Below are 43,790 nucleotides of genomic sequence, written 5' to 3'. Positions count from 1 at the left end.
CCTCGTTTTTCTGCTCACCCCCTCCACCCCCCCCCCCCCCCCCCCCACCCCCCCCCCCCCCACCCCCCCCCCCCACCCCCCCCCCCCCCCCCCCCCCCCCCCCGCCGGGCATTGCGCAATGGTCAGTTGAGCCGGAAGACGGTGAGGACGGCGGCGTGGTCGGAGGTCCAGGCGTTGGCGGACGGGTTGGACTGGGAGGGGGTGCCTTCCCACACGGCATCGGAGGACAGGACCGTGAGCGGTCCCCTGTAGTGGATGAAGTCGATGCGGTCCTGGGGCTCGGGCTCGCCGGAGTGGGAGTCGTAGCCGTAGCCGCCGGTGAAGGTCTTGTAGACGGGAGACCAGGTGACGCCCGGATTCGTTGCGGGGTTGGGGTGGGCCTGGCGGTAGGAGTCGGTCAGGCCGGCGTTGGCGGGGACCGTGGAGGTGGGCCACGGGACGGCTCCGTAGCCGCAGCGGGAGTTCGCGGACGTCCAGTCGAGGTGGGACGGGGCGTTGAAGTCGCCGGTCAGCAGCACCGGCGTGGCCGAGGAGCCGCTGAGGTCGGCCGACATGGCGGCGATGATGTTGTTGATCTGGCTGGTCCGGCCCGAGGACGACTCCCGGTTCAGGAGCTGCTGGACGCTCATCCGACCGAAGCAGGCGTCGTACGGGCCGTACGGGGTGTAGCCGAGGTGGGCGCTCCAGAGCCGGAGGGAACGGGAGCCCAGGTCGATCCTGGCGGCGACGGCCGAGCCGGCGACGGTCGGGGTGGTGGCGGTGATCGGGTAGCGGCTGAGGATCGCCGTGTCGGAGTTCTGGAAGTACGACCAGCCGAGGGACGCGGCGAGGGTCTGGGCGGCGCTGCCCTGGTTCTCCTGGATCCCGACGACGTCGATGTCCCGTTCGAGCAGGAACTTCAGCTCCTTCTCCAACCCGCCGGAGACCACGGTGCCGCCGTGCCAGAGGTTCCAGCTCAGCGCGCTGAACTGCGGGACGAGCGGGCCGGACTGGACGCGGATCGTCACGGTAGCGTCAGTGGTGCCCGAGGCGGTGGTGGCGCGGATGCCGAGCGTGGCATTGCCCGCCACGGTCGGGGTGCCGGTGACGGCACCGGTCGAGGAGACCGTGGCCCAGGCGGGCCCGGAGGTCTTGGTGAAGCTCAGCCGGGTGGTGTCGCCCTGCACGAGGCCACCTACCGTCGCCGAGTAGGCGGCGCCGACCTTGGCGTTGCGCAGGGTGAAGACCGGGGTGGGGAAGTGTGGCGCGGTGTTGGAGGTCAGCCGCAGGGTGGCGGGTTGGGCGAGCCAGGTGTACCCGTCGTTGAAGAGGTAGTAGACGATGTAGTCACCGGCCGCGAGACCCGATGTGGGCAGCGAGGCTGATCCGCTGGAGCCGGTGGTGTAGGTCCAGCTCAGCGACGGGCCCACATACGCCTGGTTGACGGGGCCGTTGCCCGGATTGCGGTAGAGCCCGACCCAGTTCCTGGCGTTGGGCTTCGACGTCGTGTAGCTGAGCGGGATCGGCGTACCGGCGGCGACCGTGGCCGAGCCGAGGGAGAGGGTTCCGGGCAGGGCGGCGGTCAGGCGTACGCGGGCCGGCTGCGCCAGCCGGGTGTGCCCGTCGTCGTACCGAAGGTTGGCGCCGACTGCGACGGACGGCGACGTCGCCGTCAACGTCCCGTCGGCGGCCGCCTGGGCGGGCTGGATCGGCGCGGTGACGGCCACCGCGACGGAGAGGACGGTCAGCGCCAGGGGGAGCAGTCTGCGCATCTGGGCTCCTGAGAATCGAAGATCGGCGATTACCGCGATCGTCGGCAGCCGGCATGCATGCGACGTGACATCTCCGCCACAGCGGGCCGAAGCACAACCGAACGCTGCTGGACGCTCCGCTGAAGGTCGCGGTTCGCCACCGCTGCCGCCGGCTCTCCACGAAACCCACCGGGCCGGTTCACCGCCGCCGAACACGATCGCCGTAGGACCGTCCAGAACCGCGCGGGGCCTCACGGCCCGATCGGACGCGCCATTCGGTCGGACACCTCCGGCGTATCTCCCGGATTGACCGCTGTCTTGCCCGGTTCACCTGCGCGTCGAGCGATGCCGGGTCGTCCAAAGGGGCGCTACCTGCGGTTGGCCGTTGGGCGGGAACATGGTGTCCGGGTTGATTGTGGAGAGGTCGGAAACCGCATGGTGGCTACCACGGCACGTCCCGGACGGCAACGCAGGTCAGCATCCTGGCTGGACGTACTGAGCCTTCAACTCGGATTCTCGTGGAAACACACACCGCTTGTCGTCCTGATCGGGTTGCTGTTCGTCGTGGCGACACTGCCGGAGTTCTTCGCCGTCATCGCCCGCGTCGACGTCGGATGGTCGGCCGGCCGGGCCGTGCTCGACTTCATGAACACGCTCGCCAACACCACCCTGAAGCCACCGCTGGAGTCCCCGGCGGTCGGCGAGGTCGAGCGGTACGCGACCATGGCCGCGTTCTGGTCCGTTCCGGCGCTGCTGGTCGCGTCGCTGGTCTGCTCGGCGAAGGTCGGCAGTGGGAAGCCGTTCGGCGTGAGCGCTCTGGCGTTGTCGCTCGGGTTGGTGGCGCTGCCGGTGCTCACCTGGGGTGCCGAGATCGTCGTCGGACTGCTGCGGTTGGGCTTCTGGTTCTATCGGAAGATCGTCTGGTTCATCGACTGGATCAGCACCTTCCTGGCGGTTGTCGGGATCCTCCTGCTGGTCGGATTGGCCATCGCGGCGCTTTACTGGGCTGTTCGACGGATCCACCGGGCGCGACGATGGGTCACGGCGTCCCTGGTGCTGGTGGCGGTCGCGGCGGTGCTGGCATCGGTCGCCTTCGGGATGTTCGACGAGGTGTTCGCCTGGCTTCGCACGGTGGTCGGTGAGCTGGCTGCCGGGATCTCCCGCTATCTGGGGCCGGTCGTCGCCGCGACAGTGCTGGTCCTGCTCGTCGTGATGGCCGGACTGGCTGTCGTGGGCGCGATCGTCGCGCTGTTCGGGCACGTCGGCCGGACCATCGTGCTGCCGTTCAAGGCGGCCGGCGGCGCGGGAAGCGATCAGGGCAGGTGTGCGGATACGGCGGCGGGCATGGGGGTCGCGTTGTCCATGCTGCTGGCCGCCGCGGCGACCGACGACGGGTACCGCCTGGAGTTCGGGTCGATCTGGTCGCAGACGCCGGTGATCGGTTCGTTGCCCGACCCGGTCGGCCTGTACGACCTCCTCCTACGTGACCCCGCGGTGGCGTTTCTCGCGCCCGGGTTCGCGGGTTTCAATCCCACCGTCGATGTCGTTCTGACGGTACTGATCGGGGTGATCGCCGTCGGCGCCCTGCTCTTCAACCGGCGGGTCTGGGCCGTCGGGAACCAGCCGGGCATCGCGAGCCCGGTGATGGTGACGGTCGGACTCGCCATCGCGCTCGCGATTCCTCTGCTCATCCTCACGATCGTCATGAAAAGGCTCGCCGCCGACGATTGACCCTGGTGCCGGCCGGACCCGGTGTACGGGGCCGGCCGGCGTACGCGGAGCTGGTGCGCCGTACCGTCGCGGTTACCGGAGTTCGCCCCGGAGCAGCCCGTAGACGAGGATGTCCTGCCACTGCCCGCGTCGGAACTCGGCCTTGCGCAGGGTGCCCTCGTGGACGAAACCGAGCCGGGTCAGGATCCGTTGCTCGGCGATGTTCTCCGGCTGGGTGGCGGCCTCCAACCGGGGGACCGGGGTGTGCTCGAAGAGGTACGCGCAGAGCAGCCGTTGCGCGAGGAGCCCGATGCCCTTGCCCCGCCACTCGGGTAGCAGGGAGACGCCGATGTTCCAGTAGTTGCCGTTGCCCTGGTGCGTGGCGGACCAGGCGACGAATCCGGCCGCGTCGTCGCCCGTGTAGACCATGAGCCGGCTGTCGTCCGGACCGAGCCAGCCGTCCTCGTGCAGTCGGCGTTCCAGCTCGCCCGAGTCGCGGTGGCCGTACCAGTTGGGTCCGATCAGGCCCGGTTCCAGGCGGAACCGACGGAGGACGTCGAGGTCCCGGGCGAGGATCGGTCGCAGTGATACCTCGTTCGTCTCCACGGTGGTGTCCTCAAGACGGCGACGGGCGGTTGGTCGACGTGGGGCCGTCGGTCGCCAGCGCGGTCTCCGGCGCCGGCTCCGCGGTCTCCGGCGCGGGCTGCGGGCGCCGTCCCCAACGGATCTGGGTCACCACCAGACCGGCGACCACCAGCAGGACGGCGGCCACCTTGACCCCGGTGAGTCGCTCGTCGAGCACCAGGATCGAACTGGCCAGACCGAAGACCGGTACGAGCAGGGTCAAGGGTGCGACGAGCGTGGTCGAGTAGCGACGCAGCAGCCTGTTCCAGATCGCGTAACCGAACAGCGTGGTCGGGTAGACCAGGTAGAGCACCGATCCCACCGAGGTCCAGGACAGTGAGGCGAACGAGTCGGCCACCGAGCTCGGACCGCTGAGCCAGAGCGTCAGCAGGAACAGCGGGATCGGCGGGATCAGGCTCGACCAGAGCATGAAGCCGAGCATGTCGTCGGTCTGCGCCCTCTTGGCGATGATGTTGGCCAGTCCCCAGGCGGCGGCCGCGCCGGTGACCAGCAGTACGCCCAGGACGGTGGCGGATCCGTCGCTGACCCCGGCCGCGATGAGCACCATGCCGGTCACGGCGAGCGCCATCCCGGCCGCCTGGGCCGGCTTGATCTTCTCTTTCAAGGTGAGGGCGGCCAGGCCGATCGTGAAGAACACCTGTAGTTGCAGCACGACCGAGGCGAGGCCGGCGGAGAGGCCGGCGTCGATCCCGGCGAAGAGCAGCCCGAACTGGAGTACGCCGAGCACCAGGCCGTAGGCGGCCAGGTAGCGGAAGGAGACCGCGGGCTTCTTGATGAAGAAGATGGCCGGTATGCAGCAGAAGGTGAACCGCAGCGTGGCGAGCAGGTAGGGGTCGAACGAATCGAGTCCGACGCGGATGACGACGAAGTTGAAGCCCCAGATTATGGTGACCAGTACTCCCAGTGCGAGGTGCCCCGGTGCCAAGGTGAACCGCCTATCGTGGATGGGTTCGGGTGAGGGTCAGGTGTGTGGTTCGGCCGCGGTGGCCGGGACGGGCCTGCGGTGGAGGTGTGTGGCACCGGGCTACTCCCTGCCGGATCTCGACCGTAGGGATCTGCCGTTCGGCGGTGTTGTTGTTCGACGCGATCGTGCGGCCGGGCTGCGACAGAACCGTCGGTCCGGTGGGTGGGCACGGTCGGTTCGACTGGCCCATTCCCCGCTCGGGTCCGGGTTGCCGCGCATGTCCCGGTGCGGGCGGGAAATCAGCCGCCACCGTCGGTTCCGGCTGTCGAATGGCGGCAACCCAATCCGTACGGGCAGCGTCAATTCAACCTGCCGGCTCGCCGGCCGGCCGCTCCTCCTCATCCAGCTTCCTGGTGGCAAGAAGATAGCCCAACTGTAGGCGATTTTGTGCGCCGAGACTGCCCATGATTTCGGCGATGTGCCGCTGGCAGGTACGCAGCGACAGGCCGACCCGTTGGGCGATCTTGTGGTCGGTCTGACCGCTGATCAGCAGCGCGGCGATCGCCTTCCGGACTCCGGTCACGGCCACCAGGGAGTCCCGCCGGTAGTGCCGGGTCGGCAGCGGTGTGGCCTTGTTCCAGCACCGCTGGAAGCTGTCGACCATGAATGCCAGGAAGCTGGGGTCGCGCACGATGCTCGCCCCGTCCGGCGAGCCGGGCAGGCCGATCACGGCGACCCGGCGGTCGAAGAGCAGGCAGCGGGCGAAGCCGTCGGCGGTGGTCCGGACCTCGCCGCCGAGCGCCGTCACATGCTCGACGTAGGCGAGTGTCGGCGGACTGAAACGGGCCGTGTGCTGGTACAACGTGTGCATCCGTACGCCGCGTTTCAGCAGCTGCTCGGTGCGGCCCAGGCTCTCGGCGAGCACCTCCTCGGGGCGGGCGCCGCCCGGCTGCGAGGTGAGCACCTCCTCCTCCGTCTCGGCGGCGAAGCCGCTGATCAGCTCGCGTACCTGGGTGAGGTCGGAGACGGTGTGGGTCGGGTGCCGACTGCGACGTTCGTCGAGGTTCTGCTCGTACGCCTCGGTGAGGGCGTCGAGTTCGCCGCGCAGCTGGCTGACCGCGTCCTGGACGGCGTTGATCTGGCGTTGCAGGGGGCTCAGGACGCGGGCCCGGGCTATATCGGGTGAGATGGGGCTGAAGTGGGTGGGGTCTGTGGCGTGTGGTTGAAGGAGGCCAATTCTTACAAGGCTGTTAATGGCAGTGGACGATTGTTCCGGGTCCATCGACAAACTTGTCGAAGCCGTCATTTCGTCGGTTTCATGTCGACTCAGGGCATCAATGTAGACAAGACGGGCATTCTTATCAAGTCGCGGAACGGCAGGTAGGGATCCGGTCTGGTTTGTCACAATCTGCGCCCCCTCATGTTTCCGCCAGCAAAAACATGTGCCCCTCGCTTGCCTAGCCTGTCCAGTCGCTGTCGGGCGATCATATTGTCGCCTTAGCAATCCGCGACAGTCTATGACTGGGGTAAGTTGATCATGCGACACGTAGCGCGTTTTTCGGTGTTGGTTAACCCGAGCGCGGCGGGTGTTCGTCGCCTCGTCGACCTTGGATGGGGGAGAAATGCCACGTAGTGGGTCCTACAACACGTATTCGTCCCTGCAGCGGCCGGAGTTCCGCAAGCGCGTCGATGATTTGCTGCTCAAATTCGAGCGGGATTTCTACGAGCAGAACAAGGGCGCCGAAGGAATGCTCCAGAAGGACCAGTTCAATCTCGAACTCTACAAGCGACACAACGTGGAGACGATGATTCGAATCGGTCTCAAGCGCGCGGTCGACCCGCTTATCGCCAACTACTGGGCCACCCGTGACCCGCAGTTGTGCAAGGAGTGGGGTCTCTATGGTGCGGAGGAGGGCCGCCACGATCGCATGTTCGCCGGCGACCTGCACAAGGTCGGCATGACCGACGACGAGATCTACGCGATCCGCCCCACCTTCGCGACCGAGATCCTCAACGGCTACTTCTACTACACGCTGGCCACCGAGGGTCCGCTCGCCTCCATGATCAGCGGCTTCTACCTCGAGTACATCGCCGGCAAGACGCAGCCGGACTGGCTCGACGTGATGGAGCAGCACGTCGGCGCGGACAAGACCAAGGGGGCCCGGGCCCACCTCGCGCTCGACGACGAGGACGACCACGTCGACATGGTCTGGAACATGATCATGCGCGTGATCAAGTCCGAGGAGGACGAGGAGCGCTTCGTCGAGCACCTGATCAAAATCAACTCGCTCTTCGTGTCGTACTTCGTCGAGGTCTACGCGACCTCGGTGCTCGGCGCCGGTGCGGACCCCTCCGCCCTCACGCAGGCGGCACCGACCGCCGCGCTCAAGACCAACCTGATGGCCCGCGCCTCGCTGGTCTGACCGACCGCAACCCGTCCGCCGCTGCGGGGCCGCATGTCCGCGTGCCCCGCAGGGCAGCTGCCGTACGCGCTCCTTCGGAGGTTGTCTGTGAAGTACGACTGGCCAACTGAGCTGTCCATAAAGGACATGCGTGAGATCGTCGGCCTGATGAACGCGGTGGCGACGCGGGAGATGACCCTGGGTTTCATCGAGCCGCTCAACGACGAGGACGGACTCGCGCTCATGCGCGCCTTCGAAGCCGAACTGCGCCGAGGTGCCCTCGAACTGCTGGCCGTACGCACCGACGAGGGCGAGATCGTCGGCATGCTCACCCTGGCCCGCGCTCCGCTGCCCGCCCGGCGGCACGTGGTGGATCTGCGCCGGTGCGTGATCAAACCGTCCCACCGGGGGCAGTTCCTGCTGGAGGGGTTCGAGCAGGCGGTTCGTCGGATCGCCGAGATGGGCTGCGACATCATCACCCTGGAGGTCCGCGAGGACGGCCCGAAGCAGCTCTGGCACCGCCTGGGCTTCCAGCAGTACGGCCTCCTGCCCGACTACGCACGCAAGAACGGCGAACCCGTGATCGGGCACTTCATGTACGCCCGCCGGGCCGAACTCGAAGAGCACTTCCGCCGGACCGGTAGCTGGCTGCACGCCGACGAGACCGCGTCCGTGTCCGCCTGACGCGCCTGCCTCGCCCCGTCCCGTTCCCCCTCCCGTCTCCTCTCCCGTTAGGGCCTCGCCATGTCGAAAATCGCCGTGCTCACCAACGACCTCCAGTACGAACTCGTGGAGAAGAACCCCGAGCGGGTCGCCGCGGTCACCGCGGCCACCCCGCACTTCGCCGCCTTCCTCGACGGAATCCGGCGCCGGGGTCACCACGTCTTCCACCTCCAGTTGGTCAACGACCCGGACGACCCGAACGCCGAGCGCTACGACGGGTACCTGCCGGTGCAGCGGGGCACCCGGGGCGCCGAGGTGATCGAGGACTTCCTCGCCCCCGAGGACGTCGTCGTGGAGAAGAACAAGGACAGCGGCTTCTACGAGACCGACCTGCACGAGCAGTTGCAGGCCCTCGGTGTGGACACCGTCCTGGTCACCGGCATGCAGACCCAGATCTGCGTACAGACGACCGCCGCCGACGCCTTCTTCCGGGGCTACAACGTGTGGGTCCCGTCCGACTGCGTGGTCTCCGCCCGGCCCGAGGACCGCGACCGCGCGTTGGAGTGGCTGGCCGGCTACTGCGCGACCGTCGTCCCCGCCGACGAGGTGCTGCGGGTGCTGGACAGCGAGGGCGAGCTTCCCCGCAAGGCGATCAAGACCCCCTGACCCAGCTCTCCCCGGCGGAAAGGAGCCTCCCCATGACCGCGAGCACCGACGTGGGTGACCGGATCGTCCTCGACCACGGCACCGGCGCGCAACTGAGCCACGAACTGCTGGATCTCATCATCGAGACGCTGGGTGACGTCTACGTCGGGGTCATGGAGGACAGCGCCGTCCTCACCGTCGAGGGGACCCGGCTGGCGATGACCACCGACTCGTTCGTCGTCGACCCGCCCTTCTTCGGCAACGGCGACATCGGCAAGATCGCCGTCTGCGGCACCGTCAACGACCTCGCCGTCTCCGGCGCGACCCCGCGCTACCTGACCCTGGGGATGATCCTGGAGACCGGGCTGCCGATCGCCCGGCTGGTCCAGGTCCTCACCTCGATCCGGGAGACCGCCCGCGAGGCCGGGGTGCTGATCGTCGGCGGCGACACCAAGGTGGTCCGCGCCGGCGAGGCCGACCAGATCTACCTCAACACCGCCGGTGTCGGCGTCTTCGCCCGGGAACCGCTGCGGATGTCCGCGGTACGCCCCGGCGACCTGGTCGTGCTCAGCGGACAGCTCGGCAACCACACCATCCACCTGCTCTCCATCCGCGAGGGGCTGGGCTTCGAGAACCGGGTACTCAGCGACTGCGCGCCGCTCAACAACATGCTCGACGGGGTCTTCGCCAAGACCGCGCCGGGCGCCGTCCGCTCCGTCCGGGACGTCACCAGGGGTGGCCTCTCCGCCGTACTGCACGAGTACGCCGAACGCGTCGGCCGGATCATCGCCTTCGACGCACCGGCGCTGCCGATCCAGGCCGAGACGGCGATGGCCGCCGACATGCTCGGCATCAACCCGCTCAACTGTGCCAACGAGGGCTGCGTGGCCCTGATCGTCGACCCGGCCGCCGAGCAGGACGTACTGGCCGCCCTGACCGCCCACCCGTACGGGGCGTACGCGGTCACCGTGGGCGTGGTGACCGACCGGGCCGGCACCGAGGTCGTGATGCGGGACGCGGACGGCCGCGAGACCGTGATCGAGGAACTGCGGGGGGCCGAACTCCCGCGGCTGTGCTGAGGGCGACGTGAGCGTCGAGACCGACGGCGGCGTGAGCGTCGAGGGCCCGGCCGGTGTCGGCCCCGGCCGGGCCGGCCGGGAACGGCACCGGATCCGGGTCACCGGCGTGGTGCAGGGGGTCGGCTACCGGCCCTTCGTCTACCGGCTGGCCCACCAGCACGGGCTCTCCGGCTGGGTCTACAACGACCCGGAGGGCGTGCTGGTCGAGGTGGCCGGCCCGGTCGCCCTGCTGACCCGGTTCGCGGCCGAGCTGAGCAGCGAGGCCCCCGAACTGGCCCGGGTCGACGACGTACGGGTGACCCGGGGGCTGCCGCTCGACCCCGACGCGGACGGGCGGTTCGTCATCGTCACCAGCCGCCAGGCGGGCAGCCGTACGGCGCTGGTGCCGGCCGACACGCACGTCTGCGCCGACTGTGTCGCCGAACTGCGTGACCCGGCCGACCACCGGTACCGCTACGCGTTCATCAACTGCACGAACTGCGGCCCGCGCTACTCCATCGTGCGGGACCTGCCGTACGACCGGGCGCAGACCACGATGGTGACCTTCCGGATGTGCGCCCGGTGCGAGACGGAGTACCGCGACCCGCTCGACCGGCGCTACCACGCCCAGCCGAACGCCTGCCCGGCCTGCGGGCCGAGGCTGCTGTTCGGGACCGCACCGGACTCCCCCGAGGTCGCGGTCGGCGACGACGCGCTCCGGCGCTGCGCCGAGGCGCTGGCCCGGGGGCAGATCGCGGCGATCAAGAGCGTCGGCGGATTCCATCTGGCCGTCGACGCCACCAACGCCGAGGCGGTGGCGAGGCTGCGGCGGCGCAAGCGTCGCGACTCCAAGCCGTTCGCCGTGATGGCGCGGGACCTCGCCACCGCCCACCGGTTGGTCCACCTCGAACCGGCCGAGGTGGAGCTGATCTGCTCGCCGGCCCGCCCGATCCTGCTGGCCCGCAAACGCGACGGTTCGCTGCCGGACAGCGTCGCGCCGCGCAACCCGAACCTCGGCGTGATGCTGCCCTCGGCACCGCACCATCACCTGCTGCTCGACGAGCCGGGGCTCGGCACCCTCGTGATGACCAGCGGCAACATCTCCGGCTACCCGATCGCGTACCGGAACACCGAGGCGCTGGAGCAGCTCTTCGAGATCGCCGACGTCATGCTCTACCACGACCGGGACATCGAGATCCGGGTCGACGACTCGGTGGTCCGGCTCTCCAGCCACCCCGAGCTGGAGCAGCCGCTGCTCACCTTCCTGCGCCGGGCCCGTGGCTACGCGCCGTACCCGGTCGACGTGGGGCGGGAACTGGCCACCGTGGTCGCGTACGGGGCGGAGCTGAAGACGACCGTGGCGTTGAGCAGCGGCAGCCGGGTCTACCTGAGCCAGCACATCGGCGACCTGAAGAACGACGAGACCTTCGCCTCGCACCGCCGGGCCGCCGAACACCTGGCCAACCTCTACGACGTACGGCCCCGGCTGCGCGCGTACGACCTGCACCCGCAGTTCCGCACCACCCGGTCGGCGTCGGCGACCGGCGCCGAGGAGCTGACCACCGAGTTCGTCCAGCACCACCACGCGCACATGGCGTCGTGCATGGCCGAGAACCGGCTCACCGGTCCGACGCTCGGCGTCGTCTTCGACGGTGCCGGCTACGGCGAGGACGAGACGATCTGGGGCGGGGAGTTCCTGCTCGGCGACTACGCGGCCGTACGTCGGGTGGCGCACCTGCGGCCACTCGCGCTGATCGGCGGCGACCAGGCCGTGCGGGAGCCGATCCGGACCGGGCTCGCGCTCGCCCTCGACGCCCTCGACGATCCCGAACGGGTCACGGCGGCGTTCCCGGTGCTCGGCACCCTCTCCGACCAGCACCGGCACGTCTACGCCCGGATGGCGGCCCGGGGCATCAACTCGCCGATGACGTCGAGCATGGGTCGACTCTTCGACGGTGTCGCGGCGCTGCTCGACGTCTGCGTCCGGGCCGAGTACGAGGCCCAGGGGCCGATCGAACTCGAAGGGCTGCTGGAGCGCGACCTGAAGCCGGAGCGCGCCTACGACTTCGACGTCGTGGTCGCCGGCGAGGTCACCCAGCTCGATCCCCGGCCCGTGGTCCGCGCGGTCGCCGCCGACCTGGCCGCCGGGATCGGACTGCCCCGGATCAGCCGCCGGTTCCACACGGCCGTGGTCGACGCCGTGACGCGGCAGTGCCTGGCCGTGCGGGACGTCACCGGGGTCGATCGGGTGGTCCTCTCCGGCGGCGTCTACCTGAACGAGTTTCTGCTGGTCAACTGCATGGTCGAGCTTGCCCGGCAGGGGCTGGACGTGCACTGCCACCGGCAGGTGCCCACCAACGACGGAGGGATCGCCCTCGGCCAGGTCATGGTCGCGGACGCCCGTACATAGATGAGGAATCGGTAGCCGTGAGTGCAGAAGTAGCAGTTCGCAGCGACGGGGTGGCGGCACGTGCCGGCGCGGCGGCACGCGACCAGGTGCTGACAGCTGACAACGCGGTCGCGGTCGACGGGGTGACGATCGGCGACGACGCGTACGCCTTCGTCCGCGCCCGTGAGTCCAACGCCCGGACGTACGCCAACGCCGTCGACCGGGTGCTGCGGTACGGCCGGCTGGCCCGGGTGCACGACACCGACGGTCGGGACTACCTGGACTGCCTCTCGGCGGCCGGCACCCTGGCCCTCGGGCACAACCATCCGGCGGTCGGCACCGCCGTGCGCGAGTATCTCGACTCGGGTGGGATGCAGCAGGCACTGGACCTGACGACGCCGGCCAAGTACCGGTTCCTGCGGACCCTCTACCGGCTGCTGCCGGCGGGTTTCGCCGCCACCGCCAAGGTGCAGTTCTGTGGTCCCGCCGGTGCGGACGCCACCGAGGCGGCGGTCAAGTTGTTCAAGTCGGCCACCGGACGCCGTACCGTGCTCGCGTTCCACGGCGCCTACCACGGCATGACGGCCGGCGCGCTGAGCCTGACCGGCAACCTGGCGGCCAAGGAACGCGTCGCGTCGCTCATGCCGGACGTGCACTTCCTGCCGTACCCGTACGACTACCGCTGCCCCTTCGGCCTCGGCGGCGCCCAGGCGACGCGGGCCGGGCTGCGCTACATCGAGACCGTACTGACCGATCCGGAGAGCGGGATCACCAAGCCGGCGGCGGTCATCGTGGAGGCGGTGCAGGGCGAGGGCGGTGTCATCCCGGCGCCGCCGGAGTGGTTGCGCGGGCTGCGCGAGATCACCACTCGGCTGGACATTCCGCTGGTCGTGGACGAGATCCAGACCGGCTTCGGCCGTACCGGGCGGATGTTCGCCTTCGAACACGCCGGCATCGAACCGGACGCCGTACTGCTCTCCAAGGCGGTCGGCGGCGGGCACCCGCTCGCCCTGGTGGCGTACCACGAGCGGTACGACGGCTGGCGGCCCGGATCGCACGCCGGCACCTTCCGGGGCAACCAACTCGGCATGGTGGCCGGCGCCGCGACGATGGAGTTCATCGAGGCGCACGGTCTGGTCGAGCAGGTGGCGACCAAGGGCGAACTGCTCGGCTCGATGCTGCGCGGCATCGCCGCCCGACGGCCCGAGATCGGCGAGGTACGCGGCCGTGGCCTCATGTGGGGCCTGGAGATCGTCGACCCCGACGGGCCCGCCGACGCGCTCGGCAGCCGGCCGCCGAACGGTGCCCGGACCCGCGAGATCAAGCGCCGCTGCCTCGACAACGGACTGCTGATCGAGAGCGGTGGGCGGCATGGTGCCGTGCTCCGGCTGCTGCCGCCGCTCATCATCACCGAGGAGGAGATCGCGGAACTGGGCGAGAAGCTGGACCGGTCGTTCGACTGACCGGCCCCGAGCCCACGACGACAGGGGTGCAGCATGGTGCAACAGCGAGACAGCGCCGATCAGTGGCGGGTCGAGTTCGACGCCGAGGTCGAGTTCAGCAACGGCGGGGCCCTACAGGTCCAGGGATTCCGGCTGGACATTCCCGGCACCGACATCGACGACGACGAGCTGGGTGAACTGCTCGTCGGCCACCTCGGACTGCTGATGGTCGGCCGGACGGTGATCAAGAACCGGAGCCTGATCCGCGAGCCGCACAAGGGTTCGCGTGGCGTCGCCGTCGCCGCCGGTACGCGTACCGTCGTCGACCTGACCGGTCCCGACACGCTGCTGCACCTGCCCGACGGCGACTCCGGCGAGCGGCTGTCCCCGCTCGCCGGCCTGGTCGACCTGCCGGGCGTGCTGATCCGGCTGACCGGCAGCACCCTCGCCACCGTGGACCGCCCGGCGCTCGCCCCGTACCGGGTCGACGGGCACGCCGTCGTCCTGCACACCGGCGGCGGAGCCCGGCTCACCGCCGGGGCCGCGACCTGGCTCGCCGAGCAGGGCGTCGCGCTCGTCGCCGCCGACGGTACGACGCTGGCCGATGTCACCGGGCTGCTCGCCGAGCGGGGCGTGCCCACGGTCACCGCCGTGGCCGGCCTCGACGACCTTCCGCCGAGCGGCTTCCGGCTGCACGCGGTCCCCACCGGCGACCGGCCGACCGACCGGCCGGTCCGGATCTACGGAGTACGTGATGGCGGGTGACGGTCCGCCGACGCCGAACCGGGTACGCGGCGGCCGCGAGCCGTCGCGGACCGGTTCGTCGCCGGAACCGTCCGTCGCCCGCCTGGTCTGACCCATCCGCCCGCTGCCCCAGGGAAGGACGACATGTCCGCACTCTTCACCCACCTGCCGCCGCTGCTGCCCGAGCTGGAGGAGACCTACCGGACCCTGCACGCCCATCCGGAGCTGGCCTTCCAGGAGAAGCGCACGGCCCTGACGGCCGCCGACCGGCTCACCGCACTGGGCTGGGAGGTGACCACCGGGGTCGGGCAGACCGGGGTGGTCGGCGTGCTCCGCAACGGTGCCGGGCCGGTGGTCATGCTCCGTGCCGACATGGACGCGTTGCCGGTGCGGGAGCAGACCGGGCTGCCGTACGCCAGCACCGTCACGGCCGTCGACGACAGCGGTACGCAGGTGCCGGTGATGCACGCCTGCGGCCACGACCTGCACGTCACCGCCCTGCTCGGTGCCTGTGCGCTGTTCAGCGCCGACCTCGGCGCGTGGAGCGGCACCGTGATCGCCATCTTCCAGCCCGGCGAGGAGAGCGGGTACGGTGCCCGCGCCATGGTCGAGGACGGGCTCTTCGAGCGCTTCACCAAGCCCGACGTGATTCTCGGCCAGCACGTCGGCCCCGGCCCGGCCGGCATCGTCGCCACCTGCTCCGGCACCGTCATGGGCGCCAACGACAGCATCCGCATCCGGCTCTTCGGCCGGGGCGGTCACGGCTCCAAGCCGGAGTCCAGTGTGGATCCGGTGGTGATGGCGGCCTCGCTCGTCCTGCGCCTGCAGACCGTCGTGTCCCGGGCGGTGGCCGCGCAGGAGCCGGTCGTGGTCACCGTCGGTGCCCTGCACGCCGGCACCACCGCCTCCGTCATCCCGGACGAGGCCGAGTTGTCCGTCAACGTACGGACCAACTCGGCGGCGGTACGCGAACGGGTGATCAGCCTGATCGGACGCCTGGCCCGGGCGGAGGCCGACGCGGCGGGCGCCCCCCGCGAGCCCGAGATCACCTCGGTCTACCACCTGCCCGCCACGGTCAACGACGACGCCGGCACCGTCCGGGTGGCCGACGCGCACCGGGCCTTCTTCGGCGCGCAGCGGGTGATGACGATCCCGCCGACCACCGCCAGCGAGGACTTCGGGATCCTCGGCGCGGCGGCCGGGGTGCCCTCGGTCTACTGGTTCTTCGGCGGGATCGAACCGCAGGTGTACCTGGCCGCCGCGCAGGCCGGCCGGCTGGACGAGGACGTGCCGCAGAACCACGCCGCGACCTTCGCGCCGATCGTGCAGCCGACCCTCGCCGTCGGTATCCAGGCACTGGTCATCGCGGCGCTGGCGTGGCTCGTCCCGGCGGACGGGGCGGCGGCGGAGCCGGTGGGCGCCGTCACCGGCAGCCCGGCCGGGCGGTCCGCCGATGCCGTCGGCTGAGCCGACCCGCCGGCGCCGGCACGTCGTCGTGCTGCACCGGTGGCGGGACGGGTACGCCCGCTACGCCGACTACCTCGACCACGAGAGGTTCGCCGTCACCTACATCGGCACCCGGCTCGCGGCCGCCTCGGTTCCGCCCTCGGCGGCGGAGGTCGTCCTGGTCGAGGCGACCGACCGGTATCCGGTGGTGGACGCGGCGCTGACCGGACTCGTCGACCGGTACGGCCGACCGGACCGGCTGGTTGCCCTCAACGAGGGTGACCTGGACACCGCGGCGCTGCTGCGGCGGGCCCACGGTCTGGCCGGGCAGCAGCCCGACGAGTTGGCCCCGTACCGCGACAAGCTGGTGATGGCGGATCTGGTCGCCGCCGCCGGCCTGCCGGTTCCGGCGTTCGCCGACGCGCCGGACGCCGAGGCCGTACGCGCCTTCGGTGAGCGGCACGGCTGGCCGTTGGTGATCAAGCCGCGCCTCGGTACCGCCAGCCGGGGCGTGCTCCGGCTCGACGGCCCCGCCGACCTGGCCGGGCCGACGCCGCTGGGCAGCGAGCCGTATCTCGTCCAGACCTTCGTGGCCGACGAGATCCTGCACGTCGACGGGGTGTGGCACGGCGACCGGCTCGGCAACTGGCGGGCCTACCGGTACCTGAACAGCTGCGTGGGCTTTGCCGGGGGCACGTACCTCGGCTCGGCGGAGGTCGACGACCCCGGCCTGCTCGCCGCCGTCGAGGGGTTCACCGCCGCCGTCGGCGCTGCCTTCTCCGACCGCCCGTGGGTGTTCCACCTCGAACTCTTCGCGGGCGTCGGACCGGACGGGCGGCCGGTGATCTCGTTCCTGGAGGTCGCCGGCCGGGTCGGCGGCGCCGAGATCCCGTTCCTCTGGCGGGAGGTGTACGGCGTGGACCTGATGGCGGCCGCCGTGGACGTCCAACTCGGGCGGGACCCGGTGCTGCCCGAACCGAAACGCGGCACGGTCGGCGGCTACCTGCTCGTGCCCACGCCCGTGGAGACGCCGTGCCGGGTCGTCACCGCCGGTTGGGCGTCACCGCCGAACCCGACCCGCCCGTACGCCGAGATCGTGCCCGCCGCCGGCACCGTCATCCCCCGCGTCGGCGGGTACGAGCACGTCGGCGCCCGGTTCAGGTTCCGTGGCTCGTCCTCCGGCGAGGTCGAGGCCGCGATCCGGGCCTGCGCCGACGACTTCCGCCTCAGCTGTGTCCACGCCCCACGGTGACCCGTGCAACGACGCAACGTCCGCAACGACGCAATGTCCGGAACCACCAGGAGGAACAGATGGCGACAACCGAGCGACCCCGACTGATCCTCGTCGGCAGCCGCCTGGCCGAGTACCGGGAATACGCCCTCGCGGCCCTCGCCGAGGCGTACGAGGTGGTCCTCGTCGCCCCGGAGCCGCCGACCTGGCAGGCCCGGTACGTCGACACCTTCCGCATCGCCGACACCACGAACAAGGGAAAGCTGTTCATCGCCGTCGCCGACCTGCGCGGCGAGGTCGCCGACGCGGCGATCCTCACCTGGGACGAGTTCTCGCTGGTCCCGACCGCCGAGGTGGCCCGCCGCCTGCGTCTGCGTCACCTGTCGGCCGAGGCGGCCAGGATCTGCCGGGACAAGTACCGGGTCCGCGAGGTGACCGGGGCGGCCGGCCTGCCGGCGGTCCGGTACGGGCTGGCCCGGGGCGAGGAGGAGGCGCTGGAGGTGGCCGGTTCGATCGGCTACCCGGTCGTGGTCAAGCCCCGTTCGCTCGGCGGCAGCCTCGGCGTCACCGTCGTACGGGACCCGGCGGGGCTGGCCGACGCGTACCGGCTCGCGGCGACGAGTCGACTGACCGGGGTGCCGGTCAGCGACGGGGTGCTGATCGAGGAGTACCTGGAGGGGCCGGAGATCAGCGTCGAGAGCGTCGTGGTCGACGGCGCCGCCGAACCGGTCTTCGTGGCGCGCAAGCGGCTCGGCCCGCCGCCGTACTTCGAGGAGGTCGGGCACCTCGTCGGACCGTGGCGGCACGAGCCGTGGGCCGCCGACGTCGAGGCGCTGGTTCGCGCCGCGCACGAGGCGATCGGGGTCGACTGGGGGATCACCCACACCGAGGTACGCCTCACCCCGGCCGGGCCTCGGCTGATCGAGCTGAACGGTCGGATCGCCGGCGACCTCATCCCGCACCTCGGCAGGCTCGCCACCGGCGTGGACCTGGCGCTGGCGGCCGGCGAGATTGCCTTCACCCGTACGCCGGTGATCGCCCCGGTCCGGGACCGGCACGCCGAGATCCGGTTCCTCTGCCCCGTGCACGACGGTGTCGTCGAGCGAGTCGAACTGCCCGACCCGGCGCAGGTGCCGGGGCTGGTGGCGGCCGTACCGCTGGCCCGGCCCGGCGACGAACTCCTGCTGCCGCCGCGTGCCCTGACCCCGCGTACGGCGGCGCTGATCGCGGTCGCCGACGACGCCGTCGGCACCCGGACCATCCTGGACGCCGCCGAGGAGGCCTCGACCATCCGGTTGCACGGGCCGGCGGAGGTACGGCTCGGCGTGCTCCAGGAGAACGCGGTGACCCGGCGGTTCCTGGACCACGAGCGGGGCGCCGAACGGGCCACCGTCGCCGGTGTCCGGGGCGTCGAGTGGTTCCGGTACGGCGCCGGGGGCGGTGAGGGGCTCAACCGCCCGGTCTTCCTCACCGCGACCGACGTGGCCACCCTGGAACGTGACCTGGCCGGCTTCTTTGACCTGGTCGCCGACCTGCCCGCGCGGCTGTTCGACGGGGACCCGCGCCGGTTCGCCGCCGCCGTCGGCATGTCACCGGTCCAGACCGACCTGGTGCTGCGCGGCGCCGGGCCCCGGCTCGCACCGCTTGCCCGGGCGGACCTGTACCGGCAGACCGACGGCTTCCGCCTGATGGAGCTGAACACCGGCAGCTCGCTCGGGGGTTGGCAGATGGGCATCTTCGGCCGCGCGCTGGCCGGGGACGCCGAGTTCGCACGGTTCGCCGCCGAGGAGGGGCTGACCTTCCCGGACCCGCTCGCCGAGATCGTGTCGGTGCTCCGCGCCCACGCGCCCGACCTCGGCACCGTCGCCCGGCCGCTGCTGGCGATCACCGACTGGCCGGAGGGCTTCGAGCGGACCCGGTGCTGGATGGAGTTCGTCGTGCCGGGCTTCGAGGAACTCGGCTTCGAGACCGTGGTCTGTCACCTGGACCAGTTCCGGTACGCCGACGGCGAGGTGCTGCTCGACGGACGGAAGGTGGACGTGGTCTACCGGATGTTCCTGCCGGGCGAGATGCCCGACGAGCCGCGTAGCCGCGAGCGGGTCGAGCCGCTTCTCGACGCGGTCGAGCGCGGCACGGTCGTGTTGTTCGCGCCCCTGGACAGCGAGCTGTACGGGAACAAGGGCAGCCTCGCCATGCTCAGCGACGAACGTAACCGGCACCACTTCACCGAGGCGGAGCTCGACCTGGTCGACCGGATCCTGCCCTGGACCCGGTTCCTGCGCGAGGAGGAGGTGACGGTCGACGGCAAGGCGGTGGACCTGCTGCCGCACGTGCTCGCCAACAAGGACCGGCTGGTGCTCAAGCCGACGCTGCTCTACGGCGGTGTCGGGGTCACCCCCGGCTGGACGGTGGACGAGGACGAGTGGGCCCGACGGGTCCGGGAGGCGCTCGACGGGCCGTACGTGGTCCAGGAGCGGCTGCTGCCGGTCACCGAGCGCTTCCTCGCCGACGACGGTACGGGCTTCCAGCAGATGGCGGTGGCGTACGGGGTGATGCTGGTCAACGGCCGGTACGCCGGCACCCTGGCTCGGGGGGTTCCCGATCCCGCGGTCGGCATCGTGAGCATGCTCAACGGTGCCCAGATCGGCTGCGCGTTCCACGTCGCCGAGGGGTCGGGCGCACCGGGAACCGGGTCGGGGCAGGACGTCGACGGCGACCCGTTCCCGGCCGGCGCGCGGCTGTGAGCGCCGGTTCCGGCGCCGTGCTGTGGCGCCACGGCGACTTCATGAGGTTCTGGGCGGGCGAGACGGTGTCGCAGATCGGCGCCCAGGTCACCACGCTCGCCCTGCCGCTGACCGCGATCCTGGTGATGCAGGCCAGCCCGACCGAGGTGGGTCTGCTCAACGCGGCGTCGTACGCCCCGTTCCTCGCCGTCACGCTGCTGGTCGGCGTCTGGGTGGACCGGGTGCGGCGCCGGCCGTTGATGATCGCGGCGAATGTCGGGCGGGCGGTGTTGGTGGCGCTGGTGCCGCTGCTGTCGATGGCGGGGCTGCTGCGGATGGAGTTCCTCTACGTGGCGGCCCTGCTCGTCGGGGTCCTGACGGTGGTCTTCGACGTCGCCTACCAGTCCTATCTGCCGACCCTGGTGGGGCGGGAGCAGCTCGTCGAGGGCAACAGCAAGCTTCAGGGGACCAGTTCACTGGCGCAGATCGGCGGGCCGGGGCTGGCCGGGCTGCTGGTGCAGGTGGCCACGGCGCCGATCGCGCTGCTGGTCAACGCCGTGTCGTACCTGGTCTCGGTCGGCAGCCTGCTCGCGATCAGGCAGCCCGAGCCCAGGCCGGCCCGGCCGGAACGCAGCCTTCCGCTGCACCGCGCGATCGCCGAGGGGCTGTCGGTGATCTTCGTGAATCCGATCCTGCGGGCCTGCGCACTCCAGTCGGGGGTCTACAACCTCTGTTTCATGTCGTTGCAGACCCTCTTCGTGATCTGGGCGGCCCGGAGTCTGGGTTTCGGTCCGGGGACCATCGGCCTCCTGCTCAGCGGGGGAGCGGTGGGTTCGCTGCTCGGCTCGCTCGTCGCGCGGCGGCTGAAGAACCGGCTCGGGCTGGGGCCGGCGATCATGTTGGCGCTGGTGGCGTGCTGCACCGCACCGGTTCTGGTCCCGCTGGCGGCCGGGCCCGGGGCGGTGCGGGTCATCATGATCATCTTGTCGTTCGCCCTCGGTGGGGCCGGCGCCACCATCGCCAACATCCACATCATCAGCCTGCGTCAGGCGATCACCCCGGAGGCGCTGCTGGGACGGATGAACGCCGGCTACCGGTTGGTCTCGTGGGGGACGTTGCCCATCGGCGGCCTCGTCGGCGGCTGGCTCGGCGACACCATCGGCCTCCGGCCCGCGCTCTTCGTCACGGCGGCCGGGTTCCTCGCCGTACTCGTGATCATCGCCAGCTCACCGGTCAGGACCCTGACCGACATCCCGCAACCGACCGCGTCCACGGAGGATCGCGATGGCGTCCAGCAGGTCATCGCTTCCCACTGACGACCGGGTCACCGGCGCGTCGGCGCAGCTTGCCGCGCGTACCGAGGCGGTCCTGCGGACCGAGGCGGTGCGGGTCCGTACGCGCCTGCTCGACCGCCTGCTGCTCGACCGGGACCGGGGTCTGCGCCGGGCGCGGCGCCGGCTGACCGACACCCTCGGGCTGCGTGGCACCACGGCCTTCGACCGGGCGTTGCTGCGCGAACTCGGCGCGGCCAACAGCCCGGGTACGCACCACGGCTGGTGCGCGGCCCGGATCTGCCCGTCGGACGGCCGGCTACTGCTGGAGTACGAGTATCCGCAGCCGGACGTGATCCCGGCGGTGACCGGCTACCACGGCGACCCGCCGCGCCCCGACCCACGTCCCGTCACCGAGATCCGCACCCGGTACGCACACCTCCTGGCCCGGATCACGCTGCGGACCCTGGCCGGGGCGTTCGACCTCACCTCCGCCCCGCTGGTGGACCGGATCGTCCTGCACGGGTACCGCACCACCGGCCGAACCAGGAGACTGCTGGTCAGTACGGAGGTCACCCGGGGCGGTTTCGGGCGGCTCGACCTGGACGACCCGACCCTCGACCCGGTGACCTGCCTGCGGCTCGGGTTGGCGGCGAACGTGTCGCCGCACCCGTACGCGCAGGTGCCCGTCGAGCCCTTGTTCGACGCCGACCTGTCGGACTGCCGGTTCGTCGAGCAGTCGGGGCCGGTGGTCGACCTGTCCGGGCTGGGCGACCTGCGTACCCTGCCACCGGTCGAGTTCGCGCAGGTGGTCCGTTGCCTCTTCGAGGCGGTCGGCTGGTCGGACTGGACCGTACGGGAGTCGTCGGGTGCGGACGTCGACGCGCTCGCCGTCGACCCGATCCGGGGCGGTGTGCGGGTGGCCCAGGCCTGGCGGCTCGGGGTGGGCCCGGCCGGGGTCGAGGAACTGGTCGACACCATGGACAGTTGGTCCGCCGGTGCCGGGGTGCTGGTCAGCGCGGGGCAGATCGGTGCGGCCGACCGGGCCCGCGCACTGCGGGACGGTCGGATCGAGGTGGTCGACGGCCGTCGACTCCGCGCCATGCTGCGCGAACACCTCGTACCGGACCTGATGGTCGAGCCCGATCCGGACACCGCCCGCTGAGCGCGGCCCGATCACCGTCCTCGCCGGCCGATTTATTGATGTATATGATTTCCTGAATGCCTTGTGGCACACGGCTGGGGGCGGCGGGTGACGGTCGGGTCGGATATCGGGGCGGATGGGGACACAGCCGGCGACGGTCCGTCGCCGGCCGCCGCCACCGGTGCGGGACGGACGAGTCCGGTCAGGATGAACCGGGACTTCGGACTGTTCTGGGCGTCCCAGACGGCCAGCGCCGTCGGTGACCGGATCACCGGCTTCACCGTGCCGACCATGGCGATCCTGCTGCTCGACGCCTCCAGCGCCGAGGTGGGGCTCGTCGCGGCAGCCGGCTGGCTGGCCTACCCGATCGTCGGCCTGTTCGCCGGTGCCCTGCTCGTCCGGGCCGACGTGCTGCGGGTGTCGGTCTGCGCCGAACTCGTCCGGTGCGGCGTGTTCGCGCTGCTGGCGACGGCTGTGCTCGCCGGCTGGATCACCTCCGTCGGGCCCGTTGTCGCCATGGTCGCCGTCGCCGGTGTCGCCACGGTGTTCAGCGACCTGTCCGGCCAGATCATGGTGCCCGCGCTCGTACCGCCGACCGGTCTGGTCGGCGCGAACTCCCGCCAGCAGGGCTCGGACAGCGCGTCGAAGCTGATCGGTCCCGCCACCGGCGGGTTGGTCATCGGGGCACTCGGCTCGGCCGCCGCGCTGGCAGTCGGGGCCGTCCCGTTCCTGCTCTCCGCCTGGTGGCGGGCGCGGATCCGGCTCGCCCGGCCCCCTCGGCCGGACCGGACGTCGGTGCTGGCGAGGGTACGCGACGGGCTCCGCTTCACCCGCCACCATCCGGTGCTCCGGCCGCTGGTCGCGAGTGCCGCGTTCCGGGCGTTCGGCATCGGTGCCGTCGACGCCGTCCTGCTGTTGTTCGCCTACCGCACGCTCGGCATGTCCAGTACGACAACCGGTCTGCTGCTTGGCGTCGGCGCCGCGAGCGCGCTGGTCGGGGTCTTCTGCGCCGAACCGTTGACCCGGCTCCTCGGTGCCCGGGGCGCGATGGTCGCGACCTGCGCCGAGGGGTTGGCGTGGTGCGCGCTCCCGCTCTGTCTGCTGGTGTCGGCGCCGACCGCCCTGCTCTTCGCGCTCCGGGCGTTCTCCGCGCTCTGGATGCCGACCTGGGGAGTCGTCGTCACCAGTGTCCGGCAGCGGGTGACCCCGGCCGACCGGCAGGCGACCGTACACGCGACCGCCCGGGTGCTGACCTCGTCGGCGATTCCGCTCGGCGCGCTCACCGGCGGGACGACCGCGAGCCTCGTCGGGGGCGTACTCGGCCCGTCCGCCGGGCTCGCCGTGGTGATCGCCGCCGCGGGGTTGTGCATCGCCGGCTCCGTGCTGCTGCTCCCGGCGCGGCTGCCGGACCACCTCGGTCGTCGCCGCTCATACAGCTTCTAGGAAGGGACGGGTCATGTATCCCGCTACCACCAGGACCTTGAACACCAAGGAGTTCGCCGACATCCTGCACACGGTGTCCATCCGGTCGGCGGCCCGCAAGCACCTGCGGGAGGACCCCGGCTACGCCGCGACGCTGCCGCAGGAGGTCAGCCTCCAGCTCACCTACCGGTGCAACCTGCGCTGCGTGCACTGTTACCAGTGGAACGAGCAGGGCTTCTTCCGCGACTTCAGCTCCGTCAAACAACGTACGGAGCTGGAGATCGGGGTGGTGGAGGAGGTGCTGCGGGTCACCGCGCCCGCCCGGTCCAAGCTGTTCCTGTGGGGCGGCGAGCCGCTGATGTACAGCAGGTTCGCCGAGGTGGCCGAGCTGTTGACGCGCTACCCGCGCACGGTGAACATGTGCACCAACGGGCTGTTGTTCTCCCGCCGAATCGACGACCTGCTCCGCATCGGCGAGAACCTGAACCTGCTGGTGAGCCTCGACGGGCTGGGCGAGGAGCACGACGCGATACGCGGCCGGGGCACCTTCGCGCGGACCACGAAGAACATCCGGCGCATGCTCGACCTCAAGCGCACCGGGGAGTTCGGCGGCGAGGTCTCGCTGTCGTGCATGGTCTCGCACGTCACCGTGGAGACGATGTACGAGTTCATGGAGTGGGCCGAGGACTTGGGCGTCAACACCGTCTACTTCCAGTTCCCCTGGTACATCAGCCCCGAGGTCGCCCGCGCCATGGACGAGCTGTACGAGAAGTCCTTCGCCTGGCTGGCCAACGACACCGGCACCAGCAAGCCGACCTGGCACTCCTACACCTACCGGCTGCCACCCGAGCTGCTGCCGGTGCTGCGCGAGTCGATGGCACGGCTCGCCAGCCGACGGTGGGGGGTACGGGTGCGCTACCAGCCACAGCTGGAGCCCGACGAGTTGGAGGACTTCATCCTCGGCACCTCGCGCCCGGCGCAGGGCCGCAGCAAGTGCCTCGCCGTCTCCAACCGGATGGAGGTGCACGCCGACGGCAACGTCAGCTCGTGCAAGTTCTTCCCCGAGTTCGTGGTCGGCAACCTGCACGACACCGGTGTGCTCGACCTGTGGGACGGGGAGCCCTTCCGCGAGGTCCGCAAGATCCTTTCGGCCGGCGGCATGATGCCGGTCTGCTCGAAGTGCATCCTGCTGTACCTGAACGGAGTGTGAGTCGTGGACGAGGTCTACGCCAAAATCAAGATCGTGCTGGCGGGCGTACTGCTCAACGGCACCGAGCCGGCCGACATCGACACCGACGCCGACCTGGTGGAGGAGTACGGGCTCGACTCGTTGCAGGCGATCTCCTTCCTCCTCGGCGTGGAGGACGCCTTCGACATCGAGCTGGACTACGAGGCGCTGAGCCTGGACCTGCTGCGGTCGGTGCGCAGCTTCGGGGCCTGGATCGTGACCCTGGACGGCGTGGCGGTGCGGTGATCCCGGCGCTGCGGCTCGGGGCGTTCGACGCCGAGCGGTCGTGGCGACCGGCGGACCTCGCCCGGCTGCCGGAGGTGACCGAGCTGGTGTCGTCGGCGCAGGGGCGGATCGCCGCGATGGACGAGGTACTGGCCGGCCTCTGCGCGCCCGGCGACACCCTGGTCACCCGGCGGGCCATGGACGGCGAACTGCTCGCGGTGCTCTCCGACGCCGGGCTGCGGTTCACCAACCACGCCGTCGCGGGGGCGCTCGCGGACGAAGCCGGCCCGGACGACGCGGCACCGGTCGGCGTCGCCGAGCTGTTCGCCGCCGACCCCGCCGCACCCGACCTGCTGCGCGTCCACCGGCTGGCGCCGTACGCGGTCACCGGGCCGGTCGCCGCGCTCGCCGTACGGGCCCCGAACGGGCTGCCGGCGGTGGCGGACGTGGCGCGGGTCAACTCCAAGACCTGGTCCAACGACCTCGTGCAGGACCTCGGGCTGGCCGGCGCCGGTGTGTCGGTCCGCTCGACCGGGGAACTGGCGTCGGCGGTGGCGGCCGTCGGGTTCCCGGCGGTGGTCAAGGACCCGTTCGGGGTCTCCGGTGGCGGCGCGTTGGCCGTGCCGTCGCCGGGGGTGCTGCGGGCGATCACGCGGGTACTCGACCGGCAGGTGGCCGACGGCAAACGGGTGGAACTGCTCGTGCAGCGGCACTACGACAGGCGGCAGGACCTGTCCGCACACGGCGAACTCGGCCGCGACGGTGGCTGGCGGTGGCTCGGGCTGTGCTCCGTACACAATCGGGGGTTTCGCTTCACCGGCGCCGGCCCGGCCGGCGACGCGGTGGCGCCGCTGGAACCGGCGCTGCGGGAGGTGGCCGCCGAGGTGGCGCGGCGGGTCTTCGCCGCCGGCTACTGGGGGCCGCTCTCGGTCGACGCGATGGTGCTCACCGACGGCACGCTGATCCCGGTGCTGGAGATCAACGCCAGGATCTCGCTCGGCCGCCTCATCCTCGACGTCGACCGGACCTGCGCCGGTGACCCGGACGACCCGGCCCGCGTCCACCTCTGGCAGGTCGAGCTGGCGGCACCCCCGGAGATCACCACCGGTCGACTGCTGGACGCGCTGCGCCGCGACGACCTGCTCTACCGCAGCGGTACGGAAGACCGCGCCGGATGCGTTCCGCTCGGCGGCGTGGCGGCGGCACCGGTGACCCGGTGGCACTGTGCGCTGCGCTGCGTACCGGCGGAGGTGTCGGCGGTGCGGGAACGGGTGCTCGCGTCGCTGGCATCGGCGGGTCTGCACCCGACGGGGGTGGCACGTGCGGCTTGAGCTGGGACTGATCGGGGCCACCGGGATCGCGGTCCGGGCGGTGATCGCGCCCAGCGGGTCGATTCCCGACGTGGCGGCGGTCGCGGTCGCGGCGAGCGACCCGGACCGGGCCCGCGCGTTCGCCCAGCGGCACGGTCCGCTGCGGGTGCACCGGAACTACGCGGAGCTGATCGCCGACCCCGCACTGAACGCGGTCTACGTCTCGCTGCACAACTCCGCGCACGCCCGGTGGGCGCTGGCCGCCGTGCGCGCCGGCAAGCACGTGCTGGTGGAGAAACCCCTCTGCCTGACCACGGCCGAGGCCGAGGCGCTGGTGACCGCCGCCGAAACGGCCGGTGTGCACGCCGCCGAGGCGGTGCCCACCGCCGGACATCCGTGGCAGGACGCGGTACGGGCAATGATCACCGACGGCCGGTACGGGCCGCTGCGGTCGATGACGACCACCATCCAGTTCGGCCCACCGGCCGACGGCGGGTACCGGCTCCGTCCGGACCTCGGTGGCGGCATCTTCCTGGACGCGGCGAGCTACTGGTTGCAGGCCGTGCAGGCGACCGTCGGACTGTCCGGGGCGCGGAGCCGGGGCCGGCGGGTCCGGGTCGCGCCGAGCGGGGTCGACACCGAGTTCACCGCCCACGTCGAGCGTGACGGTGTGCGGGCCGAACTGGTCTGCCGGTTCGCCCCGGGGCCGGTCGCCGAGCACGAGTTCCGGTTCGCCGACGCCCGCGTACGGGTGCGGGCCTTCCTGCGGCCGACCCTCGGCGCCCTGCCGCTGAACCTCGCGGTGCGACACGCCGACGGGCGCACCACCATCGAGTCGTTCCCGCCGGTCGCCTACTACGACCGGCAGCTGCGGCGGTTTGCCGACCTCGCCGACGACGGTGGGCCGGAGCGCACCGCCGAACGGGCCGCCGGGGCGGAACGGATCGCGGTGATGGCCGCGATCCGGAAGAGCGCATGCGGACCAACCCAGGGAGAACACGGTGACCAGTGACCTGACCGACCGGCGGGTCCGACCGGACCGGGCGCGGTTGGACGAGATGTTGGGGCGGGCCGGCGTGACCGATCCGGCGGGCGCGCTGGTCGAGCCGATTTCCGGGGGGACGTTCAACACCGCGTACCGGGTGCTCGCGGGGGACCGGCGGCTGGTCCTCAAGATCGCCCCGCCCCCGGCCACGGCGGGGCTGACCTACGAGCGGGAACTGCTGGCCACCGAGGCCACCTTCTACCGCGCGGCGGCGGACACCCTGCCCCTGCCGGAGGTCGTGCACCTCGACACCGGGCGCGACCTGCTGCCCACCGAGTGGCTGCTGATGACCGAACTGCCCGGCGTCAACTGGTTCGCCGCCCAGGACCGGCTCGCCGACCGGCACACCGCGCGGCTGCGCCGGCAACTCGGTACGGCCGTCGCCGGCCTGCACCGGGTCAGCGGCACCGGGTACGGCTACCCCCAACTCGGGCTGGCCCCCGACTGGCCGACCGCGTTCACCGGCATGACCGAGGCGGTCCTCGCCGACGCCGTACGGTACGGCGTCGAACTGCCGGTCCCCGCCGAGGCGCTGCGCGTACGACTCGACGCCGGGCGGGACGCGCTCGCCGAGGTCACCGTCCCCGCCCTGGTCCACTTCGACCTGTGGCCGGGCAACGTGCTGATCGACCCGGACCTGGGCCGGGTCACCGGGGTCGTCGACGGCGAACGCGCGTTCTGGGGCGACCCGCTCGCCGAACTGCCGTCACTCGGTGTGTTCGGGCGGGCCGAGAACGATCCGGACCTGGTGACCGGCTACCGGGCGGCCGGCGGGACCCTCTACCTCACCGGGGCGGCCCGGCGACGACTGGAGCTGTACCGCGTCTACCTGTACCTGATCATGACCGTCGAGGTGGTTCCGCGCGGTGCGACCGGCCCTCGCGACCGGGCACTGTCCCGACTGGTCGCCACGCACCTGCGCGCGGCGGTGGACCGGCTGGACGGGGCACCGTCGTGATCGAGGTGCTGACCTCCGGGGTCGCCCTCGGTGTGCACGTACCCGGTCTGCTCCTGGCCGACCGGCTTCGCGAGCGGGGCGTACCGGCGCGGGTGACGGCGCTGGAGCGGCTGCTGCCACCGGCCAAGTTGGCCACCACCAGAGCCATGAAAACCGCCTTCCACCGGGACTTCCGGGTCGCGTTGACCGGGCAGCGGATCGCCACGAACCCGTTCGACGCGGTGCCGGACGCTCGGCTCGACGAACTCCTCGCCGACTGGTCGACCCGGCGGCCACGGCGGTTCGTGGTGTTCTCCGGCTACTGGTTACCCGTCGTCACCCGGTACGCCGAAGGCCGCCGCGACACCGACGTGTACGTGTGCCACGTCGACTCGGTCGCCTCGCCGTCCTTCCGGGACAGCGCCACCTACCCCGGCACCCGGGTGTGGCTCGCCGACGCCGACCGGGCGACGATACCGACCACGATCCCGGTGTCGCGTACGCCGCCCGTGCCCTGGGCGGACCGGGACCGGACGCTGCTGCTGCACGGCGGCGGGTGGGGGATGGGCACCTACCGCGATCATTCGGTCGAGCTGGCGGCCGCCGGCTACTCGCTGGAGGTCGTCGCCTACGAGCCCGCCGACGCGACGGTCGATCACCCGGCGATCCGCTACCACCTCCTCGACCCCGGGTGGCAGCCGTGGGCCGACGACGGTTACCCGCCGCTCGGCCGGTTGCGCCCCGGCACCGCGACCGACTTCGTCCGTGGCACGGGTCATCACCCGTCGTTCGACCTGACGCGTACGTCGATGGCGGTGGTCAGCAAGCCCGGCGGGGGCACCCTGCTCGACTCGCTCTGGTCGGCGACCCCACTGGTGCTGCTGGCGCCGTTCGGCGAGCACGAACGACGCAACAGCGAGCTGTGGCAGCGGCTCGGATTCGGCGTCAGCTTCGACGAGTGGCGCGACCGTGGCTACCCGACCGACCCGCTGGCGCGGGCGCACGCGGCCCTGTCCGGCGCGGCTCGGCAAGCCCCGGACCTGACCGAACTACTGGCGGCGACCAGTCGACGAGGGAGCGAGGGCGATCGGTGAGCACCAGTTGGCCGCTGTCCGTCTGGCAGCGCTACATCGTCAACGGGGAACGCGCGCGACCCGGCAGTGCGACCAACCCGTGGTTCACCGTCAACGCCGTCCTGGCGCTGGACGGCGCACTGGACCTGCGGATCCTGGCCGAGGCCGCGGACGACCTGGTCGCCCGGCACGACGTGCTGCGGGCCAGGGTCGACCTCGACGCCGGCACACAGGTGGTCGAGGCGGCGGTGCCCGCGTCGTTCGAAGTGCTCGACGGATGGGCCGGCGCGGCCGAGGACCTGGTGCACCACCCGGTCCCGGTGGCGACCGTACGCACACCGCTCGTGCTGCGGGTCGTACGCCGCTCGCCGCGCGAACACCTGCTCGCCGCGCACCTGCACCACCTGTTCGGTGACCCGGTGACGCTGTGGCGGATCCTGCGGGACCTCGGCGACCTGTACGCGGCCCGCTGCGGAGCCCCGCCCCCGGCACCCCCGACCGGACAGTACGGCGAGTACGCCGCCCACGAGGCGACGGTGGCCGGTGCGAACGAGGCCGAGGCGGCGCGCTGGTGGCGGACCGGGCTGACCGAGGTGAGTCTCGGGTCGCCGTCGGCCCTGGCGAGCGACGCACCGTTCGCGCTGCGGCGGTCGGTGCTCTCCGGCGACGAGTTCACGCGGTTGGAGGCGTGGGCCCGGTCGCGGCGCGGTTCGTCGTTCGCGGGCCTGCTCGCGTTGTTGACCGAGCAGCTGGCGGCGCACGTCGTCACCGGCACCGGTGACCATCTGCTGTTCAACACGCTGTTCGAGCGTCGGGACGACCCGAGGTGGCGAACCATGGCCGGCCCGTGCCTGACCCCGTCGTACGTGGCGGTGCCGCTGACCGCGACCGCCGATCTGCCGGCGGTGGCGCGTGGGCTGGGTGCGGCGGTGCGCTACGCCCGGTACCCCACCTGGACCCTGGACCGGGTGACCCGCGGCTCCGCCAACCCCGCGACGTTCGTGCCGTTCGTCGAGCTGATCCCGCAACTGCGTCCGGACACGATCCCGTTCGGGCCGGCGACGGCCGTGGTGGCCGCCGCCGCCGGGCAGCCGGACACCGGCGAGACGTCCTTCCTGGGGATCAGGTTCCGTCGGGACGTCGACGGGTCGCTGGTGGCGCACGTACGGGGCAACGGCGTGGGCTGGACCGGGTACGCCGTGCGCTCCGTACTCGACGGGATGCCGGCGCGGGTCCACGCCCTGACCGGAGCACGGTCACCGGGATGAGTCGGGTTTGCGGGCGACCAGCCAGGTGGTGATCGGCCACCGGGGGTTGTCGCGTACGGCGAGCCGGTGCAGCGGGTGCCACCGGGCGGCCGGAACGGGCCGGAACCGGAGCCCCAACCGGGTCAGCGGGAGCAGTGCCAGGTTTCCCCACCCACCGATCTCGACCGGATCGGCGACGCCACGGCAGAGCAGCCGGAGGGCTTCCGGGGTGAACCTCCAGTAGTCCTGGGGAGCGCAGTGGATTTCGTTGAAGAAGCAGGTGGTGTGGATGATGTAGCCGCCGGGGCGGGTGACCCGCACGCTTTCCGCAACGGCGGCGAAGGGATTTCCCTCCACGTGTTCGAGCACCTGGTCGCTGAGCACCACGTCGAAGTGATTGTCCGGGAATGACAGCGACAGCATGTCGAATTCGGGATAGTTGGCCTCGAAGATGTCGGCGTTTCCCAGCCCGACATGGTGGGCGAATGGCACCGATCCGCTGATCGCCAGCACGCTCAGGCCCGTACCGCCGTGGGGGTCGATGGTGTCGGCGACGATCGAGCCGAGTCGGCCGTACATGGCATATCGGGTGAAGTGTGGCCGGGCGAGCTGCGGTTGGCTCGCGGGTCTGCCACGAAGTGCCCGACCTATCCATGTGTCGCTCATGCCCGGTCCCCTCGGTTCTTTCCGTGGACAATCTACGTATGGCGCCGCATCGCCACCCAAATGACAGCGGAATGAGACATGGAAATATTTGAGGCTATCAGGCGCCGGGGCGGTCCGCCGAATCGCGGGTCAGCCGTCCCCGCAGGCCATACATTCGGAGTCGGGCAGGAGAAAGGAACCACAAAATGGGTACGGCGTCCGGGCCCACCGGGTCCATGCACACCGTTGGCGGCCACACCGTGCACACCCGCGTGGACGGTCCGGCCGACGCGCCGCCACTGGTTCTCGTCCACGGCTTCCTGTGCTCGATGCGGTCGTACGACCGCCTGGTCCCACTGCTCTCCGGCGACTTCCGGGTCATCCGTACGGACCTGCTCGGGCACGGATCCTCGGCCAAGCCCGATCACGGGTACTCGCCGGAGGAGCAGGCGGCCCTGCTCGACCCCCTGCTGGATCGGCTCGGCGTCACCGATCCGACCCTGGTCGGCCACTCGCTCGGCGCGGATGTCGCCATCGCGCTGGTGGAACGGGGCAGGCGGGTGGCGGCCCTGGTGGTGCTCGGTGAGGGACCCGACTACTCGCTCGCCACCGTACCCGGGTTCAACACGCTGCTCCGGCTCCCCGTCATCGGCGGCCCGCTGTACCGCAGCCTTCCGGCAGCGGCGGGCCGTCGCGTACTCGAAGGGTGGCTGGCGCCGGGCGGGGCGCTGTCGTCGGCCTTCGACGACCCGGCCGGGGCGGTACGCGACCTGCGTGCCGTGCCCTACCCCGCCTTCCTCGCCACCCAGCGGCAGAAGGAACGGTACGTCGCCGACCGACCGCTCGACGCCCGGCTCGCCGCCCTCGGGACCCGCACCCTCGCCATCTTCGGCACCCGGGACCGGGTCTTCCGGGCCGCCGAATCGTGTGAGCGGTACGCGGCCGTCGCGCACGCCTCGACCGAACTCGTGCCCGGAACCGGCCACCTCGCCATGGCGGAGAACCCGACCCGGACAGCGGAGATCATCCGGGGCTGGATCCGATGACGACCACCCGCGCCCACTCCGGCGGCGTGTCCGGCACGTAGTCGGGATCGTGCTCGTTCCACGACCCCCGTGTCCCGGGAAACAGCCCCACCACCGTCCGGCACGGTGGCCGCGCTTCCGGCCGGGGCGTCTGCCCGTCGGCCAGCTCCGCCGGGGCAACGGTCGCCCGTCGTAGCCGGGTCCGGCCCGCCGTCCCCGGCGTCGACCGGCGCCTTTGCGTACGTCCCGACCGCGGGTCGGCGACCCACTTTCCCGGTGGCCGCATTGTCGTCCCGATGAGACCGCTGGTGGCGCGGCGGCGCCATTGGCGTACGGGTAAGACGAAAGGTTGAGTGGTAGTCGGATGATCGGCTGCGCCTACCATGATTCATTCACCTTGGGAAGTCCAGATCGGATGGATCGACAGGTTTTCGCGACACAAATCCTGTCGGCACCAGGGCTTCCCGCGTGGCGTAGGACCGATACAGTTCATGACTATGCGAGTCAGGGCCATTGGGCGAAGACTGTCCTCGCTTTCAGTGTGCCTGATAATGATGTCCGCGGTGATCGTCTTCGCTGTGGCCTGCGGAAACCCCGACGATCAGAATAAGCGGTCCACCGAGGCGCTGATCTGTCTCTCCCCGACCGAGCGGCAACGGGTCGCCGAGGCCGCCGTCCTGCTTCGTCTCGCCAGCCCCGCGCCGACCCCGGACCAGGTGGTCGACGACGGTCGGCAGCAGTCGGTGCCGCAGTGGCGCGACAGCCAGCGGCAACAGTTCGAGCAGGCGTGTGCGGTGGTCGTGGCCGCCAGTCAACTGGAGCAGGCCGCCCCGTCCGGCGGCGGCGACGGCGGCATGTGGAAGGTGCTCTGGCCGCTGGTCATCGGTTCGCTGCTCACGCTGGTCGTCACGTTGGTCACCACCGGCTGGCGGGAGCGCTCGGTCGAGGTGCGCCGGCACGCCACCGAGCTGCGCAAGGCGACGACCGGCTATGTGTCCACGGTCCGTGAGTTCGGTGCCCGGGCCGATGACCGGACCAAGGCTTTCCCGCCCGCGGGCCCCCTCGACGACGCCCGCAGGCGGCTCCAGGAGGCGTTGGACGAGACACCCCGGCCGGCCGGCTCACCCGGACTGGATCGGGCGCGGCAGTTGCTGGGCGCCGGCGCGCTCGGAGCCGACCTGGGCGTGGACTGGTCCCTGCCGCAGCACCGCGACCGGGACGGCGCCTTCTCGCGATCCGTCCGGCAGGCGCTCGACGAACTACGGGGTTCCGTCGAGGACATCATCAGGGCACGTGAACAACCGATCCGGACCTTCGTGCGTGGGAATCCGTTCCGGCGCGGGGTCAAGAAAGCGACGTGAGCATGATTCCTACCGCAGAAAGCAGTGCGCTCGACCAGCGTGGGCCGCTGCCCAATCCGTTCGCCGTGCCCAATCTGGGGATGAAGGCCCAACGGCCACTGGTCCCCATCAAGTTTCCCGATCACGCGCAACGGTACCTGCCGGTGGATCATACCGAGTCCATGTTCGTCGAATTCCAAAAGTATCTGCCCTACTGGACGTACTGGACGGACCGGGCCGACGGTGGGGCGGGGCTCGACGGCGAACTGGTCGACAATGGTCGGTTGATCGTCGTCACGGGTGAGTCGGAATGCGGAAAGACGTCGCTCATCAACCGGTGCGCGTACCACCTCAAGTCGGCTCTGGACAAGGACGGCGGAGTGGTCCACGAGGCGTTGGTCGTCGACGTCATGACCCAGGAGCCGCCGCCGGCCTCGTTCCAGGACAGAGACCTGCTCTACCGGGAGCATGCCCGGCTCGCCCAGATGGTCGCCACCAAGCTCGCCTCGAAATTCGAGGTGTTCCGACCGCTCGCCGCCGAGTTGTCCGCCGACACCATCTACGCCAACATCAGTTCGATACTGGCCGGCATGAATCGGGTGGCGATCATCCTGCTGCCCGCCTTCGACGACGCGGTGACAACAACGACGACCGAGCACGAATCGGTCGTCAACCCGCGCCATCCCGCCGAACACTACCTGCGCCTGCGCGCGGACCGTCTCGTCTTCTTCGCCGAGAGCCAGAATCCGGCCGACGTCGACCGTTGGTACCGGAATCTGCGCGGGGACGACGTCGAGGACACCCTGATCCTCCGGGTCGGTCCGCTGGAGGGCGACGACGGCTGGACCTTCGCCAACGGTCGGATAACCGCCTGTCAGGACGACCGGGTGGCGAGGGTCGACCGACAGACGATGAGGGACTTCGTGGCCGGCCGTGGGTCGATCCCGCTGGGGCACCTGCAGAAGCTCTGCTTCGAGTTGTGGGAGGACGCCCGGAAGCGGCCGGACGTCACCGAGGTGACCCATGAAGACATTCTTCGAATCTACGAGTCGCTCACGGAAGACCTCCCCCGGCGGGTCCCGAGACCGAGGAACAGCATCGATGGCGAGCCCAGGGAGCGGATCGATGACGGCCAGTGACGCCTCGCTCTACCCGCCGGACGGGATCAATCCGTACCTGCCGACCTGGGTGGCCCGGGTCACCGACAGCGGCTCGGGCACCATCACCGTACCCACCGACGCGGTGGACCAGGCCAGCCGAGCGCTGGACGAATACCTCGGCACGCCACACACGCCCGAGCATCCACGGCGCGGCCGGGTCCTGACCATCGTCGGCGAATTCGGCACCGGCAAAACGCACCTGGCCGTCGCGATGCTCCGGCACGCGCGAAGATCCGTCGGCGTGCCGCCGTACACGGTGTACCTGGACGCTCCCGGTGGGACCTTCGTCGACCTCTACAAACGCTTTGTCCTCCGGCTGAACCGGTCGGACCTGACCGAGTTGCTGCGCGACTACTACGCCGATGTCGTCGCCGACGAGTTGGCGGAACTCTCCTACACCAGCAGGATCGCCGACCGACTGCGCGCGGGCGAGGTCGACCCGGTGGGAGTCGTCAAGGACCTGCGACTGATGAGCAGCGTGCTGTTGCAACGGCTGCAACAGAAACTGATCGAGGTCACCCAGGACGCCGATCTCGGCACCGCCCTGACCCTGCTGCTCGACGCCGACCCGTACGACACGGCGTGGAACTGGCTCGCGGGTAATCCGCCCAACGAATTCCTCCAGCAGCGGGGCATTCTGCACGCCATCGACACCAATGACCGGGCACTGGCCGGGCTACGCGCCTTCGTCTCGCTCTACGGGCATCGGGGTCACCGCTTCCTGCTGGTGATCGACGAGGCCGATCGGATCCTGGCGGCGGCCGACCGGTGGGACGCCACCGAGGACCGGGTCGGCATCTTCAAGAGGATGCTGGAGCAGATCTGGCAGTCCGGTGCCTTCGTGATCATCTCCGGGATGACCGAGGTCGTCACCACGGTCGGCGAGAGCGTGCTGCAACGCATGGGCCGCATCATCTGGATGCCGCCGATGACCACCGCCCAGGTGTGCCTGTTCATCCAGGAAACCCATCTCGCCGTACGCGGGGACGACAACCTCGCGCCGTTCACCCAGTCGGCGGTCGCCGAACTGGTGGCGGTGACCAGAGGTGTGCCGCGACAGATCGTCAAGCTCTGCCACTACCTCTACGCCCACGCCCAGCAGAGCCGGGCCGAGATCGGCCCCGAGGTGGTGCAGCAGGTGGCACGTACGCACGCCGACCTCGCCAGTGTGCTCGACGTACGGCACGAGGTGAGCCAGATACTCCATCGGGACGGCATCCGGTTCTTCGAGGGACGCCACCGTCAGCGCGACGGGGAGCCGGTGGTCGACTACTGGATCACCGGACCCGGCGGCGACTACCGGGGAGCCGTACTCATCTCCGGATCTGTGTTGGCCGCCGGAGACGTCACCGCGGTCAGGAATCGGGTGGCGGAGGCGCGACGGGAACAGGACGACACCTTCGAGACCATTCTCGTGGTGGTCGGCTATCTGCCGCCGCAGCTGGTCCAGGAACTCGAAGGCGTGTTGAACATGGTCCCGATCCGGTACGCGCGCGAGTCCTTCCCGAAGGATTTCGAGGCGGCGGTCACGGGTGTGCTCCGCCGTTTCGACGAAGCCAGCACGGCGGATCCGATGAAGACCCTCCGGGACCGGGTCGAGCGCATCACCCGGCAGCAGGCGAGCACACAGGACCTGGTCGGGCTGGTGGCGGACCAACTCGCCGGGCTCCGCGAGGCGGCCGACCAGCAGCTCGCGGACATCCGTCGGGAGCTCTCCGCCGCGTCCCGTGGTGGTCGACCGACCGACCCGACCGCCGGACGCGGCGGCGGCCCTGCGCCCGACGCGGCGCTGGAGGGGCCGGAGGCACTCTTCGCCGGGGCGCTCGACACCCTGGCGAACGTCGACCGGGTCGAGCACACCCTCGCGGCGGCACTGCGGCCGGAGACGGGCGCGCTCTCCGCGGTGCAGGCCGCGCGGCGGGCGATCCGGGCCGTTCGGCTCAGTGAGCAGGACGGGCTCGCCCCGCTGGGTACGGCGGTCTTCCTCCGTCAGCTGATCGCTGCCTTCCGCAACGCCTTCATCGACTGGTACGACGCCTCGTCGTTCCGATCCGCCGGCCGACTCAGCCGAGCCGACCTGGACCGACTCGACCTGCTCTGTACGAGCTACGAGGCGATCTACCACGACATCCCGATCGAGGAGCTGAAGAAGCTGATCGAGTCGACCGGACGATACGCCGACCAGGATCCGGGCGCCCGGCAGACGCCCCGGCCGACCATCCGGCTCGACGACATCCGCCGTACCTTCTCGGACCTCGGGGTGCAGCTGCGCAAGCAGGTGAACGCGTGGGAGGGCGGCAGAGGCGTGCTGGGGGGCCGCTGACTCAGCGGCTCTCCGGTTCGGCCAAGGTTGGTTGCCGTCCCGCGCCGTCGTGTCCACGGCGCCAACCCGTGTCGAGCAGGCCGTTGGTGGTGGCGTGCAGCAGTGCGACGACGAGGATGGCGGGTGCGACGATGCCGACCGTGCCCGGAAAGTTCGGCTCCAGCAACAGGGCGAGAATGATGGCGGTGATCCCGTTCTGCTGGCCGAGGGCCAGGTAGGCGCGGTCGCGTCGGCTGATCCGGGCCGGAATCACCAGTCCCACCACGATCTGGGCGGCGAAGGCGGACACCCCCAGGAGCAGGCCGGCCCGGACGTACACGCCGTCGGCCAGGGCCAGCCCCAGCAGGAAACAGGCGGACAGGAACGCGGCCTGGGTGGTGGCGGCCAGCACCCGGCCGAGGTAGGGCCGGAAGAAGAGCCCCAGCAGGGCAACCGCGAGGGCGAGCGAATATGCGACGGCGATCCCGAGCAGCGCCAGCAGGATCGTCACCTCGAACACGTCGAACGCCGGTCGTCGCCGGTCCGGGTCGAGGTTCCGGGGACCGCCGCGGGCCCGGACGCGTCGGCAGAGCGCCCAGATCCCCAGGCCCAGCGCGGCCAGGGCGAGGTTCTGGACGATGCCGAGCCCGAAGGCGTCGCTGGCGGTACCGCTGGGCGCGAGCGGGCCCTGACCGCCCACGCCCCGGTCGAGCAGCCAGGCGGCGCCGTAGACGGTCAACACCACGGTGATCGGGTCGTCGAACGAGGCCCAGGCCGCGAGCAGTGCCTTCGCCCGCGCCGACATCCGGGAGCCGCGCGTCATGGCCGCGACCGCCAGCGGGTCGATCTGGGCGACGGCCAGGCCCAGTACGGCGTACCTCGGCTCCTGGAAGACCAGGTACATGACTCCGGCGATCAGAACCGCCTTGGCCAGCACGCCGACCGTCACCGCCAGGATGACGGTACGGATCCCGACGCCGAGTTCCCTGATCGAGATGTCGCGGGTGCTGCTGTAGAGGCCGACGGCCAGTAACGCGGTGGCGACGGTCAGGTAGCCGGTGGAGCCTTCGAGCAGGTCGACGTCGGCCAGCACGGCGAGCAGCCAGCCGGCGCCGGCGGCGGCACCGATCAGGGCGAGCCGGCCGAGGCCCCACCCGTCACGACGCGCGGGCCCCGCCGGGGCGGGCGGACTGTCCGGTCGGTCGTCTACCGTGGCCACGAGTTGGCGGCCTTCGCGAACTGGTCCTCGGCCTGCTTGACCCGATCCTGGTGGAGCGTCAGTCCCTTCAGGTAGTGGGACTGGTCGAGGCGGCGGTAGTAGATCGCCCCCTCCGCCACGTCGAACACCGCGCGCTGTACCGGCCCGCCGATCGCCTGCCGGGCGGTGCGGCCCAGCTCCCGTACGTAGTCGGGCAGCTCGCGGCCGATCCGGTGGTACTCCTCGCGGCGCTCGTCGGCGCGCAGCTCGCCGTCCTCGCCGGTGTCCAGGCGGTGGTCGTGGAACACGTCGATGCTGAACACCTCCGTCTCGTCCCGGAAGAGCGCCACCCGGTGCAGGTCACGGGCGCGTACGACGCTCCGGCAGATGTCCACCGCCGGATGTCCGGTCGCTCCGGCGACGTGTGGTGGCGTAGCGCCCGGGAGGTTCCACTCGCCGGTGTCCTCGGTGGGATCGGACCCGCTCGCCCGGGCCGCGCGCAGGTCGTCCCGGAGTCGTTCCGACTCCCAGCCGCCCAGGTCCAGCTCGCGGACGTGCAGCCGGTCCCGGGACAGCTCGATGAACCGGGACAGCGCCCGGTCGGCCTGTTCGGCCACGGCGTCCAGCGGTTGCGGATCCGTCGGCGCCCCGACGGTGACCCCGACCAGGTAGCTGCCGGGGACGAGCTGCATGCAGACGACGGTCCCCCGCGCGCACTGCACCACCGTACGGATGAGCGGCCCGGTGCCGAGCTTGGCGAGCCAGTCGTCGAGGTGGTTCTCGGTCTGAAAGCTGATCTTGTCGGCGATCCTGCGGCAGGCCCGGTGCCGGTCGGTCGGGCTCGGATCCTGCTCCGGGTCACCGGACGGGAAATCGTCGTCCCCGAACAGGGACTCGTCGAAAACGCGCCGGCCGCCGTCGTACCGGGCCACGTAGTGCAGCCCGTGGTTGCCGCGCAGCAGTGCCCGCAGATCCGCGTACGGCTCGGCACCGTCGGCCGTCGGGACGTCCCCGGTGGGGTGGGACGGCTGCGCCGGGTCCTGCGGCTCGACCCGATCCTCGCTCGCGTTCACCGGGTGACCTCCTTCGGCTGGTGGGGCATCGGGCGGGGGCGGACCGTCGCCGTGGTCCGCCGGGCCGCCCGGTCAGATGTGCGGCAGGTCGACATCGAGGTCCACATAGGTCAGCTCCTCCGTCGGGGCGGGGCCGCTGCGCAGCGCCCTGACGAGCCGGACACTCTCCAACGCGGCGGCGGTGTACGGGTGGCCGCCGGGCAGATCGTCGCGGCACCACTCGGCGGCCTGGTCGGCGTAATCGAGTGCTTCCGGGAGTCGGTTCTCGGCGGCCAGGTGCCCGGATTGATTGATCATGGCGGCCAGGATCCACGGGTGGGTCTCACCGGAGAGGGTCGCCCGAAGCACCTGAAGAGCCCGCTCGCCCAGCCTGCCGGCCTCACCCACCCGGCCGACCCCGCGCAGGTAGATGGCCAGGTTCATCTGGCAGAGCGCGGTCATCGGATGGTCCGGCCCGAACCGCCCGCTGGCGCTGTAACCGCTGATGACCTTCTCGGTGAGCCCGACGGCAGCCGGGTAGTTCCCGAGCCCGGCATGATCCGCCGCCAGGGTGAGCTGGCAGGCCAACGTGTGCGGGTGCTCGTCACCGTGCAGTCGGCGGTAGGCCTGCAGGATCCGCGTCGTCTCGCCGAGGGCCAGTCCGCGCTTGTTCGTCCGTCGCCAGGTCACGGTCAGGCTGCGCAGGACCCGGAGCACCACGCTGTCGTCCAGGGCCAGCCGGCCGAGCTTCGCCTCGATCCATCCCTTGGCGTCCTCCAGCGTCCGCGCCGCCTCCTCGTACTGGCCCAGTTCGCGCTGGTAGGTGCCGAGGCTGGAGGCCGACCACCAGGTGCTCGTGTGGGTGGTGCCGAGATGCCGGATCCGGCGTTGCAGGATGTCCCGCTCGGTCAGCATCGCGGTGTGTACGTCCCCGTCCAGGTACGACGAGAGCGCGAAGCCGTGCGCGGTCATCAGCGTCTGCTCGTGATCGTCGCCGAGGGCCCGCCGGAACCCGTCGAACGCGATGCTGTCGTACTGACGGGCGCTGCCGTACCGGCCGTCCGCCCGTCGATCTCCGCCGAGGCCCCGGGTGGTGATCAGGGTACGGAGGTGGTCCACGCCCTGCCGGTCGGCCTGCCGTTGCCGTACGTCCTCGTCGGCGGAGCGGGACGCCTGGTAGTCACCCTGCGATCGCAGGACGTTGGCCCGCTCGACCTCAAGCCACATCCTGGTCGGATCGTCCGCTCCGGTGTTCGCCGACCAGGAGGCCAGAGCCTGGTCCGCGATCTCCAGTGCGGCGGTGGTGAGCCGGCGCACCTGAGGCAACTGCATGTGCCGCACCTGCTGGACCACCCAGCGGCGGACGGTGATGTCGGTCGCGTCGACCGCACCGCTGGGGATCAGATGGTGCTGCAACTCGCGGAGCCGGTCGCGCTGCTCCTGGTCGACGTCCTCGGGGATGCCCGGCGCGTACCGGGCCAGGGCCAGCTGGACCTGCCGCTGCCGACCGGTCCGCTGGTCGTCCGACATGCTCTCCCACACCACCCGCTGCAACGCGGGGTTCATCCGCAGGTGGCCCTCCGCGCCCCAGGTGATGTCGAACAGGCCGAACCGCGCGCCGGTCCACAACAGCTGGTCGAACTCGATCGGATCCACCACCAGCGGGTCCCCGTCGTCGCCGGCCACCGCGAGCAGCGCGTCGATCATCGGCCTGCTGCGCAGCAGCTTGAGGCCGATCCGGTCGCTGGAGAGGTACACGCACAACTCGGCCAGCCGGGCCGCGAGCCGGCCGGACGGGCTCCGTTCCAGACTGGTCCGCAACACCGTCCAGGTACGCCGCAACCCGGTCGCCGCCGGATCCGCGGTGCCGGACCCGTCGGGCAGGTCGTGCTCCCGTCGCAACCAGGCCGCCGCCATCTGGGTGGCGGTGGCGGTGGTGGTGGCCCGCTTCAGCAGGGTGGTGATCTGTTCCTGCAACCAGGAGCCGGCCAGTCGCAGCGTCAGCGGCAGGTGGCCGACGTCGTCGGCGACGGCGCGGGCCTCGGTCGGGCGCAGGTCGCGGACGTACTGCTTGAGCAGCGCGGCGCTGTCGGCCGACGTCAGCGGGCCGACCTCCACCGGCCCGAACCGGTTCGCCGGCGCGGTCTGCTGGGAGGTGACCACGACGTGCCCGGCCACTCCGTCGGGCAGCAGTCCGAGACGGGCCGGGTCCTGGAGGTTGTCGTAGATGAGCAGGTACGGCCGGGTGAAGTACGGGGAACTGAGGGCGTCCAGCACACTCTGCGCGCTGTACTGGAGGTCGTCCACGGATCCGGGCGGCCGGGTGTCGGGCAGGTCGGTGGGGAAGAGGTCCCGCGACTGCATCTCCTGACCGAGTCGACTCAGCCCGGTGTCGATCGACTCCAGGGTCTCCGCCGACACCCACCAGATCAGGTCGTAGTCGGCGGCGAACCGGCGGGCGTACTCGCGGGCGATCCAGCTCTTGCCGACGCCGGCCGGACCCAGCAGGGTCGAGGGTTCACCGGGTGCGTCGAGCAGTCGGTCCCGCAGGGCTTCGAGTTCGGTCGAGCGCCCCACGAACTGCGTCTCCGACACGGGCAGGTTGGTGACCGTCGAACGCCCCGGCAGGACGATCGCGTCCGACTCCGGGCCGGGGTTCGGGTAGCGGGGACGGAAGGAGTCCCACTCCGCCGGGCCGGCGTTGGACTTCAACGCGAAGTGGGTGAGCAGCCGACCACGGGCGTGCGCCTCGGTCTCGCGGGACAGGTCGAGTCCGTACAGGCTCCCGCCGTGGGCGGTCCGGGGTTGGTCGCCGACCCGGACCTGGAGTATCGCCGGTCGACCCGCCGGCGGCTCTCCGGTCGCCAGCGTGACCAGGCTCCTGATCCGATCGTCGAGCAGCGGACGGTATCCGATCAGGACCAGGTCGGCGGCGTCGGATTCGGTGAGCCACCCGTCGTCGGTGGGCAGCCGCCGCACCCGGGCGCCGCCCCGGCGCAACTCCTCGGCCACCCAGTCGGCCCACCGGCGATCGATCGGGTCGTGCGCGATATGGACCAACCCGACCAGCTCCGGCGCGACGTCGGCGAAGTCCCGTTGGTACCACGCCTGGGCCACCGGGTCGATCGGCGGTGGTTCGGCGACGGTGCCGGCGCTGACCGCCTCGACGATGCGCATCAGGCTGTCGCGCAGCTCGCTCTCGTCCAGGACGATGGCCAGATGGTTCCGGTAGGAGCGTTGCGGTATCTCCACCACCCGCAGGTCGACCAGCCCGTCACCGCCGCCGACCGTGTCGGGTAGCTTCGCGAAGGCGGTTTCGATGATCCGGGTCTGCTCGTCGGTGAGCCGCTCGTGGCCGAACTGGGTGGGTGCGGCGACCAGACGCAGGTCACCCGGTGCGTCGTTGATCAGCGTCCGGAACATCCGGACGGCCTCGGGCAGGATCTGACGGGTGGGCCGGAGACAGACCACGACCGCGTCGCAGAGCTCGGCCAGCACCGTCAGGGCCGCACTCGGGAGCTGGGCCGGGCAGTCGATCAGCACGTAGTCGTAGCCGGAGCCGGTGAGGTGTTCGCGGATCGTCCGGCCGTCACCCGCGCTCATCGGCAGTTCGGGCGCGAGTTGCCAGGCGTGTCCGGTCGGGGTGACCAGGTCGATGAAGCCGCCGGTACGGCTGCGCGGTATCTCGTACCGGTCGATCCGTGGCAGTTGGGTGCCGTCCGCGCCGAACATCGCGAGCGTCGCGTCCAGGGCCGGCTCGACCGTCGGTCCGCCCACCGGCATTCCCAGGTATTCACCGACCAGGGGCGAGGTGGTGCCCCAGTCGAGCACCAGTACCCGGTGACCGGCGCAGGCGAGGGTCCAGGCGGCGTTGGCGGCCGTGCTCGTCTGACCGGACCCACTGCCGCCCGGTGCGGCGAACGCGACCACTTGCGGGTGACGGGAAGAGGGATTTTCCGCGCGAGTCGTTGCGGGCATCACCGCTCCATGTCTGTTGTGGCCGGGTAGGGATTCCGTGTGTATCAGATATCGAGTGAGGCGCGTGTCAACCGAAGCGGTGGGGGAGCGTCAGTCGTCGGTTCTCCGGGCGAGCGCGCTCATGAAGCCAAGGTAGGATTCGGGCTGGCTGCCCTGCTCGTCGAGGATGTGACGGAGCGCGGCTTCGAAGGCGGTGGTCGGCAGTTCGGGCAATGCCCGCAAATCGATCCCGGTCAGGTCAATGATCACTGTCTCCCGATCATTTTGATCTTGACTCATTTCTCCGCCTGCCATCCTTCGTCAGGTTCGACCACACCCCGGATGCCTGGACCGACGGCGTGGTTGGCGTGTGGTCGCCTGCCCGGTCCCGGGACGATTCTATTCAAGGCCAGCCACTGTGGATCGTCCACGACTCCGATCCGCGTCAGGCGTACTATCGGCGGCCATCTTCAAGGC

At 70.8% G+C, this 43,790-nt stretch carries 35 protein-coding genes; 25 read left to right on the top strand and 10 right to left on the bottom strand.

What is annotated here, in order from left to right; genetic code table 11:
* Nucleotides 1-122: 122 nt before the first annotated feature.
* Nucleotides 123-1,751 carry an endonuclease/exonuclease/phosphatase family protein gene (locus tag ACZ6QQ_RS08275; protein WP_465875188.1) on the bottom strand — a complete coding sequence of 543 codons (1,629 nt, stop codon included), beginning with the start codon at nt 1,749-1,751 and terminating at the stop codon, nt 123-125.
* Nucleotides 1,752-2,233: 482 nt separating this feature from the next.
* Complete coding sequence (locus ACZ6QQ_RS08270) at nt 2,234-2,587, bottom strand: hypothetical protein (protein ID WP_465875187.1); 354 nt, start codon at nt 2,585-2,587, stop codon at nt 2,234-2,236.
* Between ACZ6QQ_RS08270 and ACZ6QQ_RS08265 the strand changes: the two genes are divergently transcribed.
* Nucleotides 2,568-3,461 carry a hypothetical protein gene (locus ACZ6QQ_RS08265; RefSeq protein WP_465875186.1) on the top strand — a complete coding sequence of 298 codons (894 nt, stop codon included), beginning with the start codon at nt 2,568-2,570 and terminating at the stop codon, nt 3,459-3,461. The two genes, ACZ6QQ_RS08270 and ACZ6QQ_RS08265, sit on opposite strands and share 20 nt — an antisense overlap.
* Nucleotides 3,462-3,533: 72 nt before the next feature.
* On the opposite strand, the gene ACZ6QQ_RS08260 is transcribed toward ACZ6QQ_RS08265, so the two are convergent.
* The 3 genes from ACZ6QQ_RS08260 to ACZ6QQ_RS08250 all read right to left on the bottom strand — a co-directional run bounded on the left by ACZ6QQ_RS08260 (nt 3,534) and on the right by ACZ6QQ_RS08250 (nt 6,271).
* Entirely contained in the window at nt 3,534-4,046 is a 513-nt protein-coding gene (locus ACZ6QQ_RS08260) for a GNAT family N-acetyltransferase (RefSeq protein WP_465875185.1), read from the bottom strand.
* Between the two features lie 10 nt (nt 4,047-4,056).
* On the bottom strand, nt 4,057-5,010 hold the full coding sequence (locus ACZ6QQ_RS08255) for an EamA family transporter (RefSeq protein ID WP_465875184.1): 954 nt from the start codon (nt 5,008-5,010) through the stop codon (nt 4,057-4,059).
* A gap of 343 nt (nt 5,011-5,353) precedes the next feature.
* Nucleotides 5,354-6,271, bottom strand: coding sequence for a hypothetical protein (locus ACZ6QQ_RS08250; RefSeq protein WP_465875183.1), 918 nt, complete (start codon nt 6,269-6,271; stop codon nt 5,354-5,356).
* Nucleotides 6,272-6,611: 340 nt separating this feature from the next.
* Between ACZ6QQ_RS08250 and ACZ6QQ_RS08245 the strand changes: the two genes are divergently transcribed.
* The 20 genes from ACZ6QQ_RS08245 to ACZ6QQ_RS08150 all read left to right on the top strand — a co-directional run bounded on the left by ACZ6QQ_RS08245 (nt 6,612) and on the right by ACZ6QQ_RS08150 (nt 30,655).
* Nucleotides 6,612-7,412, top strand: a complete 801-nt coding sequence (locus ACZ6QQ_RS08245; RefSeq protein WP_465875182.1) for a hypothetical protein — start codon at nt 6,612-6,614, stop codon at nt 7,410-7,412.
* A gap of 126 nt (nt 7,413-7,538) precedes the next feature.
* The gene (locus ACZ6QQ_RS08240; protein ID WP_465875181.1) at nt 7,539-8,075 is read left to right on the top strand and encodes a GNAT family N-acetyltransferase; all 537 of its coding nucleotides are present in this window, start codon (nt 7,539-7,541) and stop codon (nt 8,073-8,075) included.
* 60 nt (nt 8,076-8,135) lie between these two features.
* Nucleotides 8,136-8,720 carry a cysteine hydrolase family protein gene (locus ACZ6QQ_RS08235; RefSeq protein ID WP_465875180.1) on the top strand — a complete coding sequence of 195 codons (585 nt, stop codon included), beginning with the start codon at nt 8,136-8,138 and terminating at the stop codon, nt 8,718-8,720.
* A 32-nt stretch (nt 8,721-8,752) separates the two neighbouring features.
* The gene (hypE, locus tag ACZ6QQ_RS08230) at nt 8,753-9,778 is read left to right on the top strand and encodes a hydrogenase expression/formation protein HypE (RefSeq protein ID WP_465875179.1); all 1,026 of its coding nucleotides are present in this window, start codon (nt 8,753-8,755) and stop codon (nt 9,776-9,778) included.
* A gap of 7 nt (nt 9,779-9,785) precedes the next feature.
* Nucleotides 9,786-12,167, top strand: a complete 2,382-nt coding sequence (gene hypF, locus ACZ6QQ_RS08225; RefSeq protein ID WP_465875178.1) for a carbamoyltransferase HypF — start codon at nt 9,786-9,788, stop codon at nt 12,165-12,167.
* 17 nt (nt 12,168-12,184) lie between these two features.
* The gene (locus ACZ6QQ_RS08220; RefSeq protein ID WP_465875177.1) at nt 12,185-13,609 is read left to right on the top strand and encodes a diaminobutyrate--2-oxoglutarate transaminase family protein; all 1,425 of its coding nucleotides are present in this window, start codon (nt 12,185-12,187) and stop codon (nt 13,607-13,609) included.
* Nucleotides 13,610-13,642: 33 nt separating this feature from the next.
* Nucleotides 13,643-14,353: a cyclase family protein gene (locus ACZ6QQ_RS08215; protein ID WP_465875176.1), complete on the top strand. Its 711-nt coding sequence runs from the start codon at nt 13,643-13,645 to the stop codon at nt 14,351-14,353.
* A gap of 123 nt (nt 14,354-14,476) precedes the next feature.
* On the top strand, nt 14,477-15,799 hold the full coding sequence (locus tag ACZ6QQ_RS08210) for an amidohydrolase (protein ID WP_465875175.1): 1,323 nt from the start codon (nt 14,477-14,479) through the stop codon (nt 15,797-15,799).
* Entirely contained in the window at nt 15,786-17,030 is a 1,245-nt protein-coding gene (locus tag ACZ6QQ_RS08205) for an ATP-grasp domain-containing protein (protein WP_465875174.1), read from the top strand. Before ACZ6QQ_RS08210 ends, ACZ6QQ_RS08205 begins: the two co-directional genes overlap by 14 nt.
* Nucleotides 17,031-17,089: 59 nt before the next feature.
* Nucleotides 17,090-19,753 carry an ATP-grasp domain-containing protein gene (locus ACZ6QQ_RS08200; RefSeq protein ID WP_465875173.1) on the top strand — a complete coding sequence of 888 codons (2,664 nt, stop codon included), beginning with the start codon at nt 17,090-17,092 and terminating at the stop codon, nt 19,751-19,753.
* A complete protein-coding gene (locus ACZ6QQ_RS08195) occupies nt 19,750-21,048 on the top strand; it encodes an MFS transporter (protein WP_465875172.1) in 1,299 nt (432 codons plus the stop codon). Before ACZ6QQ_RS08200 ends, ACZ6QQ_RS08195 begins: the two co-directional genes overlap by 4 nt.
* Nucleotides 21,017-22,168, top strand: a complete 1,152-nt coding sequence (locus ACZ6QQ_RS08190; RefSeq protein WP_465875171.1) for a restriction endonuclease — start codon at nt 21,017-21,019, stop codon at nt 22,166-22,168. The genes ACZ6QQ_RS08195 and ACZ6QQ_RS08190 overlap by 32 nt, the downstream gene beginning before the upstream one ends.
* 186 nt (nt 22,169-22,354) lie before the next feature.
* The gene (locus tag ACZ6QQ_RS08185; RefSeq protein WP_465875170.1) at nt 22,355-23,590 is read left to right on the top strand and encodes an MFS transporter; all 1,236 of its coding nucleotides are present in this window, start codon (nt 22,355-22,357) and stop codon (nt 23,588-23,590) included.
* 37 nt (nt 23,591-23,627) lie between these two features.
* Nucleotides 23,628-24,779, top strand: coding sequence for a radical SAM protein (locus ACZ6QQ_RS08180; protein WP_465875169.1), 1,152 nt, complete (start codon nt 23,628-23,630; stop codon nt 24,777-24,779).
* 3 nt (nt 24,780-24,782) lie between these two features.
* On the top strand, nt 24,783-25,043 hold the full coding sequence (locus ACZ6QQ_RS08175; RefSeq protein WP_465875168.1) for an acyl carrier protein: 261 nt from the start codon (nt 24,783-24,785) through the stop codon (nt 25,041-25,043).
* Nucleotides 25,040-26,353 (top strand): ATP-grasp domain-containing protein, encoded by a 1,314-nt coding sequence (locus ACZ6QQ_RS08170; protein WP_465875167.1) that lies wholly within the window; start codon nt 25,040-25,042, stop codon nt 26,351-26,353. Before ACZ6QQ_RS08175 ends, ACZ6QQ_RS08170 begins: the two co-directional genes overlap by 4 nt.
* Complete coding sequence (locus ACZ6QQ_RS08165; RefSeq protein ID WP_465875166.1) at nt 26,343-27,344, top strand: Gfo/Idh/MocA family protein; 1,002 nt, start codon at nt 26,343-26,345, stop codon at nt 27,342-27,344. The genes ACZ6QQ_RS08170 and ACZ6QQ_RS08165 overlap by 11 nt, the downstream gene beginning before the upstream one ends.
* Complete coding sequence (locus ACZ6QQ_RS08160; RefSeq protein ID WP_465875165.1) at nt 27,334-28,335, top strand: phosphotransferase family protein; 1,002 nt, start codon at nt 27,334-27,336, stop codon at nt 28,333-28,335. The genes ACZ6QQ_RS08165 and ACZ6QQ_RS08160 overlap by 11 nt, the downstream gene beginning before the upstream one ends.
* Complete coding sequence (locus ACZ6QQ_RS08155; protein WP_465875164.1) at nt 28,332-29,408, top strand: glycosyltransferase family protein; 1,077 nt, start codon at nt 28,332-28,334, stop codon at nt 29,406-29,408. Before ACZ6QQ_RS08160 ends, ACZ6QQ_RS08155 begins: the two co-directional genes overlap by 4 nt.
* Complete coding sequence (locus tag ACZ6QQ_RS08150; protein WP_465875163.1) at nt 29,405-30,655, top strand: condensation domain-containing protein; 1,251 nt, start codon at nt 29,405-29,407, stop codon at nt 30,653-30,655. The genes ACZ6QQ_RS08155 and ACZ6QQ_RS08150 overlap by 4 nt, the downstream gene beginning before the upstream one ends.
* Here ACZ6QQ_RS08150 and ACZ6QQ_RS08145 read toward each other — a convergent pair.
* Nucleotides 30,644-31,300, bottom strand: a complete 657-nt coding sequence (locus ACZ6QQ_RS08145) for a methyltransferase domain-containing protein (protein ID WP_465875162.1) — start codon at nt 31,298-31,300, stop codon at nt 30,644-30,646. The genes ACZ6QQ_RS08150 and ACZ6QQ_RS08145 overlap by 12 nt on opposite strands.
* A 185-nt stretch (nt 31,301-31,485) precedes the next feature.
* On the opposite strand from ACZ6QQ_RS08145, the gene ACZ6QQ_RS08140 reads away from it, so the two are divergent.
* The 4 genes from ACZ6QQ_RS08140 (at nt 31,486) to ACZ6QQ_RS08125 (ending at nt 37,127) form a co-directional block, all read left to right on the top strand.
* A complete protein-coding gene (locus tag ACZ6QQ_RS08140) occupies nt 31,486-32,325 on the top strand; it encodes an alpha/beta fold hydrolase (RefSeq protein ID WP_465875161.1) in 840 nt (279 codons plus the stop codon).
* 542 nt (nt 32,326-32,867) lie between these two features.
* Nucleotides 32,868-33,665 (top strand): hypothetical protein, encoded by a 798-nt coding sequence (locus ACZ6QQ_RS08135; RefSeq protein WP_465875160.1) that lies wholly within the window; start codon nt 32,868-32,870, stop codon nt 33,663-33,665.
* Nucleotides 33,662-34,783, top strand: coding sequence for a hypothetical protein (locus ACZ6QQ_RS08130; protein WP_465875159.1), 1,122 nt, complete (start codon nt 33,662-33,664; stop codon nt 34,781-34,783). The genes ACZ6QQ_RS08135 and ACZ6QQ_RS08130 overlap by 4 nt, the downstream gene beginning before the upstream one ends.
* Nucleotides 34,770-37,127, top strand: a complete 2,358-nt coding sequence (locus ACZ6QQ_RS08125) for a hypothetical protein (RefSeq protein WP_465875158.1) — start codon at nt 34,770-34,772, stop codon at nt 37,125-37,127. The genes ACZ6QQ_RS08130 and ACZ6QQ_RS08125 overlap by 14 nt, the downstream gene beginning before the upstream one ends.
* A gap of 1 nt (nt 37,128) precedes the next feature.
* Here ACZ6QQ_RS08125 and ACZ6QQ_RS08120 read toward each other — a convergent pair whose 3' ends face one another.
* From ACZ6QQ_RS08120 to ACZ6QQ_RS08105, 4 genes are all read right to left on the bottom strand, one after another.
* The gene (locus tag ACZ6QQ_RS08120; protein ID WP_465875157.1) at nt 37,129-38,325 is read right to left on the bottom strand and encodes a cation:proton antiporter; all 1,197 of its coding nucleotides are present in this window, start codon (nt 38,323-38,325) and stop codon (nt 37,129-37,131) included.
* Nucleotides 38,313-39,377 carry a hypothetical protein gene (locus tag ACZ6QQ_RS08115; protein ID WP_465875156.1) on the bottom strand — a complete coding sequence of 355 codons (1,065 nt, stop codon included), beginning with the start codon at nt 39,375-39,377 and terminating at the stop codon, nt 38,313-38,315. Before ACZ6QQ_RS08115 ends, ACZ6QQ_RS08120 begins: the two co-directional genes overlap by 13 nt.
* A 72-nt stretch (nt 39,378-39,449) precedes the next feature.
* Nucleotides 39,450-43,286: an FxSxx-COOH system tetratricopeptide repeat protein gene (fxsT, locus tag ACZ6QQ_RS08110; protein ID WP_465875155.1), complete on the bottom strand. Its 3,837-nt coding sequence runs from the start codon at nt 43,284-43,286 to the stop codon at nt 39,450-39,452.
* 138 nt (nt 43,287-43,424) lie between these two features.
* Nucleotides 43,425-43,583 (bottom strand): hypothetical protein, encoded by a 159-nt coding sequence (locus tag ACZ6QQ_RS08105; protein WP_465875154.1) that lies wholly within the window; start codon nt 43,581-43,583, stop codon nt 43,425-43,427.
* Nucleotides 43,584-43,790: the final 207 nt, after the last annotated feature.

This window comes from Micromonospora sp. NPDC049529 (assembly GCF_055586685.1).
The sequence above is the reverse complement of the archived record's forward strand: the minus strand, read 5'-3'. Positions and strand labels throughout refer to the sequence as shown.

Bases quoted from the DNA above. Each gene is read 5' to 3' on its own strand.
- ACZ6QQ_RS08275 (WP_465875188.1), bottom strand. From the start codon at position 1,751: ATGCGCAGACTGCTCCCCCTGGCGCTGACCGTCCTCTCCGTCGCGGTG.
- ACZ6QQ_RS08250 (WP_465875183.1), bottom strand. From the start codon at position 6,271: ATGGACCCGGAACAATCGTCCACTGCCATTAACAGCCTTGTAAGAATT.
- ACZ6QQ_RS08245 (WP_465875182.1), top strand. From the start codon at position 6,612: ATGCCACGTAGTGGGTCCTACAACACGTATTCGTCCCTGCAGCGGCCG.
- ACZ6QQ_RS08240 (WP_465875181.1), top strand. From the start codon at position 7,539: ATGCGTGAGATCGTCGGCCTGATGAACGCGGTGGCGACGCGGGAGATG.
- ACZ6QQ_RS08235 (WP_465875180.1), top strand. From the start codon at position 8,136: ATGTCGAAAATCGCCGTGCTCACCAACGACCTCCAGTACGAACTCGTG.
- hypE (WP_465875179.1), top strand. From the start codon at position 8,753: ATGACCGCGAGCACCGACGTGGGTGACCGGATCGTCCTCGACCACGGC.
- ACZ6QQ_RS08215 (WP_465875176.1), top strand. From the start codon at position 13,643: ATGGTGCAACAGCGAGACAGCGCCGATCAGTGGCGGGTCGAGTTCGAC.
- ACZ6QQ_RS08210 (WP_465875175.1), top strand. From the start codon at position 14,477: ATGTCCGCACTCTTCACCCACCTGCCGCCGCTGCTGCCCGAGCTGGAG.
- ACZ6QQ_RS08205 (WP_465875174.1), top strand. From the start codon at position 15,786: ATGCCGTCGGCTGAGCCGACCCGCCGGCGCCGGCACGTCGTCGTGCTG.
- ACZ6QQ_RS08200 (WP_465875173.1), top strand. From the start codon at position 17,090: ATGGCGACAACCGAGCGACCCCGACTGATCCTCGTCGGCAGCCGCCTG.
- ACZ6QQ_RS08190 (WP_465875171.1), top strand. From the start codon at position 21,017: ATGGCGTCCAGCAGGTCATCGCTTCCCACTGACGACCGGGTCACCGGC.
- ACZ6QQ_RS08185 (WP_465875170.1), top strand. From the start codon at position 22,355: ATGAACCGGGACTTCGGACTGTTCTGGGCGTCCCAGACGGCCAGCGCC.
- ACZ6QQ_RS08145 (WP_465875162.1), bottom strand. From the start codon at position 31,300: ATGAGCGACACATGGATAGGTCGGGCACTTCGTGGCAGACCCGCGAGC.
- ACZ6QQ_RS08140 (WP_465875161.1), top strand. From the start codon at position 31,486: ATGGGTACGGCGTCCGGGCCCACCGGGTCCATGCACACCGTTGGCGGC.
- ACZ6QQ_RS08125 (WP_465875158.1), top strand. From the start codon at position 34,770: ATGACGGCCAGTGACGCCTCGCTCTACCCGCCGGACGGGATCAATCCG.